This window comes from Scytonema hankhaensis NUACC26 (genome assembly GCF_045865695.1).
Taxonomy (GTDB): Bacteria; Cyanobacteriota; Cyanobacteriia; order Cyanobacteriales; family Nostocaceae; genus Scytonema.
Genome location: NZ_BAACAP010000157.1, coordinates 1 through 40,627, shown reverse-complemented (window position 1 = coordinate 40,627; position 40,627 = coordinate 1). Strand labels below are relative to the sequence as shown.

Annotated in this window: 36 protein-coding genes and 4 pseudogenes; 26 read left to right on the top strand and 14 right to left on the bottom strand. The window is 43.1% G+C overall.

The annotated features are described in order from the left end of the window. Nucleotides 1-123: 123 nt before the first annotated feature. The 4 genes from ACKTT2_RS12200 to ACKTT2_RS12185 all read left to right on the top strand — a co-directional run bounded on the left by ACKTT2_RS12200 (nt 124) and on the right by ACKTT2_RS12185 (nt 2,902). Nucleotides 124-1,047, top strand: coding sequence for a hypothetical protein (locus ACKTT2_RS12200; protein ID WP_407887071.1), 924 nt, complete (start codon nt 124-126; stop codon nt 1,045-1,047). A 58-nt stretch (nt 1,048-1,105) separates the two neighbouring features. Beyond that, on the top strand, nt 1,106-1,780 hold the full coding sequence (locus ACKTT2_RS12195) for a zinc metalloprotease (protein ID WP_407887069.1): 675 nt from the start codon (nt 1,106-1,108) through the stop codon (nt 1,778-1,780). Between the two features lie 13 nt (nt 1,781-1,793). Continuing rightward, complete coding sequence (locus ACKTT2_RS12190; RefSeq protein ID WP_407887067.1) at nt 1,794-2,258, top strand: HEAT repeat domain-containing protein; 465 nt, start codon at nt 1,794-1,796, stop codon at nt 2,256-2,258. Nucleotides 2,259-2,647: 389 nt separating this feature from the next. Continuing rightward, nucleotides 2,648-2,902 (top strand): reverse transcriptase N-terminal domain-containing protein, encoded by a 255-nt coding sequence (locus ACKTT2_RS12185; protein ID WP_407887065.1) that lies wholly within the window; start codon nt 2,648-2,650, stop codon nt 2,900-2,902. Nucleotides 2,903-2,949: 47 nt separating this feature from the next. Here the strand turns inward: ACKTT2_RS12185 and ACKTT2_RS12180 are convergent, their stop codons facing one another. Then, a complete protein-coding gene (locus tag ACKTT2_RS12180; protein WP_407887063.1) occupies nt 2,950-4,293 on the bottom strand; it encodes an AAA-like domain-containing protein in 1,344 nt (447 codons plus the stop codon). 222 nt (nt 4,294-4,515) lie between these two features. On the opposite strand from ACKTT2_RS12180, the gene ACKTT2_RS12175 reads away from it, so the two are divergent. The 9 genes and pseudogenes from ACKTT2_RS12175 to ACKTT2_RS12135 all read left to right on the top strand — a co-directional run bounded on the left by ACKTT2_RS12175 (nt 4,516) and on the right by ACKTT2_RS12135 (nt 16,651). Then, nucleotides 4,516-4,764 carry a hypothetical protein gene (locus ACKTT2_RS12175; protein WP_407887061.1) on the top strand — a complete coding sequence of 83 codons (249 nt, stop codon included), beginning with the start codon at nt 4,516-4,518 and terminating at the stop codon, nt 4,762-4,764. A gap of 114 nt (nt 4,765-4,878) precedes the next feature. After that, entirely contained in the window at nt 4,879-5,061 is a 183-nt protein-coding gene (locus ACKTT2_RS12170) for a hypothetical protein (RefSeq protein ID WP_407887058.1), read from the top strand. A 433-nt stretch (nt 5,062-5,494) separates the two neighbouring features. Beyond that, nucleotides 5,495-5,776 (top strand): hypothetical protein, encoded by a 282-nt coding sequence (locus ACKTT2_RS12165; RefSeq protein ID WP_407887056.1) that lies wholly within the window; start codon nt 5,495-5,497, stop codon nt 5,774-5,776. A 229-nt stretch (nt 5,777-6,005) separates the two neighbouring features. After that, complete coding sequence (locus ACKTT2_RS12160; RefSeq protein ID WP_407887054.1) at nt 6,006-7,175, top strand: metallophosphoesterase family protein; 1,170 nt, start codon at nt 6,006-6,008, stop codon at nt 7,173-7,175. Next, nucleotides 7,162-10,197 carry an AAA family ATPase gene (locus tag ACKTT2_RS12155; RefSeq protein ID WP_407887052.1) on the top strand — a complete coding sequence of 1,012 codons (3,036 nt, stop codon included), beginning with the start codon at nt 7,162-7,164 and terminating at the stop codon, nt 10,195-10,197. Before ACKTT2_RS12160 ends, ACKTT2_RS12155 begins: the two co-directional genes overlap by 14 nt. A gap of 486 nt (nt 10,198-10,683) precedes the next feature. Continuing rightward, nucleotides 10,684-11,799, top strand: a complete 1,116-nt coding sequence (locus tag ACKTT2_RS12150) for a calcium-binding protein (RefSeq protein ID WP_407887050.1) — start codon at nt 10,684-10,686, stop codon at nt 11,797-11,799. Between the two features lie 102 nt (nt 11,800-11,901). Beyond that, nucleotides 11,902-12,300, top strand: coding sequence for a hypothetical protein (locus ACKTT2_RS12145; protein WP_407887048.1), 399 nt, complete (start codon nt 11,902-11,904; stop codon nt 12,298-12,300). Between the two features lie 709 nt (nt 12,301-13,009). Next, nucleotides 13,010-15,072: pseudogene (locus tag ACKTT2_RS12140) on the top strand (peptidase domain-containing ABC transporter). 67 nt (nt 15,073-15,139) lie between these two features. After that, a pseudogene (locus ACKTT2_RS12135) lies at nt 15,140-16,651 on the top strand (beta-barrel domain-containing protein). Between the two features lie 25 nt (nt 16,652-16,676). Here ACKTT2_RS12135 and ACKTT2_RS52325 read toward each other — a convergent pair. After that, a pseudogene (locus ACKTT2_RS52325) lies at nt 16,677-16,862 on the bottom strand (IS1634 family transposase); the annotation flags it as partial. Nucleotides 16,863-17,127: 265 nt separating this feature from the next. Here ACKTT2_RS52325 and ACKTT2_RS12130 point away from each other — a divergent pair. Beyond that, entirely contained in the window at nt 17,128-17,748 is a 621-nt protein-coding gene (locus tag ACKTT2_RS12130) for a calcium-binding protein (protein ID WP_407887046.1), read from the top strand. A 109-nt stretch (nt 17,749-17,857) separates the two neighbouring features. On the opposite strand, the gene ACKTT2_RS12125 is transcribed toward ACKTT2_RS12130, so the two are convergent. The 5 genes from ACKTT2_RS12125 to ACKTT2_RS12105 form a co-directional block, all read right to left on the bottom strand. Beyond that, complete coding sequence (locus ACKTT2_RS12125) at nt 17,858-18,049, bottom strand: hypothetical protein (protein WP_407887044.1); 192 nt, start codon at nt 18,047-18,049, stop codon at nt 17,858-17,860. Beyond that, nucleotides 18,036-18,248, bottom strand: a complete 213-nt coding sequence (locus tag ACKTT2_RS12120) for a hypothetical protein (RefSeq protein ID WP_407887042.1) — start codon at nt 18,246-18,248, stop codon at nt 18,036-18,038. The genes ACKTT2_RS12125 and ACKTT2_RS12120 overlap by 14 nt, the downstream gene beginning before the upstream one ends. An 84-nt stretch (nt 18,249-18,332) precedes the next feature. Next, nucleotides 18,333-18,680, bottom strand: coding sequence for a hypothetical protein (locus tag ACKTT2_RS12115; RefSeq protein ID WP_407887040.1), 348 nt, complete (start codon nt 18,678-18,680; stop codon nt 18,333-18,335). After that, nucleotides 18,677-18,928: a hypothetical protein gene (locus tag ACKTT2_RS12110; protein ID WP_407887038.1), complete on the bottom strand. Its 252-nt coding sequence runs from the start codon at nt 18,926-18,928 to the stop codon at nt 18,677-18,679. The genes ACKTT2_RS12115 and ACKTT2_RS12110 overlap by 4 nt, the downstream gene beginning before the upstream one ends. Before the next feature lie 304 nt (nt 18,929-19,232). Continuing rightward, nucleotides 19,233-19,448: a hypothetical protein gene (locus ACKTT2_RS12105; protein ID WP_407887036.1), complete on the bottom strand. Its 216-nt coding sequence runs from the start codon at nt 19,446-19,448 to the stop codon at nt 19,233-19,235. A gap of 181 nt (nt 19,449-19,629) precedes the next feature. Here ACKTT2_RS12105 and ACKTT2_RS12100 point away from each other — a divergent pair, with 181 nt between their 5' ends. The 5 genes from ACKTT2_RS12100 to ACKTT2_RS12080 all read left to right on the top strand — a co-directional run bounded on the left by ACKTT2_RS12100 (nt 19,630) and on the right by ACKTT2_RS12080 (nt 26,485). Further along, entirely contained in the window at nt 19,630-19,890 is a 261-nt protein-coding gene (locus ACKTT2_RS12100) for a hypothetical protein (RefSeq protein ID WP_407887034.1), read from the top strand. A gap of 571 nt (nt 19,891-20,461) precedes the next feature. Further along, nucleotides 20,462-23,101 (top strand): CHAT domain-containing protein, encoded by a 2,640-nt coding sequence (locus ACKTT2_RS12095; RefSeq protein ID WP_407887032.1) that lies wholly within the window; start codon nt 20,462-20,464, stop codon nt 23,099-23,101. A 237-nt stretch (nt 23,102-23,338) separates the two neighbouring features. Further along, on the top strand, nt 23,339-23,872 hold the full coding sequence (locus ACKTT2_RS12090) for a hypothetical protein (RefSeq protein WP_407887030.1): 534 nt from the start codon (nt 23,339-23,341) through the stop codon (nt 23,870-23,872). 137 nt (nt 23,873-24,009) lie between these two features. After that, nucleotides 24,010-26,169: a two-partner secretion domain-containing protein gene (locus tag ACKTT2_RS12085; protein WP_407887028.1), complete on the top strand. Its 2,160-nt coding sequence runs from the start codon at nt 24,010-24,012 to the stop codon at nt 26,167-26,169. Nucleotides 26,170-26,248: 79 nt separating this feature from the next. Further along, on the top strand, nt 26,249-26,485 hold the full coding sequence (locus ACKTT2_RS12080) for a hypothetical protein (RefSeq protein WP_407887026.1): 237 nt from the start codon (nt 26,249-26,251) through the stop codon (nt 26,483-26,485). Nucleotides 26,486-26,692: 207 nt separating this feature from the next. On the opposite strand, the gene ACKTT2_RS12075 is transcribed toward ACKTT2_RS12080, so the two are convergent. The 4 genes from ACKTT2_RS12075 to ACKTT2_RS12060 are packed head-to-tail and all read right to left on the bottom strand — an operon-like array spanning nt 26,693 to nt 31,613. Beyond that, nucleotides 26,693-27,607 (bottom strand): DUF928 domain-containing protein, encoded by a 915-nt coding sequence (locus tag ACKTT2_RS12075; RefSeq protein WP_407887024.1) that lies wholly within the window; start codon nt 27,605-27,607, stop codon nt 26,693-26,695. Nucleotides 27,608-27,623: 16 nt separating this feature from the next. Then, nucleotides 27,624-29,957, bottom strand: coding sequence for a CHASE2 domain-containing protein (locus ACKTT2_RS12070; RefSeq protein WP_407887022.1), 2,334 nt, complete (start codon nt 29,955-29,957; stop codon nt 27,624-27,626). A 24-nt stretch (nt 29,958-29,981) separates the two neighbouring features. Further along, nucleotides 29,982-30,947, bottom strand: coding sequence for a DUF1822 family protein (locus ACKTT2_RS12065; protein WP_407887020.1), 966 nt, complete (start codon nt 30,945-30,947; stop codon nt 29,982-29,984). Nucleotides 30,948-30,980: 33 nt separating this feature from the next. Continuing rightward, nucleotides 30,981-31,613, bottom strand: a complete 633-nt coding sequence (locus tag ACKTT2_RS12060) for a sigma-70 family RNA polymerase sigma factor (protein WP_407887018.1) — start codon at nt 31,611-31,613, stop codon at nt 30,981-30,983. Between the two features lie 220 nt (nt 31,614-31,833). Between ACKTT2_RS12060 and ACKTT2_RS12055 the strand changes: the two genes are divergently transcribed. The 3 genes from ACKTT2_RS12055 to ACKTT2_RS12045 all read left to right on the top strand — a co-directional run bounded on the left by ACKTT2_RS12055 (nt 31,834) and on the right by ACKTT2_RS12045 (nt 33,602). Then, nucleotides 31,834-32,073, top strand: a complete 240-nt coding sequence (locus ACKTT2_RS12055) for a YlcI/YnfO family protein (protein ID WP_407887016.1) — start codon at nt 31,834-31,836, stop codon at nt 32,071-32,073. Beyond that, a complete protein-coding gene (locus tag ACKTT2_RS12050) occupies nt 32,066-32,500 on the top strand; it encodes a type II toxin-antitoxin system VapC family toxin (RefSeq protein ID WP_407887014.1) in 435 nt (144 codons plus the stop codon). Before ACKTT2_RS12055 ends, ACKTT2_RS12050 begins: the two co-directional genes overlap by 8 nt. 190 nt (nt 32,501-32,690) lie before the next feature. Further along, on the top strand, nt 32,691-33,602 hold the full coding sequence (locus ACKTT2_RS12045; RefSeq protein WP_407887079.1) for a Uma2 family endonuclease: 912 nt from the start codon (nt 32,691-32,693) through the stop codon (nt 33,600-33,602). Nucleotides 33,603-33,810: 208 nt separating this feature from the next. Here ACKTT2_RS12045 and ACKTT2_RS12040 read toward each other — a convergent pair whose 3' ends face one another. Further along, nucleotides 33,811-34,302 (bottom strand): GNAT family N-acetyltransferase, encoded by a 492-nt coding sequence (locus ACKTT2_RS12040; RefSeq protein WP_407887077.1) that lies wholly within the window; start codon nt 34,300-34,302, stop codon nt 33,811-33,813. Nucleotides 34,303-34,433: 131 nt separating this feature from the next. Then, nucleotides 34,434-35,582 carry an RpoD/SigA family RNA polymerase sigma factor gene (locus tag ACKTT2_RS12035; protein WP_407887012.1) on the bottom strand — a complete coding sequence of 383 codons (1,149 nt, stop codon included), beginning with the start codon at nt 35,580-35,582 and terminating at the stop codon, nt 34,434-34,436. A 1,039-nt stretch (nt 35,583-36,621) separates the two neighbouring features. On the opposite strand from ACKTT2_RS12035, the gene priA reads away from it, so the two are divergent. The 3 genes from priA to ACKTT2_RS12020 all read left to right on the top strand — a co-directional run bounded on the left by priA (nt 36,622) and on the right by ACKTT2_RS12020 (nt 40,131). Then, nucleotides 36,622-39,393 (top strand): primosomal protein N', encoded by a 2,772-nt coding sequence (gene priA / locus ACKTT2_RS12030; protein ID WP_407887075.1) that lies wholly within the window; start codon nt 36,622-36,624, stop codon nt 39,391-39,393. Between the two features lie 286 nt (nt 39,394-39,679). After that, entirely contained in the window at nt 39,680-39,889 is a 210-nt protein-coding gene (locus ACKTT2_RS12025; RefSeq protein WP_407887010.1) for a type II toxin-antitoxin system HicA family toxin, read from the top strand. 17 nt (nt 39,890-39,906) lie between these two features. Continuing rightward, nucleotides 39,907-40,131, top strand: coding sequence for a type II toxin-antitoxin system HicB family antitoxin (locus ACKTT2_RS12020; protein ID WP_407887008.1), 225 nt, complete (start codon nt 39,907-39,909; stop codon nt 40,129-40,131). Between the two features lie 25 nt (nt 40,132-40,156). Here the strand turns inward: ACKTT2_RS12020 and ACKTT2_RS12015 are convergent. Beyond that, nucleotides 40,157-40,525 (bottom strand): annotated as a pseudogene (locus ACKTT2_RS12015) (SDR family oxidoreductase). Here ACKTT2_RS12015 and ACKTT2_RS12010 point away from each other — a divergent pair. After that, on the top strand, nt 40,496-40,627 hold a 132-nt coding region (locus ACKTT2_RS12010; protein WP_407887073.1), incomplete at its 3' end, for an element excision factor XisI family protein. The pseudogene ACKTT2_RS12015 and the gene ACKTT2_RS12010 overlap by 30 nt on opposite strands.

Genomic DNA, 40,627 nt, shown 5'->3' with positions numbered 1-40,627 from the left:
GCGGCTCATAAAGACTTAAATTTATGAAGTTTGCAACTCCTCTATTATATGCAGCTTCATATTAAATTGGTATAACTTCAAGAAAGCAACAAAACCTACGATAAATATAAGGAGCGTACAACCATGCCTGGTACATTTGGAACAACGGACACTGATGATGGTGCTATTGCGTCTACAGGCTCAAGCGCAAAATCTGGCATCTTTGCCAGGAACGACTCTACTGACCCTGCAAATGCACCAGGAGGAAGCGGTGTTTTCGGTTTGACAGTGGCTCCAGGTGCCGCTGGTGTTTTCGGAGCAAATAACAGTCCAACAAATGGTCGGGGTGTCCAAGGTAATGGGTCAGAAGCTGGCGTGGGTGGTTTTAGCGAGGCGGGCTTTGGGGTTATCGGTCAAAGCCAAAGAAACATCGGTGTTGTAGCAACTAGCGAAATCGGTCAGGGGTTGTTAGCCTCCAGTGATAATGACATTGCAGTTTTTGCCAGAGGGGCTACATTCTCTGGTGTCTTTGAAGGTGCGCTTGTAGTCAACAGGGGACTCAATCCTAAAGACCCGAACAAGCCGCCATCAGACATCAATGGCAGCATCGTTATCAACGAAGGAAATCTCTTTGTAAATAGAGGTGATGTCATCTTGGCTGGGGCAGACTGTGCTGAGGAGTTCGACATTGTAGATGTGGAGGATGTCGAATCAGGCACGGTGATGGTAATTAACGACGAAGGAGCTTTGCGAATAAGCGCTCAACCATACGATAAGCGGGTTGCAGGTGTTATTTCAGGCGCTGGGAATTACAAGCCAGGACTCATCCTAGATAGGCAGCAGTCTCAAAACTACAGAAAACCGATCGCTTTAATGGGTAAGGTCTATTGCAAAGTGGATGCAAGTTATGGGCCGATCGAGGTGGGTGACTTACTGACTACATCGCTATCTCCTGGTCATGCGATGAAAGCAACTGATCCCCTAAAGGCATTCGGTTCAGTCATTGGTAAAGCGCTGCGCCCCTTAGATGCAGGACAACGCTTGATACCTATACTAATCGCCTTGTAGTAAGAAGACTAAGATGCACTGTGCCCTCAAAATAATAATAAAAAGTGACTGAGATTTTATGTTCAGCTTAAGAAACACATTAGCGAACCGTCAGTTGCCACCAGGCTATAGGGTCAGCATGGGTATAGTCGTTCTTTGTGGACGCCGCCCAGTGAGTATTACCCGCTTACGGAACTCGCTATGCCCAGAAAGTGTCATCGTACACTTCAAATCGCTAGTACCCATAAACAACAACGTCAACCAATTTATAGATACACAGTTTGTCGCTATGCAGAGGCTATTTGCGGAAAGCGATGTAGCTGTATTACGAGGCACGACTGAGGATCTAAGCAGCGAGCCGGCGTTGCAAATCCTTCAAAATCTTGATGTAGGACAATGCCTGTTGGGACAGCCTACTCAAGAACAAAACGATCTATTTGCAAATAGAAACAATGTTGGCACTAATGACTTAATTATATACATTGTTGCAAATTTAGTTGATGCATCTGGGGGTGCTGGTAACTTTTTGGGTTGCGCGACTCATCCTGACGGGCAGCCAGGAGCAGCAGTAGTCCAAGCTAACGCCAGATGGCTGGTAGCTCACGAGGTAGGACATGTTCTAGAGCTTAGACATGTCGAAGGAAATAGTGACAGTTTAATGTTTCTTAATGTCGGTTGGACAAATGTGCCACCTGACCTTTCTAATGGTGAAAATGCAACAATGCGAAACAGTGGTCTTACTCTCCCATGTTAAGAAGGAGGCACATATGGCTATGACATTAGAGCAACTGAAGGATCAATTAAGTGCGATAGAACCGGACAACAGTATTTATAATGGGATTGGTTCTTCGGAGATTCCACTATTAGAGCAACTTCTTCAAGATCAGGAAGTCTGGATGGCATCACGGGCTGTATTTGCGCTTAGCAAAGTGCCTGATATGAGAGCGGTAACAGTATTGTCGCAGGCTGTTGCCGATCCACGTCAAGAGGTGAGGGTTTCTGTAGCAGCAAGCGTAAGTAATCTAAGACCAAGTGATGCTAATAGTATCCTGGTTCAACTTCTTGATGATACAGATTTAGGTGTACGGAAATTTGCTGTCAAAGCGGTTTCTGAAACCCACGATGCATCGGTTCAGGCGAAGTTACGGGATCTCGGACTCCAAGACCCAACTCCTCTGATTCGTGCCATTGCTCAAGACAGGTTGCGGGAACTAAGATTAATTGAACCGTAGACGGCTGGGTTATGCGACCGAAATCAAGTACCCCGTCGAAGCGTCATTGAAATGGCGAGCGCTAGTTTTCTCGATATGGAGGCATTGGGTTTTGCCGATTGTAACCCTGGAAGAGGACAATAATTTTGCTCATTAATATATAAAATATTGATTTTTTGGAATTTTCTTTTCATCGAACAGGTACGTTCTGGGTTGGAAAATATTCCAAAACCCAGAACATCCTGCATTTAACCCATACTCCGCACCCTAACTGTCACAATCGTAGCTTTTACTGATTTTTAGAACTGAACAAAGCTACTTTATATACCTTTTCTAGCTATTTTGACTGAGGCAAAAAGGTTTTAAAGCATAATTTATAGCAAGTAATCTAGCTGGAGGTACTATTAGTAATGAATAAGCCTAAATCTGATTCGGTAGCGAATACAGAGGGCTGGAAGACGATTAATTGGCGTAAAGCTGAGAAATACGTTTTCAAGTTACAAAAGCGCATCTATGCTGCTTCACGTCGTGGTGATGTCAAACGACTCCGCAAACTCCAAAAGACATTAATGAGGTCTTGGTCTAATAGAAAACTAGCTGTGCGTCTCAGGAGCCAATACTGCGGGCATCATATGGAGACCTCGCTAAACTTGCAATTAATGTAGTTTCAAATTTTACTTGTTTGCAGTTCTCAGCACTTAGTTCATACTTCCTATTGACACCGTTGACGGAAATACTGACGATATAATTCGTAGCGTGGCACCGCATGGTTGTTTTGCAGTTCTACCAGTCCCAAATCATACAATTTTACTGCGTCATCTAAATTTAGTTGTGAGTTAAATTCGAGTGGTGCATCTGCTAGTATTATCGTTTGTAGCGTTTGATTTAATTGGGAGTTAGATTGTAAATTATGCCACAATCGCTCTAAATAGTTACGATAAATACTAGACGCAGTGGGGGCTATTTGTAGAAGTTGCTCCAAAGTCACTTCTTGCCCTGCAATCATCTGCAAAGCTTTTACTACTAGATAAGGGTGCCCTCCTACCATCGCCATAAGTTGTTCAACTTGCTCGCTATCCCATTGCAACCCATGCTTCAAAGCTAAATTTTGTACCTCTTGGGGGTTGAAATCTCTCAACTTTATCTCATACCCTGCATTAAACGGCGATTGGTTGATATTCAGGTGAGTGTAAACTTCAGTATGTAATTTCACCAATCGTAGTTGTGCCCAAAGTTCGCTAGTTTTCGCTTCTTCATGCCAGATTCGCAGCATACCCAGAAACTCTCCGGCAATTTCTTGATAAGGAAAAAGTCGGTCTACCTCATCTAAAGCGATCGCTAGAGGGCGATCGCCTGGTAACACGTATCTTTCAAAACATTTTCTGCACTTAATCTTGCTGTTGTGATGGCTTTTACCCCAATATTCCTCTACTTGTTGAAGCAAATCTAGTTCAAGGGCGATACTAGTCATGAACCACTGCAAAAAATTATCTAAGTTGTTGAAATCTTCTTTGTTCGCATACCGCAGATTTAAAACGACCGTTCGGTATCCTTCTTGTTGGGCGTGATGCATTAGTTTTGACATCAGTTCCGTTTTACCCATCTGCAAAGGTGCCTTAATTCTTAGTAGCGCACCTGGTTGGCATATCTGCTGGTAACAACGAGTTTCGATAGGGAAGCGCTCCTGATACAGGTCGATAGTGGGTGCGATATTTGCTTCTTTTTCTTTTTGAGGGGGTGAAGGTTTTACAAATGTACTACTAATTGAAGGAGCGCTTTTCTCCCATTGCCGTTGCAAGGCTTGCCGAAAATTAGTCTTTTTTACCTGCTCTCCCAAGGCATCTGAAAGTTTGTCCCACAAATCCTCACCGATTTCTTCAATTCGCCTCCGACTTAGGTGACATTCCTCGGCGATCGCATTATAAGTTTTTCCTTCCCAAGAACCTCGCAACACCTGTATTTCAGCATCGCTGAGGTGTTTTAGAGTTACTTCAAGTACTAAAGTACTTACTAATCCAGATGCTTGTTCCCAGGTAAATTCTGATTGATAGTACATAAAAACCTGCGTTGATTGAAACAGATAGAGTGACAAAGGTGGATGAGAGTCTCAAATCCAACACTTTGTACTATGTGCTTTTAGCTAGTTGCCTAGAAATAAAATCACAACCAAAGCAGGTCTTTCCAGATAACAAACAAATTTATACTAATCGCTACGTGAGAAAGCTGCATTTTAACAGACTTGGTGATGCACGTTAAGGAGTGTAACTTCCGATAAGCTGTGGCGTGGCTACGCGATCGTTTTGGTGAATCGGGAATGATAGGCGCTGTAACTTTTCATGCAATTAATGAAGCCCAACAAATAGCGCTCGTAGAACCAGTCCCCAAATTTATGCCCCCAGTGCCCAATGAGAAAGGGTGGCTAGCAGTGCAACACTACCTGATGATCGTAAGCAAACTAAACGAAAACTTAGTGCAAGCTCTGCGCGATCGCGGATTGGTTTATGCTAAACAAAATACCGTGTCCTGAAAGCGCTCTCTGGATGGGGATGTGACAGGTGCTTTCTTGAGAGGAACAGTGGGTAAGGATAACACCTTCATGGATTTGGCTGCTGGTACAAAGCGGAACGCTGGTTGGTTCTAGGTGCGGAGTGGTGGAACTGAAGACGATCCGATTCAAAGAGTGGTGTTAACCAAATCCCCGATTGATGCTTTATCTATATCTATGCTAGAGCAACCGCAACGCCGTAGAACTCTGTACCTTGCAGTTGATAGCGATCGAAGCTTACCAGTGGAGTTTTTGAGAAAGATACCAAATGAATATTAATTTTGACCGGGGAAGGTTGGATGCGATCGCCTGACTTGTTGCTGGCACTTGAACTTAAGAGGTTTTGAAACTAATTGCCTTCCACTTGCAGCCCGTCTAGGGGAGCAGGACATTGTACTTGGGTTACATCCACCTTACAAAGGTTCCGACACAGGCTATGGCGTTGCTTAAAAGGATTATCACCATATCCCAAGTGGTTAAGCAAATCGCCTCTTCCGCAATCCTCACCATTTTGCCTCTGTGTCAATAGCAGCTAGAACAGCAATACTAAGGCTATCATCTTAATAGATAAATGAGAGTTCAAACTTTATGGAAAGCAACACTTTAGTAACATCACAAACCAATAATTTAAAGGTCAATATTATACTGGAAACTAGAGAAGATGGCAGCGCGATAAGCGAAGCTTAACGGCTTAAGCCGTATCGCATCTATTTTGGAATTTCCACAGTATCGTGTTGAAGCCGCAAATCGCGAGCAGGCACTTGCAATACTGAAGGAGATTGTGGCTCAGCATAAGAACAAAATTGAAGTCATTCCGATGGAACTCCAATTACTACAAGCTGAGCAATCTGAAAAACCTTGGATGAAATTTGCAGGTGTGTTTAAAGACGATCCAGACTTTGACACAGTTCAGCAGTATATTCAGGAGTATCGTCAGGAATTGGATGCTGCTCTTAATGTAGAAGATTCCGATCTAGAGAGGAATGCAAGTTGAGCCTTTGGATTCTTGATACCGATTGTGTTTCTCTGTTTCAAAGAGGGAATTTAGAAATTGCTCGTCGCCTAAATAGTGTTGAATCTAACGAAATTGCGATTACAAAGTAATAAGCAGGGGATATAGAGGCGCAAGGGAGGCAAAAAAGGCAAAACCTAGTTAGTATTGGTACAATCTCTAATTACTGTACGGGCGCAAGGCATTGCGCCCCTACTAACCACTAACCAATATGCGCTTAATCCATACCTCTGATTGGCATTTAGGAAAACGACTCAAAGGTGAAGACCGCACGCCGGAAATTGCGGCTGCACTTGATGAATTGCTCAAGCAAGCAATAGCGAGACAAGTGGATGCTGTTTTAGTAGCAGGTGATATTTATGATGTCCCAAATCCACCTGCTGAAGCCGAACAAGTTGCTTATAACTTTTTCTGCAAGCTGAAGGAGGCAAAAATTCCTGCAGTTGCGATCGCAGGAAATCACGACTCTGCTTTTCGTATTGATGGAATCGCAAAACTGCTCTCATTTGTGGGAGTCCAAGCATTAGGTAGACCGCAACCACCAAATAAAGGGGGTGTTATTCACGTTGAGACTCCTAGCGGAAAGTTGTGCGTTGCAGCAATGCCATTTGCCTCCGAACGGAGATTATTGAAATATGAAGATTTGTGGGATAAAGATGATTTAGAACAACGCCAACATTACCGCTTACGAGTCCAAAAACTCTTGAGTAAATTAGCAACTCAGTTCCGAGATGATAGCGTTAACGTTATCCTAGCACACATGACAATTGAAGGGTCTTTACGCGCTCACTCGGAAGTCGATTACTATACACGAGATACATATCTTATTTCCGGGCAAACTTTGCCACCCACAGCCCAGTATATTGCCCTCGGTCACATTCACAAACCCCAAAAAATTTCTCACGCCGCACCAACTTGTTATGCAGGTTCTTTAATTCAGATTGATTTTGGCGAAGCTGGAGAAGACAAAGGATTTTACCTCGTTGAAGTGGAACCGGGACGCCCTGCAAAACCCGAATTTATTCCTATTCCTTGCCAAAAGCCTTTAAAAATCGTTAGATGTCATGAAAACGATTTAGAAGAAAATTTAGAAGCTAATCGGACACATCCAGGGTTTTTAAAGTTGGTGGTTGAACTGACTGCACCTAAAACGGGTTTAGCTGAGATGGTGCGTAAAGTTTGTCCCCAGACATTGATTGTTGAACCTCATTACTTAAAAACGGAGCAAGAAAATCCTACTGAGTACCGCGAAGACAATCAATTTGATGCTATTGAAGAGTTTCGTCGCTACTACTTGCAACGCCACGAAACGACAGTACCACCATCCATGTTAGAAGTATTTGAAAAATTGTATCAGGAGATGAGTGATGCGAGCGCTTGAATTATCCCTTGAAGGTTTTACTAGTTTTCGCTCTCGCGAAACTCTCGATTTTTCCGAACTCGATCTGTTTGCTATCACCGGACCAACGGGCGCAGGCAAAACTTCTCTTCTTGATGCTATCACTTTTGCACTTTACGGTCATGTCGCTCGATTTGGTAAGGATGCAACTGCTAAAGAACTTGTGAGTCTTGGAAGCCAAAATCTCAAAGTCAGTTTTCGCTTCTCAGTGCGTGGTGTGGAATATCGGGTGACTCGAACTTGGCGCGATCGCCCTAAAACTCCTGAGAGTAAAGTTCTGTTGGAATGGTTCCAAAATGATACTTGGGAAAAATTGGAGACAAAGAATGTCACCAAGCGAGTCGAGCAAGTGTTGGCGATGGATTATGACACTTTTACTCGTGTTATTCTATTACCTCAAGGTAAGTTTGATGAATTTATTAAAGGGAATAAAGTTAAACGTCGGGAAATATTGCGCGATTTAGCTGGATTTCAGATTTTTGAAAGAATGCGCCAACAAGCTCAAGGACAAGCTGATGGTTTGAAAAAGGAATATCAAATTCTTGAGCGTCAGTTGGAGGAGTTAGAGTTACCTTCGGCAGAGATATTTGCTGAAAAACAACAGCATTTAAATACTTTTGAGCAGCAGATACCTAAATTTAATCAAGCAGTCTTAAAAGCACAAAAAGCTTTGGATGAAGAAGAAACTTTGTTGAAGCAAATAGAGCGGTTAAACGAGCTGCGATCGCAGTTAGAAGGACTCGTTGCTAGATCGGGTAAAATTGAAGAATATAAACTACAGTTGCAACAATCTCAAGCAGCCGACCAAATTAAGGACACTTATGCTTTGGTGAAAGCTGCTAGAGACAGATTCAAAAAAGCACAGGCTGATGTTGTGTCAGCACAAAAGACTCTCACTCAAGCCACACAGGAATTAGAGCAGAATAAGACAAAACTCAATCAAGTGACAGAATACCAAAAACAGGTAGAACCTCAGTTCAAGGTGAGAGAAGAAGCTTTAAACTCAGCACGAAATTACGAAGAACAACGACAACAACATCAAACGGAGTTAACACGCAACCGTCAAACACTCTCTCAACGACAGAAAAACCTAGCCCTAGCTAAGCAGGAATTAGGCGATGCTGAGAAGAAACTAGAAGCAGCGAGCCACCAAGTTAAAGAAGCGGAAAAGGAACTGACTCAATATTCTCCGGGTGGTATTCGTTTAGAGAAACTTCAGGAAGTTTCACCACGGTTTGGTTCTTATAAGTTATTGCAAGAGCAAACGGAGAATTTTCGGCAAAAACTAGATAAAATAATTTTAGAACGACAAAAATTAGAGAAAAAATATCAGGAATATCTGGCAAAATCAGAAAAAGCAAAAGCCGTTTTCCAAGAAAAGCAAAAACTCTTACAAGAAGCTGAAGCTGCCAATAATCTTGCATTACAAAGTAACCATGCTGCTGCTTTACGTCAGACGTTACATGATGGGGATAACTGTCCTGTTTGTAATGGAACATATATAACAGCACAACTATTAAGTTTACCAGATATCGAGCAAGTTGATACAACAGAATTATTATCTCAGAAAGAAGGAGTAGAACAAGAATATACAGCTACGGAAAAAGCTATTACTAAGGCAGAGACAAATTTAGAAAACTCCAAGCAAAAAGAAGCTGAAGCTCAACAGGAATTCGCTAATTCTGAGGAGCAATTAACTAACTTGAAACAGGAAATTAGTTCTGTATTGGAAACAGAAGGTTGGGAAATTAACGCACTAAACCAAGAGTTTAAAGCATTGCAAGAAAGCGATCGCTTGTATCATCAAACTTTAACTAAGCAAAAAGATGTAGCAGCGCGGGTACGAGAAACTCAACAAGCATTGGAAGCTACTCGCAAGACTCATACATTAGCTTTAGAGGAATGTAACCAAGCTCAACAAGATACCCAACGTTGGGAACAGCAATTACAGGAAGTCGAAACCAAACTGCACGAAATTACTGGAGGTAAATCTTATGTGGAGTTGCAAACAGAATTAGAAAAAGATAAGCAGAGATTGGAAAAACAACTGAAACAGGTTACAGAAGGTTATCAAACAGCAGAGAAAAAAGCGATTCGATGTGAGGCTGAAGACAAAAAAGCCCGCGATGATGCAGATGCAGCACGTCTTCAAGAACAACAGATGGAATCCACTTGGCAAGTTGCACTTGTTTCTGAAGGATTTACTGAAGACAGTTTTCTGGCGGCGCGGACTGATTCTAAACAACAAACTTTTTGGAAAGGCGAAATTTCAGACTATGAGACTGCTAGAGTGGAAGTAGAAATACGAGTTGAAGAAGCAAAGTTACAGGTAGGCGATCGCACCACGAACTCAAGTACTATCCAATCTTTGCGTGATGCCAAAGTTGCAGCCGATGGACAACTCAAGCTAGCACAAAATCAACTCGCTCAATTAATGGCTTGGATACAATATGCTCAATCAAAGCAGAAGCAAGCGGAAAAACGACAAGAGGAATTGTCTTTATTAAAAACACAAGTGGATACTTATACAAATCTCGCTCGCAGTCTCAAAACTGATGAATTTCAAGCTTTTGCTTTGGAACATTTAGAAAGAGAGTTGGTGACTCGTGCAACCCATGTTTTGCAAGAACTTACAGATTCTCGTTATGCGCTGAGAATTCAAGATGGAGATTACTTGGTTGAGGATAATTGGAATGGTGGTGAATTGAGACGAGTACAAACTCTTTCAGGTGGTGAAACATTTGCTGCATCTCTTTCTATGGCACTTGCTTTGTCAGAAAAGTTATCTATGGGTGCAGAGTTGGGCAGTTTATTTTTAGATGAAGGTTTTGGAACTTTGGATGCAGATACGCTAGAAACTGTCTACCAAATTTTACAATCTTTACGACAGCAAGACCGATTAATTGGGGTAATTACTCATGTTAAGGCATTGGGAGAGCGATTGCCGCAAGTGAAAGTTTATAAGCGTCCAGAGGGATCGAGGATAGAAGTTGAGATTTTTTGAACAGAAATACAACCTCTGCTCTTCTCTGGTGTGTTCTCTGCGTCTGGAGCGGTTAAATGGGAGGGTGCCATCAGGCGGATGGGGTATAGTTTGGGGATCGTAAGTGTTTCTATATCTACAAACGTTAACAGCGACTCCGTTGCTTATAAATTTTTGTAAAGAAATAGTGGATTTCGTGTAAAACTCGTGCTGCTTCTGCTGAGAAGTAAGCAGAGGTTTGCACCTGTTGATAATAACCTCAGCAATTCGGGTCGCATTCCAGATTGAACAGAGTTGCTACCGACAATGTGAACCTCTATTAAGCTAATGCGCGTACAAGTTGCCTCTCATGAAGACCATTATTTGTCATGAATCAAAGTCAATACAAATGACTGATGACGAATGACTAAGGACGATCCTCACAAATAATGATTGTGCATTCTTATATGCCTAACAGCTTAGTCCTGACAGTTATGTCACGTTTTTCAAATAGTAAGGCAAAAATACATGGAACCAACATTGATTTCACAAGTGCAATCTCTAATAGACGAACTCCGAGAACTGGAAATTGATGCCCTAATACCTGAAAATCTACAAATTCGAAGGCTACAAGGTAAACCTGCACCTGACCCTAACAATACACCTACATCTGGCGATGATGTTCTGATCGGGACTCAAGGTCCTGATGAAATTTTTGCGCTAGGTGGCAATGATACCGTAGTGAGTCTTGCTGGCAATGACATAGTCAATGCTGGACCTGGGAACGACGGGGTAATTGCGGGGGCTGGCGATGACCAAGTAAATGGTGGTATTGGAACCGATGTACTCTTGGGAGGGACTGGCAATGACACCCTCAATGGCGCTCCGGGCAATGACACCCTTGTTGGTGAAGAGGGGAATGACATCCTCAATGGAGGTCTTGGCGATGATACCCTGATTGGTGACCTCACTGATGGTAGCGGAGCCGGGAACGATCTCCTCAGAGGTGGTGATGGAAAAGACAGGCTGTTTGGCGGTAACGGCGATGACCAACTGTTCGGTGAGGATGACGAAGACCAACTGAACGGTGATACTGGAAATGATTTGCTTGATGGCGGAGGTGACAACGACACCGTGTTTGGTGGCACTGGAAATGACACCGTTAGGGGTGGTGCTGGAAATGACGCTGTTATTGGTGGAGGTGGTAACGACTCTGTGTTTGGTGACAGTGGAAGTGACCGATTGATTGGGATTGACCCTTTTCTGCCACAACTCAACTTTGGCAGAAGCGAGGTTGATACTTTAACTGGTAATCAAAGTAACGACATATTCGTCCTTGGAGACCAAATCAATGACGCTGATGTCGTTTTTTATAATGACGGCAATTCTTCTACTGCTGGGACTGGCGACTATGCTTTGATTGCTGACTTTGGATTCGCTGGCGATCGCCTCGATCGCGGTAGCGATCGAATCCAACTTGCTGGCTCAAGCAGTAACTATTCCTTGGGTTCATCTCCTAGTGGCTTACCATCTGGTACGGCAATATTCTTCAATGAAGGCACTCCAGAACTGATTGGTATTTTGCAAGGAATCTCCCTAACGGATGTTAGTCTTGCCAATTCTGACCAATTCGTTTTCGTTTAACTGACATCTTCAACTAGAGACCGTAAATTTACGGTCTCTACACCCGTTAAAAACGCTTGGGAGCGCGATCGGCTTAGAGGAGTGCTCTTAGGGAGAAAAAAGATGAAAGACAATCAGCCTGAACAACTGTTTACAGAATTAGATCCTGTTTTTGAAGAAATTTCAGATGACAAGTCTGCTTCTATAACAGGAGGAGCCAGAGCAAACATCGCAGGCAGAATTCCGAGAGTAGGATCGACAACATTTCCAACAGTATATACCACCACTAGCGAATTCAATGACATTTCAATTCGATTGACTGAGAACCCTTACGACGTGAATGTTAAAGCTGTGCGTGCCGATGGCACGGGTGATGTAAGTAGTTACGTAAGGACGATTCCTGCAAACTACCACGGAGTCGTCACTGTTGCGGCGGACGTGCGCGATGGAACCAGATTTAAGCTTGACTTTGATGCTTCGACGCTGAATTACTTCGACATAGCAGGGCGGATCACTTACTAGAAGGAAGGCTTTAGTTAGCTTTTTGCTGTTAGTCTCGTCCGACTTCTGCACTAAGGAGAAAAAAGATGAACACTATTCAACACGAACCCTTGTTCACTGATTTGACCTCAGAACAAGCAGCAATCATTGAGGGAGGTGTGTTCTACCCGTACACGACTCGAGATGTTACCAGCCGATTGAACATTCGTTCTGGTCCCGGCACCAATTACAAAATCGTTGACTATTGGTATCCTGGCGAGGTCAAGTACCTGGAATCACCACCTATCATAAGGAACGGGTTCCAGGCATTCGATTCGTCGCGGGATAAGTGGGTGTCAACGCGATACATCCAGCGAACGGGGGGTCAGGGTATAGAGTAAAGATAAGCTTGATGCTCCAACGACGGACTTGTCCTTTGACATAGTATGGCTGATCGGGTACTAGGAGGAAGGCTTTAGCTTTTTGCCGTTAGTCTCGTCGGACTTCTGCACCAAGGAATTTAGTTAGAGCGATCGTTTTTGCTACTCATTTTGAGTTGGGTCAGACGGTCATGTTGTGTTGCAAAAAAAATTTTGAAACACTATTTGTCGTCATACTACAGTTTGGAACTCAATTCCATATAGGGTTTTTGGAAATTTTTGCAACACAACTTCTAACACACTGAAAACCAGCCATATCCGGTCGGAGCTTTTGCTGCGACCGCTCTTTCTCTCCTGCGTAAGTCTTGAAGATGAAATACCAAATTGTTTTACAACACAGCGAAGAAGACTGCGGCGCTGCCTGCCTTGCCACTGTTGCCAAACACTACAAACGCACCTTTGCCATCGGTCGGTTACGAGAAGCAGTTGGGACTGGTTCACGAGGAACCTCTCTGCTGGGGTTGAGACGAGGAGCCGAAGCTCTGGGATTCAATGCCCGCCAAGTCAAAGCTTCTCCGCAACTGCTCGACTCTTTACATAAAGTTTCGCTGCCCGCTATTATACATTGGAAAGGTTACCACTGGGTTGTTTTATACGGGCAAAAAGGGAAAAAATATGCTATTGCTGACCCTGCTGTAGGTATTCGCTATCTCACTCGCTCTGAGTTAATGAGTGGTTGGGGCAATGGCGTGATACTACTATTGGAGCCAGATGACAGCCGCTTTTACGAGCAGCCGTCAGATAAAGTAGGCGGCTTTGGGCGTTATCTGGTGCGGGTTTTGCCCTATCGCAACATTTTAGCTCAAGCGATCGCAATCAATATCGCCATCGGTCTCCTCTCCCTCGCCTCCCCGTTGATGATGCAACTGCTCACGGATGACGTGCTGGTGCGGGGAGATACCCAACTGCTTACCACAGTAGCAATTGGGGTCATTGTCATGAACTTATTTAGAAGTGCCATAGGTTTGGTACAGTCTCACCTGATTGGTCACTTCGGTCAGCGACTGCAATTAGGATTAATCCTAGAATACGGGCGAAAACTCCTACACTTGCCCCTCTCATATTTTGAAGGACGGCGCAGTGGGGAAGTTGTTAGCCGCATTGCCGATGTTGATGCCATCAATACTCTAGTTTCCCAAATTGTCCTCGGTTTACCCAGCCAATTTTTTATCGCTGTGGTTTCTTTGGGCTTTATGCTGTTCTACAGTTGGGGACTCACTCTGGCTTCCCTCGCCGCCTTTGTCATCGTCACGGTCGTCAACCTGCTTTTTCTCCCCGCTTTACGCCAGAAAACCCGCAGCCAAATTGTCTTAAGCACGGAAAACCAAGGCTTTCTCGTTGAAACCTTTCGCGGTGTCCAAGTTCTTAAAACTACCCAAGCGACTCCCCAAGCTTGGCAAGAGTATCAGAGCAATTTTGGTCATCTTGCTAACTTGGGCTGGACTACGATGAAGTTGGGGCTTTACAGCTTGGCTTCCTGGGTTCAGCTATTGGGTTAGTTGATGAGTTGATCGTTGCCCAGATTGTCATCCAACGCTTGACGGAAGTCATCGATGCTACCCCAGAAGACGAAAACGACTTCAAGAAGCCAGAGGCAGAAATTCCCCCAAATGCAGATATTACCTGCACCAACCTCAACTTTCACCATGCTGGTAGAGTTGACCTGCTTTCTGATTTTTCCCTAACTATGACTGGTGGTCAAGTCATTGCCCTGATTGGTAAATCTGGGTGTGGCAAAAGTACCCTCGCCAAAATGATTGCTGGGTTATATTCTCCCCAGTCTGGTAATATCCGCTACGGTATCTATAACCAGCAAGACCTCTCCTTGGAATGTCTGCGACAGCAGGTGGTGCTTGTACCTCAAGAACCGCACTTTTGGAGTCGCTCAATTATTGACAACTTCCGCTTCAGCTATCCCCACATATCTTTTGAGCAAATTGTTAGGGCTTGCCAAATTGCTGGTGCAGACGAGTTTATCAGTAAACTGCCTGACAAGTATCAAACCGTTTTAGGAGAATTTGGCGCTAATCTCTCTGGAGGTCAAAAGCAAAGATTAGCCATAGCAAGAGCCATAGTGACTGAACCGCCGATACTTATTTTAGATGAATCCACTGGCGCTCTCGACCCGGTGAGTGAAGCGCAAGTCCTAGATAAATTGCTGTACTACCGAACTGGGAAAACCACAATTATGATTAGTCATCGCCCAAAAGTCATCCAGCGAGCTGACTGGATTGTGCTGCTCGAACTTGGGCGCGTGAAAATCCAAGGGACTCCCCAAGAGCTACGCCATCAAAGAGGCGATCGCTTAGATTTCCTAGACGAAGTTGTTCCATCAACAAATGGTTTTGTTTCGTCCTTAGTCATTAGTCATTAGTCATTTGTTAGTAGTTAGTTGTCAAAATTACTACTATCTACTAACAACTAACCACTAACTATTTCCTATGCTTAGCCACTCCAATTCAGATTCTCTTCCCCTGATTGAAGAAAACGGTTTTCTACCACCTATTGGTCGTTGGACGACTGTTGGGGGAATGGTTATGCTCAGTTTTCTGGGAATAGCTATCGCTCTTGCCTCTGTAACCCAATACAAAGTCACTGTTAAAGCAGAAGCAAACCTGCGCCCTGCTGGTGAACTGCGGATTGTTCAGGCTGCTACAGAAGGTTCAGTTATGCGCGTCTCTGTGAAAGAGAATCAAGTTATTAAAAAAGGAGATGCGATCGCCACGATTGACAACTCTCGCCTTCTCACCAAAAAGAGCCAACTGCAAAGCAACATTCAACAAGCTCGCTTACAACTCGTTCAACTTAATGCTTAGATTAGTGCTCTCCACAGCCAGATGAGAGCCGAAACTGACCGTGTGAGCCGCGTTGTTGCTGCAGCCGAAGCTGAGTTATCGCACCGCAGTCGAGACTATCGGGACAAGCTTGTGACCACCGTTGCTGATGTCGAAGAAGCCGTGGCGAATGTCAGAATGGCACAGAGGGAACTGCAAAAAGCTCAAGTAGAGTTGGGATCGGCACAGGCGAATTTCAGATCGACGGTAGCCACCTTAGCCGCAGCGCGGTCAAAACGGGATAGGTATCAGGCGGTGGCGAAGGAAGGAGCACTGTCTCTAAACTATTTTGAGGAAGCACAACTGGTTGTTGACCAACAACAACAAGCTGTGGAGGTGCAAAAAGCAACAATTGAGGCGCAAAAACAAACCATTGAGCGGTTACAACAAGCAGTCTCAGCAACTGTTGCCAAACGACAACGCGCGATCGCGACCCTCAATCCAACTCAAGCAGAAGTTGCGATCGCTCAAGCACGCATTGCCCAAGAAAAAGCTGCTGGAAAAGCCAACCAAGCGACATTAGACAAAGAACGCAAAGCCTTGATTCAGCAACGAATTGAAATACAGAAGCAGCTAGAGCGGGATGTCCGCGAACTCCAACAAGTGGAAATCGACCTCCGTCAAACCGTCATGACTGCCACAGCCGACGGTATAATTTCCAAGCTTAACCTACGAAACCCCGGTCAGACTGTGCGTCCTGGAGAGGAAATCGCTCACATTGTCCCTAGTGATACCCCCTTAATAGTCAAGGCAGCGGTGGCACCTGAAGATAAAAGCAAGTTAAAAGAAGGACAAAACGTACTAGTGCGAGTTTCTGCCTGTCCTTATCCAGATTACGGCACTCTTAAAGGTAAGGTCAAGGCGATTTCCCCAGATGCATTTGTTCCTCAAGGCAATGGTGCTACTGTAGCAGCCTCCACAACAGCTAACAGCCAAAAGACGGCTGTAGGGGGTGCCTTTTATGAGGTCACAATTGAACCTGAAAGCCTTTCTTTACATCACGGGGAAAAACAGTGTTTTATTCAATTAGGGATGGAGGGCAGAGCTGATATTGTTTCCAAAGAAGAGACTGTACTGCAATTCTTTCTCAGGAAGGCAAGGCTAATTGCAGACTTGTAAGGTTGTTGATGAATTAAGGCTTGGGCAGTGTAATCTCTTTAAATGCAGCAAGAATTATTTCTGCGCTAGGTCTTGCAGTTTCTCGCTTCGGATTGCCAACATAAAGACCAGCAAGTTTTTCTTTCTCTTTTTCTAGATTGTAACGAACCTGGAATTCTAAAAGGTTTAAAACTCGCAAACCAATAGAGAGTAGTCTTATTAAACTATAGACTTTGTATGACAGCTTACAGCAAAAGGTACAAGTCGAAAACTAAACCAGCCAGTAAACTTACAGGAGTTAAAATTACTGATTGCTCTAACGTTTTTCACGCTTTTACTTCAGTTTCATGATTAAGAATTGTAACTATTCTCTGATGATTGCGTAAAACCTAGCCTCTCTCTTCCGAGAAACATATGAAGGCTTCAGTCAGAAGTTTATTTCCGACTAAAGCTGGATTTAGTTCATTAGACATTAATGGTAACGAAGGAGAAATTACATGGTATCTACTTCTGGTAACGATGTAATTTATAATGCTGAAGATTTTGATACAACTGACGGACTAGGAGACGACTTGTTGGGTATTAGTGGACGACCTACTCCCGGCAATGATGTAATTTATGGTACTAACAACTCTGACACAATTAATGCACTTGACGGAAATGACATAGTTTACGGACGCGACGGCAATGACACGCTCTATGGTGGGAGTAGCAATGACAGACTTTATGGTGAGAATGGTAATGACATACTTTATGGTGGGAGTGGCAATGACAGACTCTATGGTGGGAGTGGCAATGACACTATAATAGATGGTTTCGGGAGTGACATCCTGACTGGTAATGCTGGGGCTGATTATTTTTACATCACCTATGATGGTAGTGTTGACCGTATCACAGACTACACTCCCGCTCAAGGTGATAGATACTTCGTCATTTTCCCTACTGGTAGTACCTATTCTACTGAACAGTTCAACTACGATGTCAGTAGTGGTGCTTTGTCTTTCCAAGGCAACCAAATTGCCATTTTTGAGAACAAACCTACTGATTTCTCAACAAGCAGTTTTAGCTTAACAACCAGTCAAGATTTAACAACCAGTCTCGGCTCTGACATCTTTTAAGAGTGTGTTGATGTTAAGTCTAAGTAGTTAAAGTCGAGGATCGTTTTAGAAACTGCAAACTTAACACTGGATAGAGCAACATCTGTCCAGTGTTTTTAGTCGTTACTTTTTAACTTGCTTGTTGACGTTTAATTTCTTGTCTTAATATTTCACATTGTTTTCCAGCAACTCTTGCTTGTTGCCTGTACTGTTTAGCTTGTTCTCGGTCAGTTAAACAAAGTTCAGTTGCTTTTTTACTAAATTCAACTGCTTGTTTGCTGAATACTTTAATCTGAGTTCTTAAATCTTCAACTGTGTTCATAATTACCTGTTTCTTGTCTTTTTAACTCTTGTACTAAAGCCTGACATTCTCTACTAGTATCTCTAGCTTGTCGCATCAAATCGAGTTTTTGTTTGCGATTTTCTTTTGGTTTAATGGGTATCAAACCTGCTTGACGGCTTAATGTGGCTGCCGTTGCGGCATATTTTTTTATTTTTGCTTTAAGTTCTTCAGTTGACATCTTCTAACTTCCTAATTCTAAATTTCCCATTTGTTCATATGTTTATTGTTGCGGTGGACTTCCCCCGTTATTATTTCGCAAGTATTACCAGATTTGTTGTATTTCAAGTTGACGTTGTTCTATTTCGCGTTGGCGTTCCTCCATCTGCCTACGAAACTCTTGACGGTCGATTGCGGCTTGCTGACGATCTTGGGCTGCTTCCTCTGCTAATCTGTTGATGTTGCGGGTAGTTTGCGCGTTTAACTCATCTACTCTTTGGCTTACTGCGGCTACGTTCTCGGTTAACTGCTGAATGTTCGCTACCAGTACATCAATATTGCCGTCATGCTGTTTAATTGTTTCGTCGTGTTCGGCTACTTTCTCGCCTACATTCACAAATAAAGTCTCTAGCCTGCTTAAACGTTCTTCTATGGTTGGTCGATTTGTGGTCATTTATCCGTACCTTCTAATTGTTTGATTTTTTCTAGCTCAGTATCTAACTGGTTTCGGTGTACCAATTCTCCTTTGAGAATTTTGTGTACTATATCGTCAACTCTGGCACTGGCATTACCACCTTTTTTAAGCCAAGCTACCGTTTCAGGTAAGAGCGTTAGGTTACAGGCGACTTTGTTCTGTCTCCTGGATGCTGCACCCATCTTCAGATTCTCTAAAGATGCTGGATTCATGTTTCGTTTGGGCATTCCAATTTATGCGCGTAGTTGGATAATACTCAGTTTAGCACTCACTTTTTCAAATGTGTGCATTACTGAGATGATTTTTAAGGGTCGTCAAAAATTCTGTTGTGGTTGCTTGCTTCCGAATTCCGAGCATTAAACTAACACCTTCCGAATCGACTTCGGAAAGCTTCGGAAATTCGGTATAGACAACCGAACTCCGAACATTGTGAAAGCTGCTCGTATCTTGACTTTCAGTCTAATGTTCGGAGTGTAGACAACCGAACTCCGAGCATTAAACTGTCACAGTGCCAGTTGGCGAACGCGTGCCTTATTTCCGATTGATTCGCATTGTTTCCGATTGATTCGGGGAAACGGTAGCGGGTTGAAGAAAAGTGCATTGCCAGAACACAAACACAATCCCCAGAGCTATGAGCAGCGGTAAAAGCCAGTTTTTAGTAGGTAATTGAAAACTGGAAAGAGTTAACTGTGGTTCGGGCTTGAGTATAGGCTTGAACTGATTCAAAGGAGTGTCAAAACTTTGCATATAGGCTTGTACTTGGTATTGAGCCGAGAACCGAGTAATTTCCTGCAAGATGGTCTGAAAAGTCTTATTCTGTCTGGGTTTGATAATTTGCTACATTAGGGTCAAAAAAAGTCGTGTTTTGTAACGAGAAATCAAGCCTTTTGAGGTCCGGAATGCAGGTTTTTACAGCCATCTCGGTGCAATGCCTTCTACTGCTGGAACTGGCGACTACGCTTTGATTGCTGACTTTGGATTCGCTGGCGATCGCCTCGATCGCGGTATTGATCGAATCCAGCTTGCTGGCTCAAGCAGTAGCTATTCCTTGGGTTCATCTCCTAGTGGCTTACCATCCGGTACGGCAATATTCTTCAATGGAGGTACTCCAGAATTGATTGGTATTTTGCAAGGAATATCTCGAACGGATGTTAGTCTTACCAATTCTAACCAATTCGTTTTCGTTTAACTGACATCTTCAACTAGTAGTCCGCCACATTAATTCTAAATGGGTTAGATTGGTCAGATCCCCGACTTTTTTGAAAAGTCGGGGATTTTGCAGTCCATTAAAATTATAGAATAATACTAAGCTTCATGTTAAAGTTTTACTTATTATGTCTACCTACCTAAGAGGTTGTTTGAAAAGTGGTTAGCTGTGATTTTAATTGCATTATTACCCCCCTTAATCTCCCCTTAGAAAGGGGGGAAACAAGAAAAATCTAGTTCCCTCCCCTTTCTAAGGGGAGGGTTAGGGTGGGGTAAAAAATATTTGATACATTGAACGTGACTTTTCAAACATTCTCTAAGCAAGACTCTGACTTAAAAAGATTCGTTTACTACATGATGAGCCGGGATGTTGTCACTGGGAGTACCACTTACTTCAACAACGCCTGAGAGATTCAGAATATTATTAGCCCGGATTTATCGCATAGAAGAACGCGAGCGCCTAACCTCAAGAAGCAGTGACATCGTAGGACATTGCTGCGATCGCTAACACTACTCACTTTTGATAAAGACGGGGTGTGAATAAGGGCAAAAACATGGCAAGAAAAAAATTTAGATTACGAATAATTAAACGCCTTTTCAATTTACTGTTGCTTTTAGCTATGTTCTTGGGGGGAGGATTATTGCCTCCTACTTTTGCTCATATAAAAGCGGCAAATTCCATTGTTCAAAGTGTCCCTAATACCCAAAACTTGGCGGAACAAGGGAGAAAATTCTATGAAGCCTCGCGCTTTGCTGATGCAGTAGGGATGTGGCAACAAGCGCTCCCTGCATTCAAAGCCAGTGGTGATGTACTGCGACAAGCCATGACACTGGGCAATCTATCATTAGCTTATCAGCAACTGGGACAGTGGGTTGAGGCAGAAGGTGCGATCGCTCAAAGCCTGAACCTCTTAAAAACCTCTCCAAATATAAACACAAAAGAGCGCTCCCAAATTCTTGCACAAGTTCTAGATATTCAAGGTCGCTTGCAATTAGCGCTTGCCAAACCCGAAGATGCCCTCAATACTTGGCGACAGGCATCTGTTATTTATACTCAAATAAACGATAACAATGCTCTTATCAATAACCGCATTAACCAAACGCAAGCGATGCAAGCCCTAGGACTTTATCGCCAAGCTCAAAAGACATTAACTGAAATCGCCCAACTTTTACAAAATCAACCAAACTCGACACTCAAGGTTATGGGATTGCGTAGCCTTGGCAACGTCCTAGCTACTATAGGTGATTTAGAAACATCCCGGCAAATATTGCAACAAAGTTTAGAAATAGCAAAAGCCATGCGAGATCCGCAAGCGCTCGGTGATGTTCTGCTAAGTCTAGGCAACACAGCTAGCGCCTTGCAAGATACTCAAGCAGCTATAAAGTTTTATCAACAGGCTAGTAACGCTGCTACCTCACCCATGACGCGCGTTCAAGCTCAAGTCAATCAATTGAGATTACTGCTAGATACCAAACAATGGAAACCTTTTTATGCGTTGTCATCTCAAATCCAAACTCAACTTACTGATTTGCCTCTTAACCGCACAGTAATTTATGCCAGAATCAACTTTGCTGAAAGTCTGATGAAATTGGCGAGTGAGAAAGGGTTAGGGAGCAGGGGGCAGGGAGTAGGTGGTGAAATGACTTCCTTCTCCCCCTCATACCCTTCTGTCCTACGTACTTCTGCTCAATTACTGTCAACTGCCGTGCAGCAAGCAAAAAGTCTGCAAGACCAACGCACAGAATCTTATGCTCTTGGTACCTTGGGTAAGGTGTATGAACAAACCCAACAGTTGTCTGATGCACAAAACTTAACTCAGCAAGCCTTGCTTATAGCTCAAGCTGTTGACGCTAAAGACATTGCTTATCGTTGGCAATGGCAACTAGGACGTTTGTTGAAAGCTAAGGGAGATACGACTGGAGCGATCGCAGCTTACACTGGAGCAGTCAATCACCTCCAAGCCCTCCGCAGCGACTTAGTTGCTGTCAATCCCGCAGTTAAGTTTTCCTTTCGAGAGGAAGTCGAACCCGTTTATCGACAGCTAGTTGATTTACTTTTACAATCTCCAGGGAATACCCAACTTAGCTCAGAAAATATTGAAAAAGCTAGTGAGACCATAGAATTGCTGCAAGTAGCAGAACTTGACAACTTTTTTCGGAATACCTGTTTAAATGCTCGGCTCTCAAGTAAAAAAGCAGAACCCACAGCAGCCGCTATCTATCCATTTATGTTGCCAGACCGACTGGAGGTTATTCTCCAATTACCTCAAAAGCGTTGGCTGCACTATACTACTCCGGTAGGTGAAAAGGAAGTGCAAAGTACTGTAGACCAACTACGAGAAAATTTACCCAAGCCACACACACTGCGACAGGTTCAGTCCTTATCTCAAAAGATTTATGATTGGCTGATTCGACCTGCTGAAGCCGCCTTAGCTGAAAGCAAAACCCCTAATTTAGTATTTGTACTAGATGGTGGGTTGCGAAACATTCCGATGCCAGCTTTGTACGACGGTAAACAGTATCTGGTAGAGAAGTATAGCATTGCACTGACTCCCGGTTTGCAACTGATAGAACCTAAACCATTGCAGAAAAAATTAAAAGCAATAGCCGCAGGATTGAGTGAATCACGTTCTGGGTTTTCTGCGCTCCCTAATGTGAAGCTTGAATTAGAAAAAATCCGCTCTCAGATACCCAGCAGTATTCTTATAAACCAGGAGTTTACCAGCAAAGCATTGCAAAATCGCATTAATTCTTTGCCTTTCCCTGTCGTTCACCTTGCAACTCACGGTCAGTTTAGCTCTAAAGCTGAGGATACATTCATTGTCGCTTGGGACGATCGCATCTTTGTTAAAGAGTTTAATACCTTAGTGCGAACGATCGAGCAAAACAGACCAGAAGCTATTGAATTGCTCATCCTTAGTGCGTGTCAAACCGCAGCCGGGGACAAACGAGCTGCTTTAGGAATTGCTGGTGTCGCTTTCCAAGCAGGAGCACGTAGTACGATCGCTTCCCTATGGAACTTGGATGACGAATCTACTGCCGTGTTGATGAGTCAATTTTACCAAGAGTTAGCCAACAAAAAACTCACAAAAGCCGAAGCACTCCGTCGCGCCCAGTTAGCTCTGTTACAGAATCCTAAGTACAAGCGTCCCAGGTTTTGGGCACCCTACGTTCTGCTAGGTAATTGGCTCTAAGACCCAGTAGAACACTTATAGTTTGAAACGGCATAAGCACCAGTCCTGCATTTCGCATCTATACTGCAATATATTGGTAACTTTTTGTAAAGAAATAGTGGGTTTTGTGGAAAACATTTGCGCGTGAGACTGAGTAAGTAGACAGGAGTTGCTTTGACTTCCAATGTGTGTAGTTTACTCAACAAAGAGTACAAAGTGACTATCGTTCAGCAACTACTTTAGATGGAGGTTGTAATCGTGGTATATAAAGAAGGCACTGATATAGGCGAACGTATAGATGGGACTCCACAAGATGACACATTAGACGGCAAAGGAGGTAATGACAGGATATACGGCGGTGCAGGCAATGACACTCTCATAGGTGGGGCAGGTAACGACTACTTAGTAGGGGGATCTGGTAATGACAGACTGACTGGTGGTCCGGGTAGAGATACCTTTGTACTCTATCACTCAGGTGGCGGTTTTGATACGATTACGGATTTTACAGTTGGTGCTCTTGGTGATGTTATTGATGTTACCACTGCTACCAATCTTACCATTCGCGGTTATGAAACATTCGATCTTGATATTAACCTTACTGAAGGTGCAGCTACTGGCTCTACTGAGTTTACAACTTATTCACTGCCGATTGGTTCGAGTAGCGCTACACCACTTCCCCCTGGCATAACATATAATTACTATACTGGTATTCTAAGTTCTATGGGGCAGCCGATAGCTCAGTTCTCAGCTCCTTACCCTAATTTAAGTGGTAATGATTTTATATCATTGTGATCTGCGTAGTAAAACGAAAAATTAGGATTTGTATTGGGTGTAGAGAACAAAGTGTAGGATATGGGGAAAAACTTTAAAGTTACGCATTATACTCTACACCCAATACGTCATATCTAGTCTTAACGAATAAGCTTGGTATGGAAGTTCTGATAAAGCAACTTTACCTATTAGTAGAGATGAGTTCTATGCGTTTAAAAAGCTTGTTCAGTCAGGGTTACCAGTTAGGATTGTCAGGATTACTGGTTTTAGTTGGGTTGCTTGGAGGAGGGGGCAGTATCACCTTTGCCGAGGTCACTGCCGACTCTTCATTGGGAACTCAAGTCACAATTAACGGCGATACTCTGGAGATTACAGGAGGTACAACCGTTGGCGATAAAAATTTATTCCATAGTTTCAGTAACTTTAGTGTTCAAGGTGAGGAGGTAGTCAATTTCCATAGCGCCTCTAACATTAATAATATTTTGGTGCGAGTTACAGGAGGAAACCCCTCTGATATCCAGGGAACGCTTCAAACTCAGGGCAATGCTAATCTCTTTCTCATCAACCCTAACGGCATTTTATTTGGAGAAAATGCCCGATTAGATATTGGCGGTTCATTTGTAGGAACAACAGCTAGTGCTATTCAGTTTCCTGGTGGTGAAGAATTTTCCATGACTTCAACAGTTAATCCGCTTAATCCCTTGCTAACGGTGAATCCTTCTGCATTTCTGTTTAATCAAGTTGCATCTGGGCAAACTTCTATTCAAGTCAATACTAGCCCACAACCTTTGTCGGTTCCTGACGGTAAAAGTTTGTTGCTAGTGGGCGGCGACGTGAACTTGGAGGGAGGGCGACTGCGGGCTAGAAGTGGTCGAATCGAATTAGGAGGGTTGGCAGGAGTAGGAACCGTAGGCTTAAACATTGATGGCAACAATCTCAGCCTAAGTTTTCCTGAGGCTGTAGCGCGAGCCGATGTATCTCTCACCAATACAGCCAGAGTAATTGCTGATGGCAGAGGCGGTGGCAGTATTCAGGTGCAAGGCAGGCGTGTTAGGCTTACGGATGATTCAGAGATTAGAACTATTAATACTATCGAAGCAGAAGCGGGAGGAACATTAGCGGTAATCGCATCAGAGTTAGTAGAACTTCTGGGAGGAAGCCGCCTGTTAACCACAACGGAAGGCACTGGAAATGCGGGCAATATCAGGATTGAAGCTGGACGGTTAATTATTCAAGACGGAGCACAGGCTTCAGCTACCACTCGTAGTGAAGGGCAGGGGGGAAAATTGTCTGTGACAGCAACAGACTCTATCCAACTCATTGGAGCCTTGGGAGATGAACCCAGTGGTTTGTTTGCTCGAACAGAAGGCGCTGGAGATGCAGGAAGTTTAGAGATAGAAACTAGGCAGCTAATTGTTCGAGATGGGGCACGAATTTCAGCTTCCACAGAGTCTACTGGAAAGGGGGGAAGCATTATGGTGAAGGCTGGAGAATTGAATGTTTTGAATGGAGCTGAAGTCATTGTCAATAGTACAGGGTTAGGAGATGCAGGCTTACTCTCAGTAGAAGCTAACTCTATCAATCTGGACACCCAAGGAAAACTGGCAGGTACAACAGCATCGGGTAGGGGTGGGAATATTAGTTTACAGGTGCAGGATTTAATAGCCATGCGTAATGGTAGTGCGATAACAACTACAGCTGCCAACAACGGTAGTGGCGGTAATATCACAATTAATGCGACCTTCATTGTCGCCGTACCTAGAGAAAATAGTGACATTCTTGCTAATGCCAATGAAGGTTCTGGAGGTCAGATTGAAATCAACGGCACTGGCATATACGGACTCTTAAACCGCACAGGGCAAACCCCAAGTGATAATATCAGCGAAATCAATGCCAGTTCAGAATTTGGTATAGACGGCTCTATAGAAATCAACACACCTGATATTGACACCAACAGTGGCTTAATTAACTTACCAACAGTACCAGTCGATACTGAAGTAGCACAGGGCTGTACTGCGGGTGAAACTCAAGCCCAAAGCGAACTTATCATCACTGGACGTGGCGGCTTACCTCCTAACCCAGGTGAAGCACTCAGTTCTGATGCAGTGCAGGTAGATTTAGTGACTCTCAATCCAAGTACTGACAACCGCAATAGTTCAAATGTTAGCAAAAATCTCACTACTGCCACTTCAGAGAGCATTATAGAAGCTACTGGGTGGGTACTAAACGAAAAAGGTGAAGTAGTCCTTACAACTAATTCTTCCACCACTACGCCTCATAGCCCTTGGTTTAACCCTGCTTCTTGTAGAACAAGTTAGCGTTGGACTTCACTACTGATTTTCCAAGCTACAGCACTTCACTTTTTATTAACAACAACAAAATCACATAGAGATAGATATGTCATTAAAAACAGAAGATTCTGGGGAATTTATCAAATCTGAACCGTTTTTACTGCCTTATTCTCAAGCGAGTTTCCATGTTTTAATCAATGCAATTAACAAGTATGAGCAAGCTGTTAAACAACACATCGATCCCGAAATAAACAGTGAAGATGCTATTTTATTATTAGCAAATATGATTGAAAAACTGACAAATTCTTTGTTAAAGAATACAAGGAATGCGTCAAAAAAATAATGAAACAAAGCTGACGTAGTGTCTTTTGACTTGTAGTTTGTTGCATTAATTTTGGGAGCATCCCAATCTGGCACACGCCCTCAGAATAGAATTCACCGTCACGTTAATACAAAAGTCCTCGCAGGCGGACGAGCGCTTGTATAGACGCGATTTCTAATCGCGGGCGTGTTTTTTCCCGAAGGGGTGCTGACTGTATCAGTCTGGGCTTCACTGCTGACGTTCTAAAGTGCAACAGTCCACTTTTGGTTCCGTTACCATATTACTCAAGTTAACAGCCTGCAATAGTGCAGCCCAAGAACTATCTTGCGGATTGGTGTGACGTAGTTCATTAGCAGTGCTCAGGGCATCATACCAAAAACCATTAGTCCCATAAAGGGTTATGCGCTGACCAGGTGTTGCTTTTTCCAGCTGAGTTTTCAGAGCAGAGTTCAGTAACTCCCGTCTTACGTATCCTTCAATATCAGCAATAATTTGAGCGTCCTTATTGCAATAGATATTCAAATACCAACGGTACTGCTTACCAATTTCTAGAGGTGCTGCTTTTGATGGCAGACGAATGCTAATAACTCCCGGTGTCCCAGTTAAAAGAATTTTGTAAATTGTCTGATTTTTTTGTGCTTCATCTTCTAGCACAAACTCTCCATACGCAAAAGAGGACGAATAAGGAACATAGAATAAGAAAGTAGGATGTTCAGCAGCTGTCACTCCCAATACCAATTCTGACCCTGAATATACAGGCACTAACGCTGTTAACCGCTTTTGAGAAACGGACGACAGGGGCTTGTTCGCTTCCCGAGTACAGCCACGGCTACCAGCTTCTTCTCTCTTACCGGGTTCTCCAATGTCAGTCGGTGGTGGCGGTGCAACGAAGATCGACGAACGGTTTAATTGTTCTTTTGGTTTTAATGTTGGGTTTTGTCCAACCAATAGGGAGTTGACAGGTTGTGCATATGCTTGCACACAGCTAAATAAGACCCAACTAACAGCAAGGGGAATTTGAATCTTCACAAATAATTTCATCTCTTTAATATGCCTCTTGTTGTAGAAATTACTTCCTTTCCGCTCTAAAATTACTGATTTTTGTAGGGTGGGCAGTGCCCACCAACGGCGAATGGTGGGCACTGCCCACCCTACCTGTTTAGGTAATCGAATGGCGGAAAGGGAGTAGTTGTCCCTGACTTTGTGGAGTGCGGTAAACCACTACAGTACAGCTGGTAACTACTAATACTAAGGCTGATGGGACGAGGGGAAGCCAGATGCCTTGGATAAAGAGGACTAAGCAAACAAGGTATAAAACTGAGAGTGTGCTGGCGATCGCAACTATTAAATAGAATTTTGACCGACAACTCAAAGCAAGCCCTCCCCCAACAACAGCCCAACCCCAAATCCATAAAACTTCGCCCCAAATCGGTAAAACTGATATTAAAGGACGTCCTTCTTTAGCGGCGCTAAGAATTTGGCTTACCATCTGCGCTTGCAGAATTACCCCTGGCATTTCCTCGTGGTGAGTATTGTAAGGTGTAGGAAGATAGTCGCGGAAACTGCGTGCAGTAGTACCGATAAGGACAATTCTGTCTTTCACTTGTTCGGGGTTGATTTTACCAGTGAGAACTTCTTTAAGCGTGACAGTAGGAGCAATTTCTAAAGGAGAGCGGCGGTTAGAACGATAATTAAGTAATATTTGGTAGCCACTTGTATCTTCTTGTTGATAACCGCTTATAGGCGAACGCAATCGCTTCAAAACAACTTTGCCTAACTGCAATTCTCCTTCATTATTCTTAGCGAAAATGCCCTCCTTTGCCAGATAATGGAATGCTAATTGGGCACTAAGGGCATAAGGCACAGTACAAGGGGAGACGGGATCTGTTGATTTCATGGCAATCAGGTGACGGCGCACAACTCCATCTGCGTCTTGGATAACATCACTAAAACCAAGGCGTGATTGTGGCACCTCTGGAGGGGGTGAAATTCCTGGATGTGGGGGTTTGCTTGCGCGATCGCTGACTTTACATATGGCGAAGAAGCGATTATCGCTTTGTAAACGAGTTGCTAAAGACGCCCGGTTAGACTCTACTAGAAAATCACGGTAAATATCTAAGCCAATTAACCTTGGTTGGAACTGTGTTAGTTTCTCCAACAGTCGCGCTAGTGCCGTGTCTGAAAGCGATCCTTTTCTTTGCTGCTGTTCTGGCAGTTGAAAATCTTCTTCAGTTATTGTGACTATCAATAGCCGTGAATCCTGCCCTTCATCCGGACGCGATCGCATCAGTCTGTCATAAGAGAGTATCTCCCATGTTTGCAATCCTCCTAGATGCCTCATCCCTAACACACTAGTAGTTACCAATAAACTGAAAAATAGCAAAGCTTTCCAAGAGCGACTGTTGAGCGACAACTGGGGCTTTGCCCAAGTCATCGGCGCTACAGCAGGATGTTCGCAAATGACTGGCAACCAACTTGCGCCTGGGTAATCTTTCTCCATTCCTTCAAGCCTTTCTCTAGCCGTCCGAACCGCAGCGTATATGGACTCTCCCGATGAAAAAGCCAACAGAAAATATTTTAAAAACGTTTGAGCAACCAAGTCTGGTACGGGTTCCCGCATGACGATGATTTGTGGAATGTATAAATCTTGCAGTTCTTTCGCTAATCCCAATCCATCACAGGAATTGAAAATTGCCAATTGCAACCCATTAGCAACGGCATTTCTTAGAGCATACTTAAGTTCGTTAATTGTTAAGTTATCTGTTTGATTGATATAAATGCGACCTATGTCACCCTCTGATTTGCTATGACCGGCGAAAAACAGAATGTCCCAATGTTGGTTCCACAATTGGTCGTGAATGTCTTGAGGTTGAGGCTTTTCTAGAAAAGTTATGGCAGCATTGGGTAATTTTTTTAGCAATTGGCGGTCTTGGTCTACATCAATATCGACACTATCGCCGAAGATCGCCAAAATTTTGATTTTGTTTTGTTCAGAGGATGCCTGCGATGGTAGTACTTGTTCTGACTCTGGGACGCTCAAGGCAACTTCAGATTTACGGTAATCTCGGTCAATTAAATCCCACAAATGCCAGGGAAGTTTCCTTAGCTGCAAACAAGGGGTGCGAATTATTACCCGTACTTCATCTTCAGGCATTAAGTATTTAAGCCATCTCTCCCGAACGGGACGAAATGATTCCGATTGCAACCAGTCATTTAAGCGCGATCGCAATTCGTTCGTTAAGGTATGGCAGTCCTCACGTCGCTTCGAGATAGAACCATCGTAAACAATCTTTTTAGCTTTAATACGGGTAAATTTCCATAAATTGCGGTAAGTTGATTGCCATTGGTCAATGGCGATCGCTATATCTGGATTGGGGGGCAAATTGCCAGTAATTTCCGTAGCGGGACGTTTGCCTTCAAACCCAATTTCTAGTGTTACCCGCACTCCCAGTTGTAAGTTGCCATCTAATTTTAGCACAACTAACTTCCTCATTGCTAGCACCCCCCTGTATTCGCTTTAGATGACAAAATTTTCTGTAGCGCTAATATTCCCCAGTACCAGTTTAGTGCTGAAACGTTCTCCCACTTCAGCACTAAACTGCAATTGAATATTTTTATTAGTACTTCTAGTTTGGGCTTCCATGACAGATATTCCCTCAAAGTCTAGCACCATAAGTTGAAGATTCTGTGGCAAATAATTTTTTCCACTTGTTGGATGTACTTCGACGATAATATCCAGTTCTGATTCGTTATTTGGACTAAGGATAACTACCAGAACCACCGCTTGCTCAGTTGTTTGGTTTCCCCCCAAATTAATTAACTTGCTCCTGCTAACAAAATCCTCCTTAATACTTCTCAGACTGCTGATTGCATAAACTGGTTGAGTGCCTAACAGAGCTTCAACTTCTTGCCAACCAGTATCAAAAATATTCTCAAACCATTGCACAACATTGATGAAATTCTTACTTGAAGCAAGCGTTGAATAATTTAATTTTACTACACTGTCTTGAGTCTGACAATCTAAGTAATCTAGTAATTTCTCCAAAGATTGCAGTTCGCTAATTAGTAATAGATCGCTAGAAACTTCCCGAACAAATCCCAACAGCTTTGCCTCTCGAAATGATTTACTAATCTGTACAACTACATAGCCAATTCTATTGGATAGTACTTCAATGGGTATATTGACAAACTCTTCTCCTTCCAAAACCGAGCGGCACTCCAACTTGCCCAAATTCTTTAGCTCCAAATCCGCTACATCAAAAAGTATCTGTTGCATTGGGTTCCAGCTATCACTTGCTTCCAAGTCTGTTTCAAATCCCATGTATTGCAAATACGAATTCACAAAAGATACAGATAAAGTATTGCGGCGAACTTGTTCGCGTTTCTCTTGTGTTACTTGTTGTCTGCAAAACTTTTCAGCCAGCCACCTAAGTTGTGGAGGTATAGGCCCTGTATATGTTAAAAATTCTGTTTTGTTCGTCATAATTCTTCTCTTTTCTACCTGCTTGTATGAAATCTACAAATATTCTCGTAATTTAAAAGCAAATTTTTTCACACATCTTTGATAAAAGTTATGTAATGATGTTATTCCAATTCCCCATTCTTGTGAAATGGTTTTCCAAGATATTCCTGAATATCTTCTTTTGGCTATTGCTTGAAAATTTGCTTCAGGATGACCTTTGATATGTTCCTTGATAAAAATTCTTTCTGGGTCATCTTCTATATATTTTATAATTTCTTCGTATAAAGATATAGATTCTGGTGAAGCTAAATTTTCTAAGTGTGAATTTTCCAATTTAATTTCATTACTGCTTCCAAGAATTTTCGGTATAGCCTCTGGAAAAAATCTTTTAGTCAGTAGTACATTCACCCAAGTTATGACCTCACCGCGTCCGGGATCGTACTTGCAAATATTGTCACTTTGACAAAGATACAAAAATAAGGTTTGTACTGCTTCTTCATAAATATCTTCATAAAGTAGTTGAAATTGACCTTTATAGGGACGAATAAGCTTTCCCGACTGCCAAATGGTATCTATTAACTGTGTTAAAGCCATTCTTCGCTCCTTGGTTGCCTGTGGATATCCTTGGGCAAAGAGCGCTAATTCTTTAAGTCTTGTATCTAGCTGTTGTCTCTTGTCGTTAGTCATAAAAGACCTCGAACGCGATCGCACCTCAAAAGCTAATCTCTATCTCTCTTAGTAGAGCAAACAACTTTTACACAAACTTAGAAAAATTGTTACAAAAATTTACTAAATTCGAGCAGATTCAGACGCCAGTCTTAGATGTATTTCATGCGAGCGCTATAGAATCAAATGAAAACACCAAAAAGTGGTGCTAACATATGGTATGATTTATTGGTGTAAAACAATGGATTCACGAATAACAGTACGCTTTCCAGCAGAACTTTTGGATAAAGCTAAGACTGTCAAAAACGATGCGGAATCGCTCAATGACTTAGTAGTTTTAGCACTAGAAAGAGAAGTGCGTCGTCGTAAAGGATTAGCGGCTCACGAAAAGATTCTTGCGATCGGTCGGCAAATTCCGCAACAGCCAGATGCTACTGAATTAATTCATCAGATTAGGGAAGGCGAAGAGCGAGATGTCTAGAATCGTATGCTTAGATACCAGTGTATTCATTAAATATTTGGTCAGTGCGGAATACGAACCTTTAGCCGTGGCTCTTGTTGTTGAGGCGATTGAAGGTAGTGCAAGGATAGTTGTACCCTACTTTACATGGGCAGAAGTCGGCTCTGTATTGCGAAAAAAAGTCAGAGCTAAGCTAATTAATCTCGAGCAAGCAAGTGAACTTTTTGCGGCATTTTGTGAATTGCCTATTGAGTATCTTGATAGCCAAATCCTTCGCGCTCGAGCATGGACGCTAGCCGAACAATATCAGATGCCAACTTTGTACGACGCAGCATTTTTAGCTTGTACTGAAATAGTCGGAGCTAACTGCAAGTATTGGACTGCCGACAAAAAGCTACTTAATCAACTTGGACAGGCAAAACCTTCCTATGTTAATGAAGTGCCATAGAGTTAAGACCAATTCAAAAATATAAAGCGATCGCTTTGGAAATAGTAAGGGCATTGGTTAAACTCTTATCCCACAAGCTTCTTTACATTGTACTATGATACGAGAAGCTGAACTGAAAAGAGAAATTGACTGTTTTCCAAGTTCAGTCAATCTAAAACAAGCCACTCGCGTAACCGTACCAGAAAAGGCTATGTCCCCAGATACCACAACTAAAAAAACGGAGACAAAATGGCCGATTGTTGAGCCATATGAAGTGCCAACACCACCGACAAATCTAATATTTGATGATGGAGAACCATTGGAAAGTAACCGCCACAGGATTGCCATAAATGTTTTGATTGAATCAGCGCAAGCGGCTCTTGCTGGACGCGAGGATTTTTTTGTAGGTGGTAATATGTTCGTCTACTACAGCAGTTTGCAGGTATTGAATCGCGATTTTCGCGGACCGGATGTGTTTGTGGTGTTGGATGTGGATGGGACGCGCGATCGCCAAGGTTGGGTAGTGTGGGAAGAAGAAGGGCGCTATCCCGATATGATTATTGAGTTACTCTCACCAAGCACAGCACACGTAGACCGCGAGGAAAAGAAGCATTTGTATGAGAGAACATTCCACACAACAAACTATTTCATTTTCGATCCGTTCGATCCCCAATCCCTGAAAGGGTGGCAATTAGACAACAAGCAACGGTATCAACCCTTAGAGATAGATGGGTCAGGTTGGCTGTGGTGCGAGACCTTACAGCTATGGTTGGGAATATGGGAGGGGCAAATTCGCCGCGAACCCGCAAAAGGTACTTGCTACTGGTTACGGTTGTTTGACCGAGAGAAGAACTTAATATTGCTACCAGAAGAAATAGCAGAGCAAGAACAGCAACGCGCCGAGCAAGAACGACAACGCGGCGAGCAAGAACGACAACGCGCCGAGCAAGAACAGCAACGCGCCGAGCAAGAACAGCAACGCGCCGAGCAAGAACGACAACGCGCCGAGCAAGAACAGCAACGCGCCGAGCAAGAACAGCAACGCGCCGAGCAAGAACAGCAACGCGCCGAACGATTAGCAGCACGATTGCGCGAGTTAGGAGAAGATCCAGATGCAATCTAGATGTTCGCTGTGAAGTTGATATTGATGGGTTGTAAGATCCCCGACTTCCCAAAGGAAACAGCTGGCGAATGGGGGGTGACACTGGAAACCCTGTGTTCGCGTTAATCCGCGTAGGCGGATTTTGCTCGTATAGCTGCGAATTCTATTCGCCTCAATTATTTTTTGTTTCTCCCAAATTGGCGTTAGCAATTCCTCAATGCAAAATCGATTAGCTTTGCCCCAACCGAGTCAGATCTTCTCCGGTGACACGGCAAATTCGCCAATCATCCAAAATGCTTGCGCCCATGCGACGGTAAAATGCGATCGCAGGCTCATTCCAATCTAAAACGCTCCATTCCAATCTTCCGCAACCTCTTTCTACAGCTATCTGAGCAACTTTTGTCAGCAATGATTTTCCCACACCCTGTCCTCTGTACTCCGGGAGAACAAACAAATCTTCTAGATATATTCCTGGCTTTGTTAAAAACGTTGAATAATTATAAAAGAATAGGGCAAACCCTACAGTTTGCCCCGCATCTTCTGCTACTATTGCTTCTACGTATTTTGGCGTTCCAAACAGGTGTTCTTTTAATAAGGAAGCATTGCCTGTGACAGCATGAGATAGTTTTTCGTATTCTGCTAGCGCCTTAACTAATTCAAACAGTGCATCACAATCCTCTGGTTCAGCAAAACGTAAGACCAGTTTGGTATTTGCAGTCATTCGGTGTTTGTCCTTTGTTATTTGTCCTTTGTCCTTTGTCATTTGTCATTTGTATTTCAAAGATTGATAACCTAATGACCAATGACTAATGACTAATGACCAATGACTAATGACTAATGACTAATGACTCATCATACCAACCAACCTTTCAAACGTTTAGCGATATGAGGACGGCGCAACTTCCGCATAGCTTTACTTTGAATTTGTCTCACTCGTTCGCGCGAGAGGTTAAACATATTGCCTACCTCTTCCAAAGTACAGGGTTCGCTAGTGACTAACCCATACCGTAGAGAAATAACATCTTTTTCTCTTGGAGTCAGTACATCGCCCAAAACTTCCCATATCTCCTGACGCATCATGCTTTCGTTCATTTTTGCTTCTGGAGACTGGTTGTCTTCATCTTCCAGTAAATCCATGAGTTCCGTGTCTTCTTCTTTACCAACACGGTGATTGAGGGAAAGGGCTTGACGTCGTAATTGTTGAAGCTGGCGTAGTTGTGGTGCGGGAATTTCTAAAGCTTCCGCCATCTCCAACTCTGTTGGATTGCGACCGAGTTTTTGTTTGAGTTCCCTTTGAGCTTTTTTGAGTTTATTAAGTTTTTCAACAATGTGAATTGGTAAGCGGATTGTTCGGGCATCATTGGCAATAGCCCGCGTGATAGCTTGTCTAATCCACCAGTAGGCGTAGGTGGAGAACTTATATCCCTTGTCGGGATCGAATTTTTCTGTTGCTCGATTTAATCCCATTGCGCCTTCCTGAATGAGATCTAGGAAAGGAACTCCGCGATTTAAGTATCGTTTGGCAATGGAAACAACCAATCTTAGGTTTGAGCGAATCATTTTACGTTTCGCTACTCGACCTTGATATAAGCGATTTTCGAGTTGTTTTTCTGTCATCCCTAACTGGGCAGCAACGAGTGACTTACCTGGTTGGTATCCTAGTTTGTTATGTAAAGAAGCTTGTAAATCTCTAAATTCTTCTAAAAATCTGACTCGACGCGCTAATTCCACCTCTTCTTCTGCTCTTAGCAATGGGTAACGCGCCATTTCTTTAAAAAATGCACCTACAGCATCGTCATACTCGGTTTTGTTATACCCCGAAGGACGAGCTGCTGCCATGCTGTCTCCGTTTCGGTCTTCAGTGTCTAAATTGTCTGCAATTCCAGATTCTTCTATTGCTGCATCTATTGCGGCATCTACTACTGCATCTAAATTGAAGGCTAATTCTTCATGATCGGCCGTAGTTTCCAATTCGATAGTTCCTAGGTCAGCAATAGTCATAGTTTCCATTAGGGATTGTTGCTCTGTTTGGTACATAGGTACATAATTTGCGTGAGAGTGACAGATGCTTAGAAATGCTGATTCTCTTTTTCCAATGAGATATACACTTATAGGTAAGTTTTAAGTGCAGGATGTAAGACTTTACCAGTATCTATATGGTTGGTAAAAGTTAAGTATCTATTTGTCATTACCAAATCTTCCCTCTTTAGTTAAAGTGTTTGAGTTAACAACTCTAGCAGGGGTGTCACAGGTCTGGAATAAGGTTGAAGTATGAAGAATCTACAGGGAACACTGGCATACAAACTGTTTTTTTTATTGACAACGCTTATTTCATACTTCATCTTTAACACTTAAACCCTGGAGTTGTCTTCATCTTTTGGTTACAAATAGATACTTTCTTAAACTTATTTCTCTATTACGCTCTATAGATATTCCGTCAGACCACTGACATATATCTTCCTTATCTTTTCTCAAAAAGAAGCTATTTCAAACCCCCTCTCAATTAATATTTTTTTATTTTTACATAATTTATCTTTTGACCGTCAATCCTTAAATCTTCATATGATTTTCTAAAAATGTTGACTTTTTATGTACTAGCGACCACCAGTAAGACATTTAACTTTTTGCTGCATTGCTATACATTGCTCCTAGTTTTACCCTGGTGGCACTTAGTTGACAGGTAAAAACTTTAGCAATGTCTTCTCTGATAAAGGATCTCACAGACTCCAAGGGTTGAATATCTATCAAGAGACGGAAAAGGCTACTTTCCCATTTTAGTATCCGGAGAAAATTAAGCGAAAAAAATGAAGATTGCCTATTTTTATCTGACAGGGCATCCGTTGATTTACCGCTATCTAAAGTTGAGATGAATTTATCTACCGGATTACATAAGAGGAAACTTATCAAGTATTATGTCTTAAGACAGTATTGCCAATTACATTTTTGATGGAAGGGTTGCAAACAGTTAGAGTCAATTGGCAAGGTTAAGATAAACAAGCAGATGGATGAAGATTTTTTAGACTCCTCCCAGGCAAAGATTATGTATATGAATGGTGTCGGTTTGCTCCCTATGACGGTTGCTGAACCAAGCAAACCCTATAACACGGAAATAAATAAGGATCGCTGGATAGATGTTTTGGTAGATAATCCATCCGGTTCAGAGCTTTACGTTTATAGAGTGCCAGAACAATTGGCAGTAAAACCTGGGGATATTTTAAGCGTGCCATTTGGCTCTCAATTGATTGGGGGAGTTGCCATTCGTTTTCTAACACAACCTCCAGCAGATATACCGCTAGAAAAAATTCGGGATGTGGAAGAAGTGGTCAGCGCAGGCTTTTTTCCATTGGCATACACAGAACTGGTGAATCGAGTTGCATCGTACTATTGTACGCGCTTGATTGAAGTGATTCGCATGACTCTACCACCAGGTTTATTAGGGCGATCGCAACGTCGCATTCGCTTAACAGTTGCTGGTGCGGCTGTTTCTACCAAAACAAACACTGTGGTTGAGAAATACCCGAGAAATATTTCCCTTCCCATTCTGAGTTTTACCAATGTACCAAAGTCTCATTCTTTCCCAATCCATTTCTATTTCCAAAAGGTTATTGCGAATAAGTACTTGCTGACATTATTAATCTTTCAACAGTCGGTAAGTAAAATCAGTAATAAAACAGCAAATCAAATATTGCAACTTCTGCAAGAACAAGTCGATGGAGACTATAGCTTTGTATATCTTCAACGTCAAGTTCCAAGCGCCTACAAAGCCATCAAAGAATTGTGGCGACGCGGTTTGGTAGAAAGTTATTTGGAACCTCCACAATTAGCTCGACCCAAATATGAAAAAGCAGTGACCCTTGTAGGAAATGTGTTTGACCGGGATCTAACCCCTCGCCAACGAGAAGTGCTCGAAGTTCTGAGAAGGAGAGGGGGCGAGTTATGGCAAAATGAATTGTTGCGAATAAGTAACACAAGCTCTACAATCCTTAAAAATTTAGAACAAAAAGGTTACATTGTCATCCAAGAAAGAGAGGTATTGCGAACAGAAAGTTCCTCTCCTCTGGGAGGGATGCTAGGAAAAGAACAAACTAAGATATTAACACCCGATCAGTCAAAAGCGTTAGATGCGATCGCTCGTTTAGACGGATATGCTAAAGTACTCTTACACGGAGTAACAGGTTCCGGAAAAACAGAGATTTATTTGCAGGCGATCGTTCCATTATTAGCACAAGGGAAATCAGCCCTCGTTCTAGTCCCAGAAATCGGACTCACACCGCAATTAACAGACCGTTTTCGCGCTCGTTTTAGTACAGGAGTCAACGGAACTTCACCCGTACTCGTTTACCATAGCGCCCTTTCCCCAGGAGAAAGATTCGACACTTGGCGGCTGATGCTAGCAGGAGAACCCCAAATCGTCATAGGTACGAGAAGCGCCATATTCGCTCCGTTGCCAAATTTAGGCATAATCATCCTAGATGAAGAACACGACAGCAGTTTCAAGCAAGATTCTCCCGCCCCAACCTACCACGCTCGCACCGTCGCTGAGTGGAGAGCAGAATTAGAGAATTGTCCCCTCATTCTTGGTTCCGCAACACCTTCTTTAGAGACGTGGGTAGATGCTTCGCAGGGACTGGCGACTGGCGACTGGCGACTGAGTAGCAGGCAAACTTCCTTATCCCCAATCCCCAATCGCCAATCGCCGATCCCCAATCGCCAATCGCCGATCCCCAATCATTACCTCTCCCTCCCCCAACGCATCAACGCCCGCCCTTTACCACCTGTAGAAATTGTGGATATGCGGCGAGAATTGCAAGAAGGAAATCGTTCTATATTTAGTCGCTCCCTGCAAAAAGCACTCTTGCAACTCAAAGAACGCAACCAGCAAGGAATTTTATTTATTCATCGACGGGGACACAGTACTTTTGTGTCTTGTCGGAGTTGTGGATTTGTTATAGAGTGTCCCCACTGTGATGTATCGCTGGCATATCATTACACTGAAGAAGCAATGCAAGTCTTGAGGTGTCATTATTGTAACTACACGCGATCGCATCCTCGAAGCTGTCCGGAATGCAGTTCTCCCTATTTGAAATTTTTTGGGAGTGGAACCCAAAAAGTAGAGGAAGAATTAGCCAAACAATTTCCCGATTTGCGCTGCATCCGCTTTGATAGCGACACCACGAGAAACAAAGGCGCACACCGCAATCTAATTACCCAATTTGCCAATGGAGAAGCAGATTTGTTAGTGGGTACGCAAATGCTAACCAAAGGTTTAGATTTGCCACAAGTGACACTTGTGGGAGTTGTTTCCGCCGATGGGTTGCTACATTTCTCAGATTATCGTGCCAGCGAACGAGCATTTCAAACACTAACTCAGGTTGCAGGGCGTGCAGGTAGGGGAGAAGAACCCGGAAGAGCCATTGTCCAAACATACACCCCAGAACATCCAGCAATAGAAGCCGTAAAAAATCACAATTACCATGCCTTTGTACATGAAGAATTAGAACAACGGCAAGCACTTGGTTATCCACCCTATGGAAGGTTAGTTTTATTACGCTTCAGCAGTACCGACCCAATTCAAGTTGAGAACACAGCACAAGTCGTAGCATCCATTTTGCCCGAACAAGAAGGGTTAGATATTTTAGGACCAGTTCCGGCGAGTATTTTACGAGTAGCCAATCGCTACCGTTGGCAAATTTTGCTGAAGTTTGCTCCTGAAACACCACCATATCTCCCAGACTGGGAGGAAATCGATAAACTTTGCCATCAAAAGTCAGTCAGTTTCACAATTGATGTCGATCCCCTAAATATGAGTTAGCAGTGACCAGTAACCAGTGACCACCTGACCAAGATTCAGACCATCTCGTTCCCAGGCTCAGCCTGGGAATGCCTTATTGGAGGCTCCGCCTCCAGTAAACCGATTTGATACCAAATCCTTAGCTTAGTGATTAGAAATCACGGCTACACAAACGAAGCCCTTCTTGTTAAGACGTGGATGATGAGCTTGAATCAACAAAACCCAGTAAAACTGACACTCCTATGTTGGATGCTCCAATACCAGTTGATTCCGACCAGAGTAAGAATGTAAAATGTAAGCTGAGTATATGCCAAAAAAAATTAGAGAACTAAAAAACTTGTTACTACAAGCAGGGTTTACATATAAATCTGGGAAAGGTAGCCACAGTAAGTGGATGCATCCAAAATTGTCCCAAAGTATTATTATTGCTGGTAAGGATGGCAGTGACGCAAAACTTTATTTGGAAAAACGAGTCAATGCAGCACTTGCAGAACTAAAGAGAATGGAACAAGAGTGAACAGAGGATACTAAAAAATGAAGTACGCGATCGTCATTCAATGGTCAGAGGAAGATCAATGCTACGTAGTTTTCCTGCCAGAGTTTACAAACGTTATGCAGCCTTGTACTCATGGAGATACCTACTCTGAAGCACTGGAGAATGCTCAAGAAGTGCTAGAACTGTTAATTGAAACTGCTTTAGAAAATGGCGAACCTCTTCCAAATCCAAAAACGTTAGGACAGTTTTTCCAAGTAGCATAGTGGTGCCTATTAACGCTTATCAAAATCATAGTCTACCTCTAGCTCGAATAACCTGTGCTGTAATCCATTGCCCTTGTGTTGAGGCAAGAAATAACACTATACGTGCAGCGTCTTCTAAAGTTCCAACGCGACCAAAAGGTGTCTTTGTCTCAAGAGATGAACGTAATTAGTTACTCATCCAACCTGTATCTGTTGCACCAGAGTCTATAGCATTTACAGTAATGCCTTTGCTTGCTAAGCTGGTACTCAAACTGATTCTTAGTACCTCTATTGCTCCTTTAGTGATGGCATACGGTAAATTCTCAGGCATTGATGCCAAACTTTGACCAGACGTCAGATTGATAATTCGTCCTCCTGGTTTGCCATGATGACGCTTGGCAAACTCAGTACACAACAATGTAGTCCCTCGTACGTTTATGGACCTATCATGCATTTAGACCTCAAAAATGAAAAAATCTGGATTCAGCAAAATACAACTGAAGTAGATATTGCTTTA

Coding starts and splice junctions, on each gene's coding strand:
- ACKTT2_RS12200 (WP_407887071.1), top strand. CDS start 124: ATGCCTGGTACATTTGGAACAACGGACACTGATGATGGTGCTATTGCG.
- ACKTT2_RS12070 (WP_407887022.1), bottom strand. CDS start 29,957: ATGAGGAAGTTAGTTGTGCTAAAATTAGATGGCAACTTACAACTGGGA.
- ACKTT2_RS12095 (WP_407887032.1), top strand. CDS start 20,462: ATGGCAAGAAAAAAATTTAGATTACGAATAATTAAACGCCTTTTCAAT.
- ACKTT2_RS12195 (WP_407887069.1), top strand. CDS start 1,106: ATGTTCAGCTTAAGAAACACATTAGCGAACCGTCAGTTGCCACCAGGC.
- ACKTT2_RS12120 (WP_407887042.1), bottom strand. CDS start 18,248: ATGTCAACTGAAGAACTTAAAGCAAAAATAAAAAAATATGCCGCAACG.
- ACKTT2_RS12110 (WP_407887038.1), bottom strand. CDS start 18,928: ATGCCCAAACGAAACATGAATCCAGCATCTTTAGAGAATCTGAAGATG.
- ACKTT2_RS12130 (WP_407887046.1), top strand. CDS start 17,128: ATGGTATCTACTTCTGGTAACGATGTAATTTATAATGCTGAAGATTTT.
- ACKTT2_RS12020 (WP_407887008.1), top strand. CDS start 39,907: ATGAAGTACGCGATCGTCATTCAATGGTCAGAGGAAGATCAATGCTAC.
- ACKTT2_RS12040 (WP_407887077.1), bottom strand. CDS start 34,302: ATGACTGCAAATACCAAACTGGTCTTACGTTTTGCTGAACCAGAGGAT.
- ACKTT2_RS12155 (WP_407887052.1), top strand. CDS start 7,162: ATGCGAGCGCTTGAATTATCCCTTGAAGGTTTTACTAGTTTTCGCTCT.
- ACKTT2_RS12025 (WP_407887010.1), top strand. CDS start 39,680: ATGCCAAAAAAAATTAGAGAACTAAAAAACTTGTTACTACAAGCAGGG.
- ACKTT2_RS12150 (WP_407887050.1), top strand. CDS start 10,684: ATGGAACCAACATTGATTTCACAAGTGCAATCTCTAATAGACGAACTC.
- ACKTT2_RS12045 (WP_407887079.1), top strand. CDS start 32,691: ATGTCCCCAGATACCACAACTAAAAAAACGGAGACAAAATGGCCGATT.
- ACKTT2_RS12065 (WP_407887020.1), bottom strand. CDS start 30,947: ATGACGAACAAAACAGAATTTTTAACATATACAGGGCCTATACCTCCA.
- ACKTT2_RS12145 (WP_407887048.1), top strand. CDS start 11,902: ATGAAAGACAATCAGCCTGAACAACTGTTTACAGAATTAGATCCTGTT.
- ACKTT2_RS12115 (WP_407887040.1), bottom strand. CDS start 18,680: ATGACCACAAATCGACCAACCATAGAAGAACGTTTAAGCAGGCTAGAG.
- ACKTT2_RS12060 (WP_407887018.1), bottom strand. CDS start 31,613: ATGACTAACGACAAGAGACAACAGCTAGATACAAGACTTAAAGAATTA.
- priA (WP_407887075.1), top strand. CDS start 36,622: ATGTATATGAATGGTGTCGGTTTGCTCCCTATGACGGTTGCTGAACCA.
- ACKTT2_RS12125 (WP_407887044.1), bottom strand. CDS start 18,049: ATGAACACAGTTGAAGATTTAAGAACTCAGATTAAAGTATTCAGCAAA.
- ACKTT2_RS12180 (WP_407887063.1), bottom strand. CDS start 4,293: ATGTACTATCAATCAGAATTTACCTGGGAACAAGCATCTGGATTAGTA.
- ACKTT2_RS12085 (WP_407887028.1), top strand. CDS start 24,010: ATGGAAGTTCTGATAAAGCAACTTTACCTATTAGTAGAGATGAGTTCT.
- ACKTT2_RS12035 (WP_407887012.1), bottom strand. CDS start 35,582: ATGACTATTGCTGACCTAGGAACTATCGAATTGGAAACTACGGCCGAT.
- ACKTT2_RS12080 (WP_407887026.1), top strand. CDS start 26,249: ATGTCATTAAAAACAGAAGATTCTGGGGAATTTATCAAATCTGAACCG.
- ACKTT2_RS12100 (WP_407887034.1), top strand. CDS start 19,630: ATGCCTTCTACTGCTGGAACTGGCGACTACGCTTTGATTGCTGACTTT.
- ACKTT2_RS12190 (WP_407887067.1), top strand. CDS start 1,794: ATGGCTATGACATTAGAGCAACTGAAGGATCAATTAAGTGCGATAGAA.
- ACKTT2_RS12050 (WP_407887014.1), top strand. CDS start 32,066: ATGTCTAGAATCGTATGCTTAGATACCAGTGTATTCATTAAATATTTG.
- ACKTT2_RS12160 (WP_407887054.1), top strand. CDS start 6,006: ATGCGCTTAATCCATACCTCTGATTGGCATTTAGGAAAACGACTCAAA.
- ACKTT2_RS12055 (WP_407887016.1), top strand. CDS start 31,834: ATGGATTCACGAATAACAGTACGCTTTCCAGCAGAACTTTTGGATAAA.
- ACKTT2_RS12105 (WP_407887036.1), bottom strand. CDS start 19,448: ATGCAAAGTTTTGACACTCCTTTGAATCAGTTCAAGCCTATACTCAAG.
- ACKTT2_RS12185 (WP_407887065.1), top strand. CDS start 2,648: ATGAATAAGCCTAAATCTGATTCGGTAGCGAATACAGAGGGCTGGAAG.